Annotated in this window: 52 protein-coding genes (1 of these 52 cut by a window edge); 24 read left to right on the top strand and 28 right to left on the bottom strand. The window is 65.5% G+C overall.

The window, feature by feature from the left end:
- Positions 1–66 precede the first annotated feature (66 nt).
- The 3 genes from AC1DW9_RS15600 to AC1DW9_RS15610 all read left to right on the top strand — a co-directional run bounded on the left by AC1DW9_RS15600 (position 67) and on the right by AC1DW9_RS15610 (position 3,418).
- On the top strand, positions 67–618 hold the full coding sequence (locus AC1DW9_RS15600) for a phosphate/phosphite/phosphonate ABC transporter substrate-binding protein (protein WP_476776318.1): 552 nt from the start codon (positions 67–69) through the stop codon (positions 616–618).
- A 183-nt stretch (positions 619–801) separates the two neighbouring features.
- Positions 802–1,188, top strand: coding sequence for a DoxX family protein (locus AC1DW9_RS15605; protein WP_441506553.1), 387 nt, complete (start codon positions 802–804; stop codon positions 1,186–1,188).
- 130 nt (positions 1,189–1,318) lie between these two features.
- Positions 1,319–3,418, top strand: a complete 2,100-nt coding sequence (locus tag AC1DW9_RS15610; RefSeq protein ID WP_476855124.1) for an ABC transporter ATP-binding protein/permease — start codon at positions 1,319–1,321, stop codon at positions 3,416–3,418.
- Between the two features lie 105 nt (positions 3,419–3,523).
- On the opposite strand, the gene AC1DW9_RS15615 is transcribed toward AC1DW9_RS15610, so the two are convergent.
- The 8 genes from AC1DW9_RS15615 to AC1DW9_RS15650 all read right to left on the bottom strand — a co-directional run bounded on the left by AC1DW9_RS15615 (position 3,524) and on the right by AC1DW9_RS15650 (position 12,793).
- A complete protein-coding gene (locus tag AC1DW9_RS15615) occupies positions 3,524–4,006 on the bottom strand; it encodes an META domain-containing protein (RefSeq protein ID WP_441489044.1) in 483 nt (160 codons plus the stop codon).
- Between the two features lie 195 nt (positions 4,007–4,201).
- Positions 4,202–5,176 carry an ATP phosphoribosyltransferase gene (hisG, locus tag AC1DW9_RS15620; protein WP_441506551.1) on the bottom strand — a complete coding sequence of 325 codons (975 nt, stop codon included), beginning with the start codon at positions 5,174–5,176 and terminating at the stop codon, positions 4,202–4,204.
- Positions 5,173–6,285: an ATP phosphoribosyltransferase regulatory subunit gene (locus tag AC1DW9_RS15625; RefSeq protein WP_441506550.1), complete on the bottom strand. Its 1,113-nt coding sequence runs from the start codon at positions 6,283–6,285 to the stop codon at positions 5,173–5,175. Before AC1DW9_RS15625 ends, hisG begins: the two co-directional genes overlap by 4 nt.
- 205 nt (positions 6,286–6,490) lie before the next feature.
- Positions 6,491–8,014 (bottom strand): histidine--tRNA ligase, encoded by a 1,524-nt coding sequence (gene hisS / locus AC1DW9_RS15630; protein WP_476776314.1) that lies wholly within the window; start codon positions 8,012–8,014, stop codon positions 6,491–6,493.
- Between the two features lie 119 nt (positions 8,015–8,133).
- Positions 8,134–9,522, bottom strand: coding sequence for a glycolate oxidase subunit GlcF (glcF, locus tag AC1DW9_RS15635; protein ID WP_476768517.1), 1,389 nt, complete (start codon positions 9,520–9,522; stop codon positions 8,134–8,136).
- A 3-nt stretch (positions 9,523–9,525) separates the two neighbouring features.
- Positions 9,526–10,080, bottom strand: coding sequence for a DUF2585 domain-containing protein (locus tag AC1DW9_RS15640; protein WP_441489231.1), 555 nt, complete (start codon positions 10,078–10,080; stop codon positions 9,526–9,528).
- 92 nt (positions 10,081–10,172) lie between these two features.
- Positions 10,173–11,360 carry a glycolate oxidase subunit GlcE gene (gene glcE, locus AC1DW9_RS15645; protein WP_441506547.1) on the bottom strand — a complete coding sequence of 396 codons (1,188 nt, stop codon included), beginning with the start codon at positions 11,358–11,360 and terminating at the stop codon, positions 10,173–10,175.
- Entirely contained in the window at positions 11,357–12,793 is a 1,437-nt protein-coding gene (locus AC1DW9_RS15650; protein WP_441489038.1) for an FAD-linked oxidase C-terminal domain-containing protein, read from the bottom strand. The genes glcE and AC1DW9_RS15650 overlap by 4 nt, the downstream gene beginning before the upstream one ends.
- Before the next feature lie 136 nt (positions 12,794–12,929).
- On the opposite strand from AC1DW9_RS15650, the gene AC1DW9_RS15655 reads away from it, so the two are divergent.
- Positions 12,930–13,835, top strand: a complete 906-nt coding sequence (locus AC1DW9_RS15655; RefSeq protein ID WP_441506546.1) for a LysR family transcriptional regulator — start codon at positions 12,930–12,932, stop codon at positions 13,833–13,835.
- Positions 13,836–13,935: 100 nt separating this feature from the next.
- Positions 13,936–14,871 carry an SMP-30/gluconolactonase/LRE family protein gene (locus tag AC1DW9_RS15660; protein WP_441506545.1) on the top strand — a complete coding sequence of 312 codons (936 nt, stop codon included), beginning with the start codon at positions 13,936–13,938 and terminating at the stop codon, positions 14,869–14,871.
- A 7-nt stretch (positions 14,872–14,878) separates the two neighbouring features.
- Here the strand turns inward: AC1DW9_RS15660 and AC1DW9_RS15665 are convergent, their stop codons facing one another.
- The 3 genes from AC1DW9_RS15665 to mscL all read right to left on the bottom strand — a co-directional run bounded on the left by AC1DW9_RS15665 (position 14,879) and on the right by mscL (position 17,794).
- On the bottom strand, positions 14,879–15,943 hold the full coding sequence (locus AC1DW9_RS15665; protein WP_441489035.1) for an AbrB family transcriptional regulator: 1,065 nt from the start codon (positions 15,941–15,943) through the stop codon (positions 14,879–14,881).
- Between the two features lie 119 nt (positions 15,944–16,062).
- The gene (locus AC1DW9_RS15670; RefSeq protein WP_441506544.1) at positions 16,063–17,253 is read right to left on the bottom strand and encodes a pyridoxal phosphate-dependent aminotransferase; all 1,191 of its coding nucleotides are present in this window, start codon (positions 17,251–17,253) and stop codon (positions 16,063–16,065) included.
- A gap of 121 nt (positions 17,254–17,374) precedes the next feature.
- The gene (gene mscL, locus AC1DW9_RS15675; RefSeq protein WP_476776313.1) at positions 17,375–17,794 is read right to left on the bottom strand and encodes a large conductance mechanosensitive channel protein MscL; all 420 of its coding nucleotides are present in this window, start codon (positions 17,792–17,794) and stop codon (positions 17,375–17,377) included.
- Positions 17,795–18,122: 328 nt separating this feature from the next.
- On the opposite strand from mscL, the gene AC1DW9_RS15680 reads away from it, so the two are divergent.
- Complete coding sequence (locus AC1DW9_RS15680; protein ID WP_441506557.1) at positions 18,123–21,686, top strand: hybrid sensor histidine kinase/response regulator; 3,564 nt, start codon at positions 18,123–18,125, stop codon at positions 21,684–21,686.
- Between the two features lie 18 nt (positions 21,687–21,704).
- Here AC1DW9_RS15680 and AC1DW9_RS15685 read toward each other — a convergent pair whose 3' ends face one another.
- Positions 21,705–22,265 (bottom strand): thioesterase family protein, encoded by a 561-nt coding sequence (locus AC1DW9_RS15685; protein WP_441506543.1) that lies wholly within the window; start codon positions 22,263–22,265, stop codon positions 21,705–21,707.
- A gap of 121 nt (positions 22,266–22,386) precedes the next feature.
- Between AC1DW9_RS15685 and AC1DW9_RS15690 the strand changes: the two genes are divergently transcribed.
- The 4 genes from AC1DW9_RS15690 (at position 22,387) to AC1DW9_RS15705 (ending at position 24,830) form a co-directional block, all read left to right on the top strand.
- Complete coding sequence (locus tag AC1DW9_RS15690) at positions 22,387–22,899, top strand: tyrosine phosphatase family protein (protein ID WP_441489229.1); 513 nt, start codon at positions 22,387–22,389, stop codon at positions 22,897–22,899.
- A 34-nt stretch (positions 22,900–22,933) separates the two neighbouring features.
- On the top strand, positions 22,934–23,923 hold the full coding sequence (locus AC1DW9_RS15695; protein ID WP_441506542.1) for an NUDIX hydrolase: 990 nt from the start codon (positions 22,934–22,936) through the stop codon (positions 23,921–23,923).
- Between the two features lie 123 nt (positions 23,924–24,046).
- Entirely contained in the window at positions 24,047–24,511 is a 465-nt protein-coding gene (locus AC1DW9_RS15700; RefSeq protein ID WP_441489030.1) for an Lrp/AsnC family transcriptional regulator, read from the top strand.
- A gap of 61 nt (positions 24,512–24,572) precedes the next feature.
- Entirely contained in the window at positions 24,573–24,830 is a 258-nt protein-coding gene (locus AC1DW9_RS15705) for an exodeoxyribonuclease VII small subunit (RefSeq protein ID WP_441506541.1), read from the top strand.
- Between the two features lie 121 nt (positions 24,831–24,951).
- On the opposite strand, the gene AC1DW9_RS15710 is transcribed toward AC1DW9_RS15705, so the two are convergent.
- On the bottom strand, positions 24,952–25,848 hold the full coding sequence (locus AC1DW9_RS15710; protein WP_441506540.1) for a LysR family transcriptional regulator: 897 nt from the start codon (positions 25,846–25,848) through the stop codon (positions 24,952–24,954).
- An 85-nt stretch (positions 25,849–25,933) separates the two neighbouring features.
- Between AC1DW9_RS15710 and AC1DW9_RS15715 the strand changes: the two genes are divergently transcribed.
- Positions 25,934–26,569 carry an NAD(P)H-dependent oxidoreductase gene (locus tag AC1DW9_RS15715; protein ID WP_441506539.1) on the top strand — a complete coding sequence of 212 codons (636 nt, stop codon included), beginning with the start codon at positions 25,934–25,936 and terminating at the stop codon, positions 26,567–26,569.
- A gap of 77 nt (positions 26,570–26,646) precedes the next feature.
- On the opposite strand, the gene AC1DW9_RS15720 is transcribed toward AC1DW9_RS15715, so the two are convergent.
- Both AC1DW9_RS15720 and AC1DW9_RS15725 read right to left on the bottom strand, forming a co-directional pair.
- Positions 26,647–27,231 (bottom strand): biotin transporter BioY, encoded by a 585-nt coding sequence (locus AC1DW9_RS15720; RefSeq protein WP_441506538.1) that lies wholly within the window; start codon positions 27,229–27,231, stop codon positions 26,647–26,649.
- A 109-nt stretch (positions 27,232–27,340) separates the two neighbouring features.
- Positions 27,341–28,009, bottom strand: a complete 669-nt coding sequence (locus AC1DW9_RS15725; RefSeq protein WP_441506537.1) for a GntR family transcriptional regulator — start codon at positions 28,007–28,009, stop codon at positions 27,341–27,343.
- Between the two features lie 123 nt (positions 28,010–28,132).
- Here AC1DW9_RS15725 and AC1DW9_RS15730 point away from each other — a divergent pair, with 123 nt between their 5' ends.
- Positions 28,133–29,053, top strand: a complete 921-nt coding sequence (locus tag AC1DW9_RS15730; protein ID WP_441506536.1) for a pirin family protein — start codon at positions 28,133–28,135, stop codon at positions 29,051–29,053.
- Between the two features lie 126 nt (positions 29,054–29,179).
- On the opposite strand, the gene AC1DW9_RS15735 is transcribed toward AC1DW9_RS15730, so the two are convergent.
- Positions 29,180–30,421: an MFS transporter gene (locus AC1DW9_RS15735; protein ID WP_441506535.1), complete on the bottom strand. Its 1,242-nt coding sequence runs from the start codon at positions 30,419–30,421 to the stop codon at positions 29,180–29,182.
- A 163-nt stretch (positions 30,422–30,584) separates the two neighbouring features.
- Between AC1DW9_RS15735 and dxs the strand changes: the two genes are divergently transcribed.
- Together dxs and AC1DW9_RS15745 are read left to right on the top strand one after the other, a co-directional pair.
- Positions 30,585–32,495 carry a 1-deoxy-D-xylulose-5-phosphate synthase gene (gene dxs / locus AC1DW9_RS15740; RefSeq protein WP_476776312.1) on the top strand — a complete coding sequence of 637 codons (1,911 nt, stop codon included), beginning with the start codon at positions 30,585–30,587 and terminating at the stop codon, positions 32,493–32,495.
- Between the two features lie 18 nt (positions 32,496–32,513).
- A complete protein-coding gene (locus AC1DW9_RS15745) occupies positions 32,514–33,242 on the top strand; it encodes a TlyA family RNA methyltransferase (protein ID WP_441506533.1) in 729 nt (242 codons plus the stop codon).
- A gap of 45 nt (positions 33,243–33,287) precedes the next feature.
- On the opposite strand, the gene AC1DW9_RS15750 is transcribed toward AC1DW9_RS15745, so the two are convergent.
- Positions 33,288–33,788, bottom strand: coding sequence for a hypothetical protein (locus tag AC1DW9_RS15750; RefSeq protein ID WP_441506532.1), 501 nt, complete (start codon positions 33,786–33,788; stop codon positions 33,288–33,290).
- Between the two features lie 90 nt (positions 33,789–33,878).
- Between AC1DW9_RS15750 and AC1DW9_RS15755 the strand changes: the two genes are divergently transcribed.
- Positions 33,879–34,616, top strand: coding sequence for an SOS response-associated peptidase (locus AC1DW9_RS15755; RefSeq protein WP_441489021.1), 738 nt, complete (start codon positions 33,879–33,881; stop codon positions 34,614–34,616).
- Positions 34,617–34,657: 41 nt separating this feature from the next.
- Here the strand turns inward: AC1DW9_RS15755 and AC1DW9_RS15760 are convergent, their stop codons facing one another.
- Positions 34,658–36,064: an FAD-binding oxidoreductase gene (locus tag AC1DW9_RS15760; protein WP_441506531.1), complete on the bottom strand. Its 1,407-nt coding sequence runs from the start codon at positions 36,062–36,064 to the stop codon at positions 34,658–34,660.
- Positions 36,065–36,077: 13 nt separating this feature from the next.
- A complete protein-coding gene (locus AC1DW9_RS15765; protein ID WP_441489019.1) occupies positions 36,078–37,331 on the bottom strand; it encodes a class I SAM-dependent RNA methyltransferase in 1,254 nt (417 codons plus the stop codon).
- A 192-nt stretch (positions 37,332–37,523) separates the two neighbouring features.
- Between AC1DW9_RS15765 and AC1DW9_RS15770 the strand changes: the two genes are divergently transcribed.
- Positions 37,524–38,570: a cysteine synthase A gene (locus tag AC1DW9_RS15770; RefSeq protein WP_441506530.1), complete on the top strand. Its 1,047-nt coding sequence runs from the start codon at positions 37,524–37,526 to the stop codon at positions 38,568–38,570.
- Positions 38,571–38,574: 4 nt separating this feature from the next.
- Positions 38,575–39,141 (top strand): hypothetical protein, encoded by a 567-nt coding sequence (locus tag AC1DW9_RS15775; RefSeq protein ID WP_441506529.1) that lies wholly within the window; start codon positions 38,575–38,577, stop codon positions 39,139–39,141.
- A 12-nt stretch (positions 39,142–39,153) separates the two neighbouring features.
- Here AC1DW9_RS15775 and AC1DW9_RS15780 read toward each other — a convergent pair whose 3' ends face one another.
- From AC1DW9_RS15780 to AC1DW9_RS15795, 4 genes are all read right to left on the bottom strand, one after another.
- A complete protein-coding gene (locus tag AC1DW9_RS15780; RefSeq protein ID WP_441506528.1) occupies positions 39,154–39,639 on the bottom strand; it encodes a hypothetical protein in 486 nt (161 codons plus the stop codon).
- A gap of 93 nt (positions 39,640–39,732) precedes the next feature.
- Entirely contained in the window at positions 39,733–40,722 is a 990-nt protein-coding gene (locus AC1DW9_RS15785) for a magnesium transporter CorA family protein (RefSeq protein WP_441506527.1), read from the bottom strand.
- A gap of 100 nt (positions 40,723–40,822) precedes the next feature.
- Entirely contained in the window at positions 40,823–41,683 is an 861-nt protein-coding gene (locus tag AC1DW9_RS15790; protein ID WP_441489015.1) for an SDR family oxidoreductase, read from the bottom strand.
- A 14-nt stretch (positions 41,684–41,697) separates the two neighbouring features.
- A complete protein-coding gene (locus tag AC1DW9_RS15795) occupies positions 41,698–42,558 on the bottom strand; it encodes an SDR family NAD(P)-dependent oxidoreductase (RefSeq protein ID WP_476776311.1) in 861 nt (286 codons plus the stop codon).
- 77 nt (positions 42,559–42,635) lie between these two features.
- Here AC1DW9_RS15795 and AC1DW9_RS15800 point away from each other — a divergent pair, with 77 nt between their 5' ends.
- The gene (locus AC1DW9_RS15800; protein ID WP_476776310.1) at positions 42,636–43,424 is read left to right on the top strand and encodes a class I SAM-dependent methyltransferase; all 789 of its coding nucleotides are present in this window, start codon (positions 42,636–42,638) and stop codon (positions 43,422–43,424) included.
- Positions 43,425–43,441: 17 nt separating this feature from the next.
- On the opposite strand, the gene AC1DW9_RS15805 is transcribed toward AC1DW9_RS15800, so the two are convergent.
- Positions 43,442–45,217, bottom strand: a complete 1,776-nt coding sequence (locus AC1DW9_RS15805; RefSeq protein WP_441506524.1) for an acyl-CoA dehydrogenase family protein — start codon at positions 45,215–45,217, stop codon at positions 43,442–43,444.
- 162 nt (positions 45,218–45,379) lie between these two features.
- Here AC1DW9_RS15805 and AC1DW9_RS15810 point away from each other — a divergent pair, with 162 nt between their 5' ends.
- The 3 genes from AC1DW9_RS15810 (at position 45,380) to AC1DW9_RS15820 (ending at position 48,592) form a co-directional block, all read left to right on the top strand.
- Positions 45,380–46,378 (top strand): L-threonylcarbamoyladenylate synthase, encoded by a 999-nt coding sequence (locus AC1DW9_RS15810; protein ID WP_441489011.1) that lies wholly within the window; start codon positions 45,380–45,382, stop codon positions 46,376–46,378.
- A 70-nt stretch (positions 46,379–46,448) separates the two neighbouring features.
- Entirely contained in the window at positions 46,449–47,354 is a 906-nt protein-coding gene (locus tag AC1DW9_RS15815; RefSeq protein ID WP_441489010.1) for a LysR family transcriptional regulator, read from the top strand.
- A gap of 119 nt (positions 47,355–47,473) precedes the next feature.
- Complete coding sequence (locus AC1DW9_RS15820) at positions 47,474–48,592, top strand: type I restriction enzyme HsdR N-terminal domain-containing protein (RefSeq protein WP_476776308.1); 1,119 nt, start codon at positions 47,474–47,476, stop codon at positions 48,590–48,592.
- A gap of 11 nt (positions 48,593–48,603) precedes the next feature.
- On the opposite strand, the gene acuI is transcribed toward AC1DW9_RS15820, so the two are convergent.
- The gene (acuI, locus tag AC1DW9_RS15825) at positions 48,604–49,590 is read right to left on the bottom strand and encodes an acrylyl-CoA reductase (NADPH) (protein WP_441506522.1); all 987 of its coding nucleotides are present in this window, start codon (positions 49,588–49,590) and stop codon (positions 48,604–48,606) included.
- A 95-nt stretch (positions 49,591–49,685) separates the two neighbouring features.
- On the bottom strand, positions 49,686–50,921 hold the full coding sequence (locus tag AC1DW9_RS15830; RefSeq protein WP_441506521.1) for an MFS transporter: 1,236 nt from the start codon (positions 50,919–50,921) through the stop codon (positions 49,686–49,688).
- Positions 50,922–51,394: 473 nt separating this feature from the next.
- Between AC1DW9_RS15830 and AC1DW9_RS15835 the strand changes: the two genes are divergently transcribed.
- The 3 genes from AC1DW9_RS15835 (at position 51,395) to AC1DW9_RS15845 (ending at position 53,963) form a co-directional block, all read left to right on the top strand.
- Entirely contained in the window at positions 51,395–52,480 is a 1,086-nt protein-coding gene (locus tag AC1DW9_RS15835) for a cell wall hydrolase (protein WP_476769642.1), read from the top strand.
- A gap of 330 nt (positions 52,481–52,810) precedes the next feature.
- A complete protein-coding gene (locus AC1DW9_RS15840; protein ID WP_441506519.1) occupies positions 52,811–53,056 on the top strand; it encodes a GDCCVxC domain-containing (seleno)protein in 246 nt (81 codons plus the stop codon).
- 310 nt (positions 53,057–53,366) lie between these two features.
- Positions 53,367–53,963, top strand: coding sequence for a hypothetical protein (locus tag AC1DW9_RS15845; RefSeq protein WP_441506518.1), 597 nt, complete (start codon positions 53,367–53,369; stop codon positions 53,961–53,963).
- An 82-nt stretch (positions 53,964–54,045) separates the two neighbouring features.
- Here AC1DW9_RS15845 and nadC read toward each other — a convergent pair whose 3' ends face one another.
- Both nadC and AC1DW9_RS15855 read right to left on the bottom strand, forming a co-directional pair.
- A complete protein-coding gene (nadC, locus tag AC1DW9_RS15850) occupies positions 54,046–54,900 on the bottom strand; it encodes a carboxylating nicotinate-nucleotide diphosphorylase (protein WP_441506517.1) in 855 nt (284 codons plus the stop codon).
- A 13-nt stretch (positions 54,901–54,913) separates the two neighbouring features.
- Positions 54,914–55,870, bottom strand: partial view of an L-aspartate oxidase gene (locus AC1DW9_RS15855; protein WP_441506516.1) — the 3' portion only. It continues 603 nt past the right edge of the window; the window shows 957 of its 1,560 coding nt (coding positions 604–1,560); its start codon lies beyond the right edge, outside the window; its stop codon occupies positions 54,914–54,916.

The following is a 55,870-nucleotide window of genomic DNA, read 5'->3' on the forward strand; positions in this document are numbered from 1 at the left end:
CCCTGCCGACGGTCTTCACTCTCAACGAAGCGCTTCATCTAAGCTCCCGGAGCATCACCTCCAGGAATCCTAGCCGACTCGGCTCTTTTCACACAGCCTCAGTCGGTTGCGGATCTGAAGGGCAAGAACTTCGCCTTCGCCGATCCGAACTCGACGTCGGGCTTCGCCTTCCCGTCCTATTTCCTGCGCAAACAGGGCTTTGATCCGCAGAACCATTTCGGCGGCACCGTCTTCTCCGGCGGCCACGACAACTCCGTCCTGGCGCTGGTGCGCGGCCAGTTCGACGGGGTGGCGACCTATCAGGTCAACGAGACCTCCGGCGTCGTCCAGCGCCTCACCGCGCGCAACATGATTCCGGCAGGCGCGACACGCGTGATCTGGACCTCGCCCCTGATCCCCTCCAGCCCGTTCTCGACACGGGCCAACCTGCCCCAGGGACTGAAGGATGCCTTCGTCGCTGCGATGATGGCGATGAAGGCGGAGGCACCCGAGGTCTGGAAGGTCTACACCGACGGTCAGGTTTCCGCTTACGCCCCGGCGAAACACGAGGACTATCTCGATATCATCGCGGTGACGGAGGAGCTTGAAGCCCGGCGCAAGCAGAAGCCCGCAGGCTGAGCGGCGATCTGCCGCCGCAAGGCGGCACGAAAGGCGTTTTCAACAATGAAGTCGCCGATGGAAGCCGGGAATTGGTTCCGCGGGCCGGACCGGCTCTTGCATCGACTTTGGTTGTAAGCCCTATTCCCGCAAGCTGCGGCATTCCGCCGCGCTCTGTGGCACTCTCTTGCGAAGGTCTGCTCCATGCTGAACTCGCCCGCCCTTGCCGACGGCGCCAAGCTCGTCGGCCGCATCCTGCTTGCCCTGATGTTCGTGCTCGCTGGCTACTCCAAGATCAGCGGCTATGCCGGTACACAGCAGTACATGGCCTCGGCTGGCGTGCCCGCCATTCTGCTGCCTCTCGTGATCGCGGTCGAGCTTCTGGGCGGCCTGATGGTCGTTCTCGGCTGGAAGACGCGTCTTGCAGCACTTGCCCTTGCCGGTTTCACGCTGGCTGCGACGCTGCTGTTCCACCTGAACTGGGCCCAGCCGATGCAGCAGCTCCTCTTCATGAAGAACCTCTCCGTCGTCGGCGGCTTCCTTGTGCTGTTCGCCGCGGGGCCCGGCCGGCTGTCGCTCGATCGCGGCTGACGTCGCATCACAAATCGCTGAAATCGACACGCCCGGCCTTGAGCCGGGCTTTTTTGTCTGATCCGGTCGGCTAGAAGATATTATCCGCATGCGCCGACGCTGGCGCGAGTTCCCCGGTAAGGAAGACCTGATGCGTCTTTTGAGTTTCTTTGTCGCTGCTCTCGCCGCCATCGCGCTCGTGGCGGGGCAGCAGAGCGGCAGCGGCGGCATGCTCGGTATGGGCGCCGTGGGTGTGCTGCTCGCACTCGCCACCTATCGCTCGACCGAGACCAGCTTCTTCCTGAAGATCTTTTCCGGGATTTTCGGTGTTGAGTACGTCGTCTTCGGGGCCGGCTCGGTGCTCGCGCAGCTTGGCTACTGGCCTGCCGATTGGGCCGCGATCGCTCCCCCTGCCAGCCTCGCCACGACAGTCGCCGTCTTCGGCATCCTGATCTATGCGATCTCCTTCATTCCGATGATCCAGCGCATCTCGCGCCTGGCATCGCCCTATTTTTCCTCGACCGAGACGACGACGGCGTACCTTTGGCCGTTCGGCACCTATCAGATCCAGCTCGGGCGCCTCGGCGTCATCCTGCTGATCTTTCTGGTGATCCTGAATCAAGCGCAGGTCGGCATCTCGCTGCGTCTGAGCTTCTTCAATCGCGATTTCTACAACGCGATCCAGGAGAAGGATGCGCCGTCATTCTGGTATCAGCTGATCTATGTCTTCAGTGTCTGGGCCGCCATCTCGGTGGTCTCGAACCTGATCGAGATGTTCGCCAACTACACGCTGCTGATCCGCTGGCGGCGCTGGATGGCGGAAAAATACAGCAAGAGCTGGCTCGGCAACGCCACTCATTACCGGATCTCGCTGGCGGGCACTGCCGACAACCCTGACCAGCGTATCGCGGAAGATACCCGCGCCTTCGTCAATCAGACCTACAACTTCGCCCTGCCGCTGCTGTCGCAGATTTCGACACTCGTCTCGTTCTCGATCATCCTCTGGTCGATTCCCGTTCCGATCACCATTCCGGGCACCGAGATCATCATCCCGGGCTTCCTGCTGTGGATGGCGCTGATCTACGCGATCGCGGCGACCTGGATCACGCATCTCATCGGCAAGCCCCTGATCKGGCTCGAATTCGAGCAGGAACGCCGGGAGGCGAACTTCCGCTTCTCGCTGGCGCGTCTGCGTGAATATTCCGAGCAGATCGCGCTGATGCGCGGCGAAGCCTCCGAACAGCGGCATCTGAGCCAGCGCTTCGGCGACATCGTCTCGAACTTCTATCGACTGGTCTGGAGCCGGGTGAAGCTGACCAGCTTCACCCTGTCCTATAATCAGGCGAATGTGGTCGTGCCCTATGTGCTGCTCGCACCGCATTACTTCACGGGCATCATCACGCTCGGCATCATGACGCAGGTTGCCTCGGCCTTCGATCGTGTCCAGACGGCGATGTCGTTCTTCATCAACAGCTATCAGGCCATCGCCTCCTATCTGGCCTCGATCAACCGCCTGACCACTTTCGAGGCGGCGATCGGGCAGGCGCAAGCCGCCACGGCCGGCGAGAAGGGCATCCACCAGACCGAACTCCCCGGGAACGAGGTCCATATCGACGGCGCGACACTGACGCTGCCGAACGGCACGCCGATCGTGCGGATCGACGGGCTCGATCTCGGCACTGCGCGCTCGACACTGGTGATCGGACCGTCAGGATCGGGAAAATCGACGCTGTTCCGCGCCATAGCCGGCATCTGGCCCTTCGGGGAAGGCAAGGTCGGGGTTCCCGCCAGTGCGCGGATCATGCTGCTGCCGCAGCGCCCCTACCTGCCGCAGGGGACCTTGCGCGCGGCCATGTCCTACCCGGCGCTCGACGACACCTATACCGATGCCGACATCGCGACGGCGATGACCCAGGTCAAGCTCGCCCACCTGATCGACCGGCTCGACGATGTCGACCTCTGGGCCCAGCGCTTGTCAGGCGGTGAGCAGCAGCGCCTCGCCGTCGCGCGCGCCTTGCTGGCCAAGCCCGACTGGCTCTTCCTTGACGAGGCCACCGCCTCGCTCGACGAGAAGCTGGAAGGAGAGATCTACGACCTCATCGACCGGACACTGCCGCAGACGAAGATTGTCTCGATTGGGCATCGCTCGACATTGCGGGAGATGCACGACGAAATCGTCGTCATGCAGCCGAACGCGGATGGAACGCACAGTCCCCGCGCGATGGTTCGTGAGCCAGTCGTTCAGTCGTGAATCAACGAGCGCCCGTAGCCGGGCGCTCGTCTGCCTTTCCCGCATCACGCTTCGTGTCGGGAAAGGCGGATCGTCAGGAGAACTGAAGCTGGCGGCTGACCGTCGTCAGATGCCGCGGTCGAAGCGCAACTCGCCCGAGGCGGTCTTGATCACCAGCCTGCCCTCGACGAGGTCCCAGTTGCGAGCTCCGCGCAAGGCGACCAGATAGGCCCGCTCGAATTCGGCAGCGCCCTTGTCGCAGGAGCGCTTGGTGATGGCCATGGGGCCGACCGCGATCCCCTGCTGGCGCAGCGGGTATGCCGCAGCGGAAAACGTGTTGCAGCCGCTGTAACCGGTGCCACGCAGGTTCGAGTCGATCTGCAGTGTGGCCTTGCGATCGGCGATCGACTTGCCGTTCATCGAAATCGCCGTCCAGGAGGCGCCCAGGGGGAAGGTTTTTTCCTGTTTCGGCGCTGCAGGCGCCTGCTCCGGCTGGTTCTGCATATCACGCGGCGACATCGCCTTTCGCTGGGCGGAAGCCGGCGACGCGATCAGCAGGGGTGCGAGGCTCAGGGCGAAGACAGCGGCGTAGCCAAGGCGTCGATTCATCATTTCTCTACCTATGCGGGGCCGGGACGATAGCCCACGCCCCGCTCTCATGGAAACGCCTAGAACCGTATCGCGTTGGGATCAACTGCGATCATTGCGACAACGTTGCTTTGCCGAGTGGCAGCGCCAGCAACGTCACGCGGCATCGCGTCGGAAATGGGCCCGGCTTCAGCCCAAGGCGGCGCCAGATGTCGCTCAGATGCGCGCCAGCAGGCGCTCCAGCAAGGGATTGGCCTTGCGGAAGACATAGGCTGGGGCGTTGACGGTGATCTCGTCAGCGCCGGAGCCGGCCAGATCGTCGACCAGTGCGAAGACCGCCTTCTCCGGGCAATGGATGGCCAGGATACCGCTCTCGGCATGCGCACCGAAGGGCAGCCGAGCGCCATGTCGCGCCACCATCTCCTCAATGGCCGCAGGCTTCGCATCGGTGAGCCGCGCGCGGATCTCCCGGACGGAACGCCCCTCCTCCTCGGCCGCGATGCGCGAGAGAATGGCGTTGGCGGCGGCGCGTGCGCGCGGGCTCCACGGCGCCCGCACCGAGGCGACGAGATTGGCCTCGGAGGCCAGCATGACACCATCGTCCAGAATCTTCAGGGCGTTGGCGGCCAGCGTCGCGCCAGTGGTCGTGATGTCGACGATGATTTCGGCGGAGCCGGCGGCCGGGGCCCCCTCCGTCGCGCCCAGGCTTTCGACGATGCGGTAGTCGCCAAGCCCGTGCTCGGCGAAGAAGCGGCGTGTCAGGTTCACATATTTGGTGGCGACGCGCAGTTTGCGGCCATGGCGTGCGCGCATATGGCTCGCGACATCGTCGAGATCGGCCATGCAGCGGACATCGATCCAGGCCTGCGGCACGGCGACCACGACATTGGCGTGGCCGAAGCCGAGCGGCGTCAGCATCTCGACGGCGGCATCGGCATCGGCCACCTGCTCGCGCACGAGGTCCTCGCCCGTGATCCCGAGATGGGCCGCGCCGGAGGCCAGTTGCGAGACGATCTCCGAAGCCGAGAGGAACGCGACTTCCGCGCCATCCAATCCCGCGATCGTGCCGCGATAGTCGCGCGAGCCACGCGACTGCACGAATTTCAGTCCGGCACGGCCGAAAAAGGCAGTGGCGTTTTCCTGGAGCCGCCCCTTGGAGGGGACCGCGAGAACCAGCGGAGCGTCGCTCATGATGTTTGTCCCGTCAGCCGGTCGAGCCAAAGCGAGGCGCCGACTGCCGGGGCCGGCTGAGGCGCACCGAGGCGACCGAGCACGTTGTCGTAGCGGCCACCTCCGGCAACGGGCCGGCCGTCGCTGCGGCCCAGGTCATGCAGCTCGAAGATGAAGCCGGTGTAATAATCGAGATTGCGGGCGAAGCCGGTCGAGAAGGAGATCTGGCCGACATCGACACCGCGCGCCGCAAGGAAGCCGGTGCGCTCGTCGAAGGCGTCGAGTTGCTGCCCCAGGTCGAGCGAAGCCTGGTCGGAAAGGGCCCGCAATGCGGCCGACGCCGCATCGGGATCACCCGTGACGGCAAGTGCCTGGCCGAGCACGGCCTTCACATCCTCATTGACCGGGTTCTCGCGCTCAGCGGCACGGGCCAGGAAGCGTTCGGCGATATCGCCGGCGGAGCGGCCTCCGACCGTCGAGATCCCCGCGATCGACAATACATCCTCGACAAAGGCCTTGGCCGCCTTGGGATCCTGCCCCTCCAGCGCCTTGAGCAGTCCCGCATGAGCCGTTTCGCCAGTGGCTGCAGGCGGATCGAGCGCCTCGACCGCCTCGGCCGCCTTGCCCTGCACGACCGCGCGCATCAGCCGGCGGCGCGCGCCCTGGGGCACGGCCAGACCATCGAGCAATGCGCCGAGCAGTGCGACGTCGCCCATCAGAACACGCGGCTGCGTCAAGCCAAGCGCCGCCGCCGCCTCGATCGTCAGTGCCATGATCTCGGCATCGGCTGCGGCAAAATCCGCGCGGCCAAAGGACTCGAGCCCGGCCTGTGCGAATTCACCCGGCTCACGCGAGCGCATGCGGAAGACCGGGCCGGCATAGGCATAGGCCATCGGCGCACTCACGCCCGCCGCGATGTGATCCAGCGCCACCGGAATCGTATATTCCGGGCGAAGGCACCAATCGCGGCCATCGGCATCCTGCGTCATGAAGATGCGCCGGCGGATATCTTCGCCTGAGAGATCGAGAAAGACATCGGCCGGCTGCAGAATCGCCGGCTCGGCGCGCTGATAGCCCTCAGCGGCGAGGAGCGCGATCACGGTGTCGATGCTGGCGCGTGTGGCGGACAAGGGCAGCTTCCTGTTGCGCGGCTGTCCTAGCAGCCGCGTCATGGATTTTCGATGGTTTTTAGGGAATTGGGTTAGCGGGATTTGGCGACCGACTCGTTGCCGACGGTTTCCGTCATGGTCGGGCTTGTCCCGACCATCCACGTCTTTGCCTACGATGAACGCTCAAGACGTGGATGCTCGCCACAAGGGCGAGCATGACTTTCAATCAGCCGTGTCGCTTCAGCACCCGCTTCACCCCCTCGACCAGCTCGGTCACCGGCACGGCGAACTGGGCCTCGGCCTGCCTCGCTTTGTGCTCGGCCGAATCCTTGACGTCGCGGCTGGCGGCGGCGAGTTCCGCGCCGAGGATCAGGTCCTTGATCACGATCGTGCCGGCCTCGCGCTCGGAGGAGCCCTGGATCACCGCACAGACCGCGCCGCGCTTATCGGCATATTTCATCTGGGCGTTGAAGCCGGAGCCGCCGAGATAGAGATCGGCACGCAGCAAGGGCTTGCCGTCCCCGTCCCGGGCTTGGCGGAGCTGAGACACGAATGCCTGATAGGCCGGCATATGCTCGGGCGTCTTGTTGTCCATGGCGGTCACAACGACGAGCGGCAGTTCGTTCTTCGTGTCGACCAATGGCGACTTCACCGCCTTCAGTGCCGAATAGAGCCGCGAGACGCCGATCGAGAAACCCGTCGCCGGCACCGGTTCCGGCCGGAAGCGGCCGACCAGCCCGTCATAACGTCCGCCGCCGGCGACCGAGCCAAAGCGCACGACCTGGCCGTCGTCATTGGTGACCGGGAAGGTCAGCTCCACCTCGTAGACCGGGCCGGTGTAATATTCGAGGCCGCGCACCACGGAAGGATCGATGACGACGCGGTCGGCATAGCCAGCCGCGGCGATCAGATCCGCCATCATGCGCAGCTCCTCGGCCCCTTCATGGCCAACGGGCGTGGACGCGAAGCCATCTGCGAGACGCTGTGCGGTCGCGGCATTGTCCGCGGCCCTGGCATCAAGAATCGACAGGACGCGCGTGGCCTGTTCGGCGCCCAGCCCCGCACCCTTCGTAAAATCGCCGCTCTCGTCCTTGCGCCCGTCACCCAGCAGCAGCCGCACGCCGTCGGGGCCGAACTTGTCGAGCTTGTCGATCGCGCGCAGCACGGTCAGCCGGCGCCCGGCATTCTCCTCGCCGCCAAGCCCGATCGCCTCCATCACGCCATCGAGCACCTTTCGGTTGTTGACCTTGACGACATAGTCGCCGCGCTTGATGCCGAGACGCTCCATCGTGTCGGCGGCGAGCATGCAGATCTCTGCATCGGCCGCGACCGAGCCCGAACCGACGATATCGGCATCGAACTGCATGAACTGACGGAAGCGCCCGGGCCCCGGCTTTTCGTTACGGAACACGTAACCAGCGCGATAGCTGCGATAAGGTTTTGGCAGCGCATCGAAATTCTCGGCGACATAGCGCGCGAGCGGCGCCGTCAGGTCGTAGCGCAGCGAGAGCCACTGCTCATCATCGTCCTGGAAGGAGAAGACGCCCTCGTTCGGCCGGTCCTGGTCCGGCAGGAATTTTCCGAGCGCATCGGTATATTCGACGAAGGGTGTCTCGACCGGGTCGAAGCCATAAAGCGAAAAGCTCTCGCGAATGACGGACAGCATGCGCTCGGTCGCCGCCACATCGGCAGGACCACGGTCGATGAAACCACGCGGCTGGCGGGCTTTCAGCTTGTCGGGTTTCGACATGGTTCAGGCTTCACTTCTTGAACGAGATGCGGAACAGCCCGCAGGATAGGGTCCCGCGTTCGGTAACTTGACCGGGCAACGGGGGCAAGCACGCTTGCCCCTCCCCGAGCGGGAAGCGCCTATTCGGCCGCGAACAGCATGTCCTTCTGCTGACGTGGATCACCGAGGGGGGCATCCTTGATCCCCGCCCTTGCCAGCTTCTCCGGCAGCGGCCCGCCGGTGGCCCAGTCGAGCAGCTCGGCGGTATGGACAACCGGCGTCGTCGCACCGCGGTCGGCAAAGCCCTTCGCCAGCTGTGTCATGCAGCCGATATTGCCGGTGGCGACGATCTGCGGCTTCGTCTTCTCGATATGGCCGATCTTGCGTTCGCGCAGCTGCCCCGCGATCTCGGGTTGGAGGATATTGTAGACACCGGCCGAGCCGCAGCAGATATGGCCCTCCGGCACCTCCTTCACCTTGAAGCCGGCTCCGCTCAGAAGGCGCTTCGGCCCGTCCTTGAGCTGCTGCCCGTGCTGCATCGAGCAGGCCGAGTGATAGGTCACCGGCAGCGCGACCTCACGGACATGGCGCAGCTCGAGCGTCTCGAGGAACTCGGTGACATCCTTCGCGAGGCTCGAAATCGTCGCCGCCTTCTCCGCATAGGCCGGCTCGTTGCGGAACATGAAGCCGTAATCCTTGATCGTGGTGCCGCAGCCTGAGGCGGTGATCAAGATGGCATCCAGCCCCTCGCCGTCGACCTCGGCCATCCAGGCGTCGATGTTGCGCCGGGCAAAGACGTGACTGTCCTGTTCGCGCCCCATGTGATGGACGAGCGCGCCGCAGCAGCCCTCGCCCTTCGACAGCACGACCTCGACGCCATGGCGCGTCAAAAGGCGGATCGTCGCTTCGTTGATGGCGGGGTCGAGCACCGGCTGGGCGCAGCCTGAAAGCAGCGCCACGCGCTTGCGGCGCACGGCCGTGACGGGGAAAACCTGCGGCCCCTCCATGGTCGAGCGCGCCGGCAGGCGTGCAGGCGCCAGCGCCAGCATCGCCTTCAGCCGCCCGCCGACCTGCGGCAGCAGGCCGAGAAGGCTCCCGAACGGCTTGCCGAGCATCGCCGCCAGCATCGCGGCGCGGAACCGACCGGGATAGGGCAGGATCGCAGCGAGCACCCGGCGCAACGCCTCGTCATGCCAGGAACGCTGATAGGTCTCCTCGATATGGGCCCGGGCATGATCGACAAGGTGCATGTAATGCACGCCGGAAGGGCACGTCGTCATGCAGGAGAGGCAGGAGAGGCAGCGGTCGACATGCTTCACCACCTGCTCGGTCGCCGGCTTGCCGTTCTCCAGCATGTCCTTGATCAGGTAGATTCGCCCGCGCGGGGAATCGAGTTCGTCGCCCAGCAGCAGATAGGTCGGGCAGGTTGCCGTGCAGAACCCGCAATGCACGCAGGTGCGCAGGATCTTCTCCGACGCCGGCAGGCGCGGATCGGAGGCCAGATGTTCCGGCGTGAAGTTGGTCTGCATCGCTCAGGCCCCTCCCTGCCAGATTTTGATCCAGTCGGCGGGGTAGATCAGCATGATGATATTCAGGGTCAGGTTGTCACGGATGAGGTAGCCGACCACCAGCTCCATGCCGAGCGCAAGCGAAATGGTGAGCCAGACGGGCAGGACACGGGCGAGAAGGAAGCCGACGATCATCGCCGCGATATCGGAGACCGAATTGATGATGCTGTCGCCGGTATAGCCGAGCGAGATCGTCATTTCCCGGTAGCGATCGATGATCGCCGGGCTGTTCTCGGCAATTTCCCAGGCGTTCTCGATCAGGATCGCCAGAAGAAGCGCCTGCCCGAACGAGATCGGCAGGCCGGTCAGCCGGCGCACCGACCAGAACAGGCCATAGAAGAGGAAGCCATGGATGATGTGGGAGAAGGTGTACCAGTCGGCAATATGCTGGGAGTTCTCCGACGAATTGACGTCGCCGTGCCACGGCTTGACAAAGCCGCATTTGCAGATCGGCTCGCGGCCCATGACAAACAGGATCAAGGCGGCTGCGGCAATCATCAGAGCCGCGACGAGGGCAATCGTGCCCGGCTTGAACCGCCCCGGCGCCCAGGCTTGGCGGCGCCCCCCTTCAGTGCGGATCTCACGCGCGGCGGCTATCTGGTCGAACACCATCAAATCCCCGCATACATTCGGCCAGGCTCGAAGATTCCGGCCGGGTCGAAGCTGTTCTTGATTCCGGCCGTGACCCGCATCAGCGGCTCGGCCAGTGGTTCGAAGACCGGTACAACAGCGCGAACCGCGTGGGGTGCGCGCACCAGGGTCGCGTGACCGCCAAGCGACCTGATCGCAGCACGGATCGCGGCGGCTCCAGCGTCCTCGTCAGGCGGCACGGCGAGCCAGACCAGGCCGCCGCCCCAGTCATAGAACCAGCGCGCTTGCGGCAAGGCTTGCATGATCGCCGCCGTAGCACGCGGGGCCCTCGTCGGAGCAAGCGAGAGCCGCCAGACGGCTTCATGGCTGCCGGCGAAGAACCTCGCATCCCGTACGGAATGCCACAGCTCCTGCGAGGCGGCCCCCTCGATCAGTTCGGGCCTGCCGTACTGGCTCAGCAATTCGCCCAGCGCATCGGCGCGATAGGCGATCGAGCTCGCGAAATTCTCCAGCCTGAGCAGCGTGCGGGCCTGGTCGGCTCCGATGCCGGCCGGCAGATGCGCCGCCGCCATCGGTTCGAAGGGCGAGCCGAGCGCGGTCGAAAGCAGAGCGACCGCCGCCTCGTCGGCAAGGCCGGGCCAGGCCAGCGTGGCCACGCATTCCGGCGCCGGCAATACGCGGAAGGTGACTTCGGTCAGGAAGCCAAGCGTGCCGTGGGCACCGCTCACCAGCTTGACCAGATCGAGCCCGGTGACGTTCTTCATGACCCGGCCGCCGGACTTGATCGCCTCGCCCCGGCCGTTGATCAGCCGGATGCCGATCAGCGAGTCGCGGGCTGCACCAGCGTTGATCCGGCGCGGACCGGAGATATTTCCGGCTGCGACGGCACCGATTGTCGGCTCGCCCTCCGTGCCCAGTAATGCGCGGTGATCCATCGGCTCGAAGGGCAGCATCTGGCCGCGGTCGGCCAGCGTCCTCTGGATCTCCGCCAGAGGCGTGCCGGCCCTGGCGCCAATCACCATCTCGGACGGCTCGTAGAGCGTGATGCCGGTCAGACCGGCGCTGGAGATGGTGCTCACGACCTGGGTTGGGCGCCCCAAGCCGGTCCGCGTACCGCCGCCGCGAATGGTGACCGGCGTGCCGTTAGCAGCGACGGAGGCAACGACGGCGCACGCCTGGGCTTCCGTGGTGGGGGTGTGAATGGTCACGCGGCGACCCTGCCATCGAGCGGAAAGACCTTGGCCGGATTCAGCAGCCACTCGCTGTCGAAGACCGCCCGCACCCGCATCTGCTGGTTGAGATCGGCTTCGTTGAACTGCACGCGCATCAGATCGCGCTTCTCGATGCCGACGCCGTGTTCGCCGGTGAGGCAACCGCCCACCTCAACGCAGAGCTTGAGGATGTCGTTTCCGGCATCCTCGGCTTTGCGCGCCTCGACGGGGTCGTTGCAGTTATAGAGGATCAGCGGGTGGAGATTGCCGTCGCCCGCATGGAAGACATTGGCGACGCGCAGTCCATAGCCTTTGACGATCTCCGCCATGCGCTGCAGCACAAACGGCAGTTGCCCGGTCGGGATCGTACCGTCCATGCAGATGTAATCGGCGATCCGGCCCGTCGCACCGAAGGCCGATTTGCGGCCCTTCCAGATCGCGGCGGTCTCCATCGCCGACTTGCTTTCCTTGACCGTCTTGACGCCATGCTCGCGCGCGATCGCAACGATGCGCGCAAGCTGGGCGTCCATTTCCGCGTCCGAGCCCTCGACCTCGATGATCAGCAGCGCCTCGACATCCATCGGGTAGCCGGCCTTGGCGAAGGCTTCGCAGATCTCGATCGCCGGCTTGTCCATGAACTCCATCGCGACGGGGATGATGCCGGCGCCGATGATGGCGGCCACCGCGGCCCCTGCCTGCTCGCTGCTCGGGAAGCCGAACAGCACCGGGCGCGCGCCCTCGGCCGAGCGCAGGATCCGCACCGTCGCTTCGGTGACGATGCCGAGCTGGCCTTCGGAACCGACGATCAGGCCGAGCAGGTCGAGACCCGGGGCATCGAGATGGGCGCCCCCGATCTCGACGATCGAGCCATCGAGCATCACCAGGGTCACGCCCAGCACATTGTTGGTGGTGACGCCGTATTTCAGGCAATGCGCGCCGCCGGAATTCATGCCGATATTGCCGCCGATCGAGCAGGCAAGCTGGGAGGACGGGTCGGGCGCATAGAAAAAGCCCTCGGACATCACAGCCCCTGTGACGGCGAGATTGGTGACGCCGGCCTGCACCCTGGCGGCGCGGTTGGCATAGTCGATCTCGAGGATGCGATTCATCTTCGACACACCGATGACGACGGCATCCTCCTGCGGGATCGCGCCACCGGCGAGCGAGGTGCCAGCCCCCCGCGGGACGACGGGAACGCCCTGCTCGCCGCAATAGCGCAGCACCGCCGCGACCTCCTGCGTCGTCGAGGGCAGCACGACCGCCAGCGGCATGCGGCGATAGGCGGTGAGCGCATCGGTCTCATAGGGCCTGCGCTCGTCATCGGAGGTGATCAGGGCCTCGGGCGCCACCAGTCCGGCAAGCCCGGCGATGATCGCATCGCGGCGCGCCAGGATGTCCGCGCGCGGCGCGGGAAAGGCAATGGCGCTCATGGTCTCCTCCTCCGGATGTCAGCTCTCGCGATATCACCCACACCCGGTTTCATACAAACAGGTTAGACCAATTCGAACCCGCTTGCAGCGCGACCAAAAGCCATGATTATTTCCAAAATGGAAAAGGTGGGCGAGCATGGACCGGTTCGGCGATCTGGATGTCTTCGCGCATGTGGTGACGGCCAAGAGCATGTCCGCGGCGGGGCGCGAATTGAAACTCTCGCCGGCGGTGATCTCGAAGCGCATCCGCCGGCTCGAGGAGCGCCTTGGCGTGCGGCTGCTGCAGCGCACCACGCGGCAGTTGTCGCTGACCGAAGCGGGACAGGGCTTCTATGAGCGCGTGGTCTCGATCCTGTCCTCGATCGAGGATGCCGAGGCCTGGGTCGCAAGCGGCGCGGGCCAAGCGCGCGGCACCTTGCGCGTCTCCGCCCCCACCTCCTTCGGCCGGTTGCATATCGCGCCGCATCTGAAGCCCTTTCTCGATGCCAACCCGATGGTGACCGTCGACCTGATCCTGAGCGATTCCTTCGTCGACATCATCGCGGAAGGGTTCGACCTCGCCGTGCGCATCGCCGACCTTCAGGATTCGAGCCTCGTCGCCAAGCGGCTCGCGCCCAATCACCGCGTGCTCTGTGCCGCGCCGGACTATGTCGCCACTCGCGGAATACCGGCCAGCATCGAGGAGCTCTCTCACCACACGCTGATTGCCCATAATGCCGACCAGTGGCGGCTGGACGGACCGTCCGGTCCGGTCGGCGTGCGGGTCAATGGACCGCTTCGGACCAATTCCAGCGAAGTCGTGCGCGAGGCGCTGCTCGCCGGCGTCGGCATCGCCTTGCGCTCGACCTGGGATGTCGGGCCGGAACTTAAGACCGGGCAGCTCGTCAGGGTCCTGCCGGATTACTCGGTCGGCAAGCGTGTCGCCGTCTACGCGGTCTATCCCAGCCGCCGGCACATGGAGCAGAAGGTGCGCGTCTTCGTCGATTATCTCGCGGAGCTCTATGGCGCGACACCGTACTGGGATGCGGGGCTTGATCTATGAGACGGCTCCCGCCCGCCCGTCGTAGGGCATCTGCGCGGCGCCGGATTGCCCGGACACGTGGCTTGCTCGATCTTCGACACATCACTGGAGAAACCCGCTCATGTTCGGCTTGATCGAAGGCACCGGCGTCGAGGTTCTGGACCCGCGCTTCCACCGGGTCGTGCCGGGCTCGGCGCGGGTCGAGAGGCTGTGGACCGGAGCCCGCTGGTCCGAGGGCCCAGCCTGGTTTCCAGCCCATCGCAGCCTGGTCTGGTCCGACATCCCGAACAATCGCATGCTGCGCTATGACGAGGTGAACGGCCAGGTCGGCATCTTCCGCCAGCCCGCACGGAACTCGAACGGCAATACCGTGGACCCGCAGGGCCGGCTCGTCACCTGCGAGCATGGCGGGCGGCAGGTGACCCGGACGGAACATGACGGCTCGATTACCGTGCTTGCCGACAACTGGCAGGGCAAGCGGCTGAACTCCCCCAATGACGTCGTGGTGAAATCCGACGGCTCGATCTGGTTCACCGACCCGGATTACGGCATCGGCAGCGACTATGAGGGCGACAAGGCGGATGGCGAGATCGGCCATTGCAACGTCTACCGCATCGATCCGGTCAGCGGCGCGCTCTCGATCGTCGCCGACGACTTCGTCAAGCCGAACGGCCTCGCCTTCTCGCTGGACGAGAGCGAGCTCTATATCGCCGATACGGGGGCGAGCCATGACCCGGATGGGCCGCGCCACATCCGCAAATGCGCCGTGACGGGGGACGGCGCGTCGCTGGGCCGCTCGGAGATCTTCGCAACCTGCTCGGCCGGCCTGTTCGACGGCTTCCGGCTCGATGCCACCGGCCGCATCTGGACCAGCGCGGCGGACGGCGTGCATGTCTATCACCCCGACGGCACCTTGATCGGCAAGGTGCTGATTCCCGAGATCGTCGCCAATGTCTGCTGGGGCGGCGCGAAGCTGAACCGCCTTTTCGTCTGCGGCACGACATCACTCTACTCAGTGATGACCCACGCCAACGGGGCGACCTGGCCGAAGCGCTGAACCGCGCTCAACTCTGCGGCGGCTCCGACTTCATCCGGACCACCAGCAACGGCATGGCGAGGCCGAGCAGCATGAAGCGCGCAAGATGGTGCGCGCCGACATAGAGCGGATCGAGCCCCATGGCGAAGGCAAGCATCGCCATCGCCTCCAGCCCTCCCGGCGCAAAAGCGGCCATTGCGCTGGCATAGGGCACGCCCGCAAGCCAGGCGGCCGGCCAGGCGAAGGCGAAGGCGACCACCATCGAGACGAAGAAGCCGCCAATGGCGAGCGGGAACAGCCCGGCGATTTCGCCGCGCTTGAGGTTGGAGACGCGCCCGCCCATCGCCGCGCCCAGCATGACCATCACCACGGTCGCGATCTCGGGCGGGAGCGTGCCATGGACCACGCCGGTGCCATGCAGCACGGCACTGGCCATGGTTGCGCCCAGGATGAAGGGCGCGGTGACGCCGATGCGCTCGAAGACGAGCCCGGTGACCAGGGCCACACCAAGAACCAGCGCCATATCCGGTGCGCTGGCGACGATCACCGCCGGCATCTGACCGACGCTGCCATCGCTCAAGGCCCGCATCAGACTGGGCAGGATCGCGACCAGGACAAGGATGCGGAAGAGCTGGATCACCGCGATGCGGCCAAGATTGGCACCCTTGGCATGGGCAACGGCGATGACCGCCGACAGCGCGCCAGGCGCGGCGGCCAGCAGGGAATCAATCCAGGACCAGCGCGCGACGTAACGCAGATAGGCGCCGGTGGTGAGCATGATGGCCGCGAGCGCGACGAACAGGACCGCCAGCGAACCGGGATAGCGCGCCGTTGCCGCAAGCGCCTCGGGCGTCGCGGAGGAGCCGATCAGCACCCCCGACATCAGCATGGTCGCATCGAACCAGGGCTTGCGCAGATCGGGCAGGCGCTTGGCGACGCCGACGATCGAGACGATCAGCATCGAACCCGAGAGCCAGGCGGCCGGCACGTCGAACAGCGCGAAAATGGCGCCGCCGAGGGCGGCGCAGGCAATCACGGCCGCTTCACGCGACAATGTCTTGAGCCTGTAGGGGATGTAAGCCGGGCCGGTCATGTCACTCGGAGCAAGCGCCGAGGAGACACGACGCAGGGCCGATCAATGAACGCGGCGCGCAATCCGGTCAAACAAGGAGATGCTATCGCCGCGCAAGGCTGGGCTGCGCCCAGCGGGGCCTATGACGTCAGCGCCCTTTGCAGCCGCGCCACCGCCTCGACGAGGTCAGAGGATTTGCGCGCGAAGCAAAGCCGCAGGCCCGTCTCGCCTCCGGGGCCGAAAGCGGTGCCCGGCGCCAGGCCGACATTGGCCTCATCGACCAGTTCGATCGCCAGCGCGCGCGAATCCTCGCGGCCGTCGACACTGAAGAACTGGTAGAAGGCGCCATCCGGCGCGGTCAGCGAAACCCGGTTCGTCGCCTTCAGGCCTTCGAAGATGATCTTCCGGCCTTCGGTCGCACGCGCGATCTGCTCGGCGACGAAGGGCTCGCCCTCGGTGAGAGCGGCGATCGCGGCGCGCTGGACGAAGACCGGCGACCCCGAGGTCGAATACTGGATCAGGTTCTCGACCACCTGGCCGAAGGCGACCGGCACCTCGATCCAGCCGATGCGCCAACCCGTCATGGCCCAGTTCTTCGAGAAGGTCTGGACGAAGAGGACGCGATCCTCCGCCTCCATCACGTCGTGGAAGGAGGCTGCGCGCGGCGCCCCGCCATAGACGAAGCGGCCATAGATCTCGTCGGCGATGATCCAGATACCGTGCTTGCGAGCCAGGGCAAGCAGCGCGCCCATCTCGTCCTTGGTCGCGGTCCAGCCGGTCGGGTTCGCCGGGGAGTTGATGACGAGCGCGCGCGTCTTCGGCGTGATCGCCGCGGCGAGCTTGTCGAGATCGAGCGTGAAGCGGCCGTGCTCCAGATCCATCGGCACGCAGACGGCCTTGGCTCCCGCCACGCCGATGGCCGCAGCGAAATTGGGCCAGGCCGGCGTCGGAATCAAGAGTTCATCGCCAGGTCCGGCAATCATCCTGACGGCGATCTGAACGGACTGCATGCCCGAGCCCGTGACGAAGAAGCGGTCGGCGGAAAGCGGCTGACCGTAGAGCGCCGTGTGGTAACGCGCGAGCGCCTCGCGCAGCTCCGGAATACCGCGCTGCCAGGTGTAGAAGGTCTCGCCATCAGCCAACGACTTGTTGGCGGCACGGACGATGAAATCGGGCGTCGAGAGATCGCCCTCGCCGACCCAGAGCGGGATCAGGCCAGGCTTCAGCCGGCCGTGATTGACCACCTCGACGATGCCGCTTTCGGGTGCATTACGGGCCTCTGGCCTCAACTCGGCAATCAGGCTGGCGCCCGGCAGCGTGCTCGTCGTCATCGGCTTCGACCTCGCAAGTTCAATGCCTCACCTTTAGCCGAAGCGGCGAGCGGGAGGCATGAAATCGCGAGATCGGGTTGATCGCTCGCGGTGATGAATTGCCCGCGAGCGGTGAGCGAAATCAGGCGTTCTTCTGCTTCAGCAGATCGCGGATTTCGCCGAGCAGCACGACGTCCTGCGGCGGGGCCGGCGGCTCGGCCGGAGCTGCCTTCTGGTCCCGCTTCACCCGGTTGATGCCCTTCACGACCAGGAACAAGGCAACGGCGATGATCAGGAAATTGATGGCTGCAGTGACGAAGCTGCCATAGGCGAACACGGCGCCCTGCTTCCTGGCCTCGGAGAGGATCGGGCTGGTGACCGCGCTATTGAGGCCGAAGAAGTAATTGGAGAAATCGAGACCGCCCAGCGCGCCCAAGATCGGCATGATGATGTCGCTGACGAGAGAGTCGACGATCCTGCCAAAGGCCGCGCCGATGACCACGCCGATGGCGAGGTCCATGACGTTGCCCTTCATTGCAAATTCTTTGAATTCCTTCAGCATTGCCCTGCCCCTTCACCTCGGGATGATCGGCTTCACGCCTACCGGACGGCGTGCACGGATGTCGCAGGCTAATTGAGAGTTGCAGCGGTTAGAAGCCCGTCAGGGCGCCGACCTTTCGTCAGTGCACAGTCTTGGCCGGGGTTGAACGGACGATAGCACGCTGCCGCAGCGCAACGGCTGGGCAATAGCAGCCCGCGCCCAGCGGGAAATCTCCGGTCCAAGGCCTCGCGAGATCAAGAGCTTAGGCAGCGCCTCGGCCGAAAGCCGCATCGCGCTGGGCGCGCACATGCACTACGCTGCGCTGCTGCTGCTCTGGCATGGAGGCAAGATGATCCCGGCCTGGTCCGTAGTTCTGGTCGCGCTCGGCTATCTCTGCGTGCTGTTCGCCATCGCGCACGCTGCCGATACCTTCGGCCGCAAGCTGATGGGCGGGCCGGCGCGCACGACGATCTATGCGCTGGCGCTCGGCGTCTACTGCACCTCCTGGACCTTCTACGGCTCCGTCGGCTTCGCCAATCGCGCCGGCTTCGATTTCCTTGGCATCTATGTCGGGCCGATCCTGGTCATCGGCTTCGGCTATCGCTTCGTCACGCGTATCGTCGAGATCGCCAAGTCGCAGAACATCACCTCGATCGCGGATTTCGTCGGCGCGCGCTACGGCAAGAGCGAGCGGGTGGCCGCGCTCGTCTGTCTCGTCGCCGTGATCGGCGCACTGCCCTACATCGCCTTGCAGCTCAAGGCCGTCGCGAATTCGCTTTCGGTGTTCCTGACCGCAACCGGCGGCCAGGCGCTGACGCCGGATGTCCCGGTCCTCAGCGACCTCGCCTTCCTCGTCGCCATGGTGCTCGCCGGCTTCGCCTGTGCCTTCGGCACACGCCATATCGATGCAACCGAGCACCAGGACGGGCTGGTGCTGGCGATTGCGGCCGAGTCGCTGGTCAAGCTCGTGGCGTTTCTCGCGCTCGGGATCTTCGTCGCCTATGGCCTGTTCGATGGCTTCGGAGACCTCCTCGCCCGGGCGGCGAAGATGCCGTACGGGGCGCCTCCGATCTGGGAGCGGACCTCGAGCTGGCCAACCTTCCTGACGCTGACGCTGCTCTCGTCCTTCGCCGCGCTGCTGCTGGCGCGGCAATTTCACATGACGATCGTCGAGAACCGGGACCCGGGCGACGTCCGCCGCGCCGCCTGGATGTTCCCCCTCTATCTCGTCCTAATCAATCTCTTCGTGCTGCCGCTGGCGGCGGCGGGCGAATTGCTGATGCCGGGAAGCGGCATCGATCGCGACATGACCGTGCTGCTGCTGCCGCTGGAGCGGGGTGCAGGCTGGCTCGCGCTGTTCGTCTTCATCGGCGGGCTCTCCGCCGCGACCGCGATGGTGATCGTCGCCTCGGTGGCGCTCGCCATCATGATCTCGAACCATCTCGTCATGCCGCTGCTGGTGCGCGGCCGTGGCCTGCTGAGCGACCCGGACCGGGCCATCCCGAGATCGCTGCGTTCCGGCCCGACCGGCGGCGACCTCGGTTCGCAGGTCGTGATCATCCGGCGCTTCGCCATCCTCGCCGTGATCCTGATGGGCTACGCCTATTACCGTGCGGCAGGTGAAGCGGCGCTGGTCTCGATCGGGCTCCTGTCCTTTGCGGCAACCGCACAGATCGCGCCGGCATTCTTCGGCGGATTGCTCTGGCGGCGCGGCACCGCGCTCGGCGCCGTCGCAGGCTTGACGGCGGGCACGCTGACCTGGGCCTACACGCTGCTGGTCCCCAGCCTCGCATACCCCACCAGTGTCTGGAGCGAGATCGTGGCCAAGGGGCCGCTGGGCATCACCTCATTGCGGCCGGAAGCCCTGCTCGGCCTCGATCTGCCGGCCCTGCCGCACGGCGTGCTGTGGAGCCTCGGCCTCAACCTTCTCTGTTATGTCGGCTTCTCCCTGCTGCGACCGGCCAATGCCATGGAGCGCCTGCAGGCCAACTCCTTCGTCACCTCCGATCGCGCAACGATGGCCCAGTCCTTTTCGCTCTGGCGGTCCAGCGTCACGGAGGCCGAGCTGCAATCGACCATCGGTCGCTATCTCGGCCAGGAGCGGACGCAGCGCGCATTCGAGGGCTTCTCCATCGGGCGTGGCGAGGTTGCCAGCAGCAGCAATCGCGAGGCCGACATCCACATGCTGCGCTTCGGCGAGCATCTGCTCTCGTCGGCCATCGGCGCGGCATCCTCACGGCTTGTGCTCTCCCTGCTGCTGCGCCGCCGAAACCTGTCGACGGAAGCCGCCTTCAAGCTGCTCGATGATGCTTCGGCGGCCCTGCAGTATAATCGCGATATTCTGCAGCACGGGCTCGACCATGCCGGCCAGGGCATTACCGTGCTCGACCGGGACCTGCGGCTGCTCGCCTGGAACCAGGCCTTCATCGAACTCTATGACCTGCCGCAGTCGCTGGTGCGGTTCGGCACCGGGCTCGACGAGATCGTCCGTTTCAATGCTGCCCGCGGCGCCTATGGCGATGGCGAGCAGGATGAGTTGATGGCCGCGCGGCTCGAGAGCTTTGTCAATGACCGCGAGCCAGTCCGGCTCAAGCTCTTTCCCTCGACCAAGGTCATCGAGATCCGCTCCAATCCGCTTCCCGATGGCGGCCTGGTGACGACCTATACCGACATCACCGAGACCGTCGCCGCGCATGAAGAGCTCGAGCGGACCAATGAAAGTCTCGAGCGACGCGTCGCCGAACGCACCGAGGAAATTCTCCACGTCAACGCCGAGCTTCAGCGCGCCAAGGCCGAAGCCGAGGAGGCGAATGCGTCCAAGACGCGCTTCCTGGCCGCCGCTAGCCACGACCTGCTGCAACCCCTCAATGCCGCGAGGCTCTATGCGACGGCACTGGTCGAGCGTGACCGGATCGCCACCAGCCCCGAACTCGCCGAGAATATCGATGCGTCGCTGGACGCGGTCGAGGAAATCCTGACGGCACTGCTGGAGATCTCGCGTCTCGACGGGGGCGCACTCAAGCCGGAACTGACCAGTTTCAGGCTCGACGAACTGATGCGCCAGCTCCAGCGCGAATTCGAGCCGAGCGCTCAGGAACGGGGGCTGCAGCTGGTGTTTTCGCCCAGCTCCGTCGCGCTGCGCTCGGACCGGCGCCTGCTGCGCCGGCTGCTGCAGAACCTGATATCGAACGCGATCAAATACACGCCGAACGGCAAGGTCCTGGTCGGCTGCCGCCGTCGCGGCAATCAGGTTTCGATCGAAGTGCTCGATACCGGCCTCGGTATTCCTGCCAGCAAGCAGAAGACGGTGTTTCGCGAGTTCCAGCGGCTCGATCAAGGGGCCAAGGTCGCCCGTGGCCTCGGGCTCGGGCTTTCAATCGTCGAACGCATCTCCCGCACGCTCGACCACAAGCTCACCCTGACCTCCACGCCAGGGCGCGGGACGCGGTTCTCGGTGATGGTGCCGCGAACGGCGCCGCTTCCGGCCATGGCGACCAGCAGCACCCCGCCCCCGACGCCTGCGGGGCAATTGGCCGGCCTCAAGCTCCTGGCGATCGACAACGAACCCACGATCCTCGATGGCATGAAGCGCCTGCTCGAAGGATGGGGCTGTGCCGTCGCGACAGCGCCCGGACTGGACGAAGCGCTTGCGCAGGTTCAGGCCCACGGCATGCCGGACGTGATCATCGCCGACTACCATCTCGACCATGGCGACGGGCTGAGCGCGATCGCGGCCTTGCGCGATCGTTCCGCCAGGCGCGTTCCCGCGATCCTGCTGACGGCCGATCGCTCGCCTCAAGTGCGGGAGGCCGCTGCGGCCTTCGACGTGCATATCCTCAACAAGCCGCTGAAGCCCGGAGCACTCCGCGCCCTGCTTGCGCAATGGCGCGCGATGCGTCTCGCCGCTGAATAGCAGGGAGACCTGCCCCACTCAGCGCTCGGCGGCGCCGGCCTGGCGCATCGCCTCCTCCGAGGCGAGAAAGGCCGCGATCTCGGCGCTCTGCGGCGGGCTCTCGGCGCTGATTCCGATATCGGCGAGAATGCGGGTCACCGGCACGTAGCTCCTGGTCGCACGATCGTAGAGGGCAGCTCGCACCAGCGCCACGGCAGCGACGATCTCCGTGCCGTCGCGCCCCCGGCTGAGAATGCGATGCTGCATCACCAGCCAGTTCTCGGTCCAGCACAGGATCCGCGTCTCCAGCGCGAAGGGGCGGAACAGGCGCAATTCACGCCTGAAACGAATCATCCCGGCATTGACCACCGGCACCCAGCCCTCACGCAGCACTGTGCGCCAGAGCCCGGTACGCAGCATCAGGTCGGTCCGCCCGAGATCCATGAGACTCCAGTAGCGGCCATTGTTCATGTGCAGGCTGGTGTCGAGATCGTGAAACCAGACGCGGAACGGCAGGACCGACATGTCGAAAGGTGGCTTCAGCCTGGATCGGAAGAGCGTGGTGACAAGAAGCCAGAGCAGGCGCAGCCAGAGGTTCATGCAGGCTCCTGTGGAGTGTCGCCGTCAGACGGCGCGCCCCGTTCCCGATGTCGCGACGATTGGCCATATCATCGTCACCGACTCGCGCCACTCTTTCGCACGTCCTGCAGCGGAACTCGCCATGCCGACACTCCATGTTTCGTCCCTCGCCCGGCTTCACGAGACGGTCGCATCGGTCGGTGCCAGCCATGTCGTGACCTTGATCAACGTCAACACGGTCGTGGAACGCCCGGCCGGCATTCTGCCCGAGCGGCATCTCTTCATCGGCATGTCGGACATCACGGCGCCGCTGGACGGGCATGTCCTGCCCGACGAGGACCATGTCCAGCGCTTCCTGAGCTTCATCCGCGACTGGGACCGCGCCGCGCCGATCGTGTTTCACTGCTGGGCGGGCATCAGCCGCTCGACCGCGGCGGCCTACATCGCGACCTGCGCCCTGCGGCCCCAGCGTGACGAGGCGGAGATTGCGCTTGCGCTGCGCAGCGCATCTGCCTCGGCCACGCCCAACGCCCGGCTCGTCTCGATCGCAGACCAGATCCTCGGACGCTCCGGTCGCATGACCACCGCAATCGAGAGCATCGGCCGGGGTGCGGACGCGTTCGAAGGCACTCCGTTCCGCATCGATCTCGATTGAGGCGGCGCCGGCCTTGCTGCATCGTGGTGGTGACATGCCCAAAGTCACAGCCCCCGCCATCGAGATCGGCCTCGCGGCAGCGATCGTCGCCTTCACCGGCAACCAGCCGCATATCCTGACGGCGCAGGGTCACGACGGAGACGCCACGCCGGGCCTCCCCTACGGCCCGTTCGACCCACTGGCGCATCGCACCTTCGAGATCGGCCTGCGCTCCTGGGTTGCGGACCAGACCGCGCTGTCGCTCGGCTATGTCGAACAGCTCTACACGTTCGGGGATCGCGGGCGGCAGGCGGAGATCCGCGATACCGGCCCCCATGTCGTCTCGGTCGGTTATCTCGCGCTGACCCGTGCGCCATCCCTGCCTGAGCAGGTCGCATTCCAGCCCTGGTATGGCTTCTTTCCCTGGGAGGACTGGCGCGCCGGCCGCCCGGCGGTCCTCGACTCGACCATCCTGCCGCAGCTCGACGACTGGGCGCAGGACAAGGCGGCCGAACGCGCGGAGCAGGAGCGGCGCGCCCTGTCGCGCCAACAGCGCATCGCAAGTTGCTTCGGGCTCGGTGGCGTGCCCTGGGACGAGGAGAAGACGCTCGAGCGCTACGAACTGCTCTACGATGCCGGGCTCGCCTATGAGGCGCTACGCGACCGGCGCCCCGATGCACTGCCGCGTTCCCCCAGTCCCCTGCTGGGCCGGCCGATGCGCTTCGACCATCGCCGCATCCTTGCGACCGCGATCGGCCGACTGCGCGCCAAGCTCAAATACCGTCCGGTCGTGTTCGAACTGATGCCGGACGCCTTCACCCTGACCGCGCTGCAGAACACGGTCGAGGCGATCTCGGGCCGGCACCTGCACAAGCAGAACTTTCGGCGGCTGGTCGAAAGCGCAGCGCTGGTGGAGCCGACTGGCACGATGACCCGCACTGCCGGGCGCCCCGCCGCGCTCTTCCGCTATCGCCGAGAAGTCATTGCCGAGAGGCCGGCTCCGGGCCTGCGCGTCGGCGGGCGCAACCTCGGAGGAGAGCGGTAGTTTTGTGCGGATGCGAAGGGAGTTGTCGTGCATATCAGCGCGACAGCCGAGAAACTGAGCAGAAAATTGCTTGCTTCTTACGAAATTTGCGACAATGCATCGCCCTCAAGAGGGGCCAAAGCCATGACGATCGAACTCGATTCCCGCGACCGGACCATTCTGCGCATCCTGCAGACCGATGGGCGGATCACCAATTCGGACCTCGCCGAAAGGGTTCACCTCTCCCCGTCCGCCTGTCTGCGCCGCGTCCGGCAATTGGAAGAAAGCGGGCTGATCCGCGGCTATGCGATGATGCTCGACGACAAGATCGCCGGCTTCCCCGGCACGGCCTTCGTCTTCGTTACGCTGGACCAGCAGGGGCGTGCCTCGCTTGAAGGGTTCGAGCAGGCGGTGCAGAATCTGCCCGAAATCCTGGAATGCCATCTGCTGGCTGGCGCGCATGACTATCTGATGCGGGTCATCTATCGCGACAGCGCTGATTTCGAGCGCATCCACACCGACATCATTACCCAGCTGCCGGGCGTCACGCGTGTGCAATCGACGCTGACGCTGCGCACGATCAAGAAGACCTCCGCATTGCCGGTCTGATGCAGGGTTGCAGCGAACAGGGCCAGAGCCGATAAGAGTGGCCCAACGGGAATCGCCGATCTTGACCGACGCCAAAACCAATTCCGATATCGCCGCCCTGCCCTTCGAAGAGGCGCTGAAGCAGCTCGAGAGCATCGTTGCCCGGCTCGAGCGCGGCGACGTGCCACTCGAGGAATCGATCGACATCTACACCAGCGGCGAAGCGCTCAAGGCACGCTGCGACGCCCTGCTGAAGCAGGCCGAGGCCCGTATCGAAAAGATCACGCTCGGCGCCGACGGCAAACCGGCCGGCACGACGCCGCTGGACGTCGACAAGTAAGCCGGCGCGGCCCGCGGGCTAAAGCATCGGCCCGAAAAGTGGATTGCGGTTTTCGGGGCAAAGCCGATGCAAAGACAAAGGGTTAGATCATCGAACTGGATACGATATCCGGTCCGATGATTTAGGCGGAGAGCAGCGCCTCGATCAGCCCCGCCACATGCTGCACTGCCGGATCGCGGTCACTGCGCCTGTGCCAGGCGACATGGAGCGGAAAACCCGGCACCGGAATCGGCGGCTCCCGCACCGCATAGTGCTCGCCGCTATCCCGAGGGAGCGTCCGGCTCGGCAGCAGCGCGATCAGGTTGGAATCGAGCAGCAGCGGCGGAACGATCAGGAAGCTCGGCACGACCATGCCGACATGGCGCTTCCTGCCGAGGACCGAGAGCGCTTCGTCAAGCGCGCCGAAGGTTTCGCCGCGGCCCGAAACCAGAACATGCGGATAGGCGAGCCAGCGATCCAGATCGAAGGCTAGCGCCGCCGGGTGCTCCTTCCGCATCGCCACGACGTAACGCTCGCGCAGCAATTCCTTGCGGGTAAAATCCTTCTCGACGCTGGGGATGACCGAGACGGCAAGATCAGCATGGCCTCGCGCCAGGCCGTCAAGCGCCTCCGGCGCACCGCGCCAGGGCATGAGCGCCAGTGTGATGCCAGGGGCCGTGCGCGCGAGCTCACTATACAAACCTCCGGCCAGCAGGGCGGGCGGCAGCTCCGCCGTCACCACCCGGACAATCTGCTGCAAGGTGGCGAGATCGGGCTGCGGCGGATCGAGCAAGGCTGTCATCTGAGCCAGCAGATCCTTGATCGGCTGCTGGAGCGATTGCGCCCTTGCGGTCAGCCGCATCTGCCCGCCGCCGCGCTCCAGGAGCCTGTCATTGAAGAGATGCCGGCAGCGATCGAGCGCGCTGGATGCTGCCGGCTGGGACAGTCCAACCCGCTCAGCGGCGCGCGAAACATGGGCTTCGTCCAGAAGCGCATCGAGGACGACAAGGAGGTTGAGATCGGTCGATCTTAAATTCATGAAATGGATAATACGATATATCGATCATCCATTGGAGTAATTTTGTTGGCACCCGCATCCTCTGCACATCACAAAGGAGGACGCCGTGCCCAACACCCTGATCCTGTTGTTCCACCCCGATTTCGCCACATCGAATGTCAACCGCGCCCTCTGCGAGGCCGTTGCCGAACTGCCGGGCATCACCGTCGTCGACATGCAGGCACAGTATTCAGATGGCGTGATCGACGTCGATGCGGAGGTCGCACGCCTCCTCGCGGCAGACCGGATCGTCCTGCAATTCCCGGTGCAGTGGTATTCGACACCACCACTGCTCAAAGCCTGGCAGGATGCGGTGCTGACCCGGATGTTCTACCTGGCCTACCAGGACGAAGGGCGCCTGCTCGCCGGCAAGCCGGTCCTGATCGCCGCGACCGCCGGCAATGTTGCGGAGGCCTATACGCCCGCGGGCCAGAACCGCTTTTCGCTTCGCGAGCTTCTCCGCCCCCTGGAAGCGACGGCCCATCGCTGCGGCCTCGCCTGGCAGGAACCCTTTCTGATCTACGAGACCCGCAAGGCCGACACTGAGGCGCTGCAGCTCGCCGGAGAGCACTATGCCGGCCGGATCAGCCGCCTTCCGTGCCCCATCACGGAACCAGCGCGGGAATCGATCCAGCCCCTGCACGCCGCCAATGCCGGCCTCCTGCTGCTGGCCGGAACCAGCCTCGCGAGGACGACAGGTTAGCGACGACCTGCACGGCCTTGGATACGGCAGAGCTGCCGCGCGCCGGAAGCCGGAGCGCGGCACACCCGCCCGCAGGCTTAGCCTGCCTGTTCCGAGCGGCTGGAGGCCTTCAGGATCGCAGCTCCCAAGGCGGATTTCAGGACGGCCCCCACGATGAACGGGACGACGCCAAGGAGCAGCGCGCGCTCGACGCCGATCAGGGTCGCAAGCCATGCTGCGCCGATCACCAGGCAGAGCGCATTGCCGAGCAGCATCGCGGCGAAGGACCGCATGAGCCTGCTCCCGCCCCAGCCGCGCTCGGCAAGCCAGCCGACCATGGCGGCCACGATCGGGAAGGAGAAGAGATAGCCGCCCGTCGGGCCCATGAAATGCGGCAGGCCGGACGCGCCGCCGGCGAGAACCGGCAGCCCGAGCGCCGCCTCGAACAGCCAGGCGAGGACAGTGACGGCGCCAAGACGCCAGCCATAGAATGCGCCGATCAGCGTCACCGCCAGCGTCTGCAGCGTGATCGGCACCGGAACCATCGGCACGCTGATTTGCGAGGCCAGCGCCAGGAGCAGGGTTCCGAACAGCACGGCGCCCGCCTGCACGAGGACAGGGCGGCTGCTCAGGCGCAGCGGACCGCCCGCCAGCTGCGTCGTAGCATAGGTCATTGCGTTCATTGCGATCTCCATCAGTGATCAGATGCATATTATCTATAATTCATGAATCTGATCTATGATGGACTCCACATCGCGGCGAAGAATGCAAGCCCCTCCCGCCATGCACCTGTCATCCGACGATCGAAAAGGCCTCGCGCGTGCCACCGGAGGAGGTGCGAACCGGCTTGGTCCCAATCCACTGGACATGCCGCGCAAGCGTCGCCGCCGCGGCCTCGATTTGTCCTTCGCGCAACGCGGAGAGGATAGCACGGTGGTCGTGATCGGTGCGCGACTCCCATTCCGAACGCCAGGCAGCGAACAGGAACCGGGCGCTGGTCGCATGCAGATCATCGATCGCAGCCAGCAAGCGGGGCATGGCGCAGGGAGCGAGGATCAGCTTGTGAAAGCGCCGATTCGCATCCTCCCACGACCTCACATCCTGCGACTTGTCGCCGGCGCGCGTCGCTTCTTCGGCCTGCTCGAGGATCGCCCGGGTCAGATGTGGCGCGGCATGGCGCAGCGCCAACACCTCCAGCGCCGCCCGCATTTCCGCGACCTCGCGGACCTCCCGCAGATCGAAAGCGGCAACCCGCACGCCCCGGCGCGGCTCGCTGACGGCCAGACCCTGCGCTTCCAGCCTCTGAAAGGCCTCGCGCACCGGCACATGGCTGGCGCCGAACTCGGCCGCGACATGGTCCTGGCGCAAGCGGGCTCCGGGCTCGATCGCTCCGGAGATGATCCGGTCGGCCAGAGCGCGGCTGATCCGGATGGCGAGCGTGTCTTTCTGTTCGCTGGTCATTTTTTATAGATAATTTTGTTGTGATCTCCTGTCGAGCGCTTCGGATTCCCGGCGCATATCGATGCCGCTTGCCCCGTCGCGGCGTTGCGGCCAGACTCACCGTCAGATCCTGGGAGATCCCTCATGTCGCATCAGCCCGCCGATGACCCGATCCTGGGTGATGCCCGCTCCTGCCAGGCGATCGAGCAGGTCATCGTGCCGCGCGCTCATGACCTCGGCGGCTTTTCGGTCAGGCGCGCCCTGCCCTCGATCGGCCGGAAGATGGTCGGACCGTTCATTTTCTTCGACCAGATGGGCCCGGCCGAATTCCTGCTCGGCGAGGGTATCGATGTGCGCCCGCACCCGCATATCGGTCTGGCGACCGTGACCTATCTCTTCGACGGCGAGATCATGCATCGCGACTCGCTCGGCACGGCGCTGCCCATTCGCCCCGGTGCGGTCAACCTGATGACGGCGGGACGCGGCATCGTTCACTCCGAACGCACGGCGCCAGAAGAGCGTCTCAAGGCGCCGAAGCTCTATGGCATCCAGACCTGGCTCGCCTTGCCGAAGAGCCATGAGGAAGTCGCGCCGGAATTCATCCATCACGCCGCGCCCGAACTGCCGCGCATCGTCGAAGGCGGCAAGCGCATCAGCCTGATCATGGGCTCAGCCTACGGCCAGACCTCGCCGGTGAAATTCCCCTGGGATACGCTCTATGCCGAGGCGGTGCTGGCACCCGGCGCCATCCTGCCGCTCGACCCCGATTACGACGAGCGCGCGGTCTATATCGTCTCCGGCAAGATCGACATTGCCGGAGAGGAGTTCGGCGCCGGGCAATTGCTCGTCTTCAAGCCGGGCGACCGCATCTCGATCCTCGCGATCGACCAGAGCCGGCTGATGCTGGTCGGCGGCGAACCGATGGATGGCCCGCGCCATATCTGGTGGAATTTCGTCTCCTCCTCGAAGGAGCGCATCGACCAGGCGAAGGAGGAATGGAAAGCCGGCCGCTTCGACACCGTTCCCGGCGACGAAGCCGAGTTCATTCCCTTGCCGGAGAGCTGAGGGCAGTCCCGCGCAGCTCAGGGCTGCACGCTTGCTGGCCTGAGCCTGCGGGCCGTGCGTGTCCAGATCCGTGGGAAACGATGAACCTGCGGGTCGTCGGACACACAGCCATTCGAAGCCTGCCCATTATCCGGCCTGCAACCCAGACCGCAGCTCGGCCGAAGAGAGTTCGCCCGAAGGAATCGCCCTCAACGCCGGCATGCGGGAGGCCAGGATCGCGGCGACCGAGAGCGCGAAGAGGATGACGGGGAGCCAGATCGCCAGCCCAAGTCCGAGCCACTCGCCAGCAAGCCCTCCCGCAATCGCGCCTAACGGACGCATGCCGTACATCGCTGTCGTCAGCGTGGCACTGACGCGACCGAGCAAAGCCGGCGGCGTCACCGCCTGGCGCAGACTGGTCTGAATGATGCCCCAGAGAATCGGTCCGAAGCCGAAGAGGAAGAAGGCGAGCGCCAGCGCCGCAAGGCCGAGCGTCGCCGGAGCGATGGCCAGCAGCAGCGCGCCCAGGAGCGATGAAGCTGGGCCGAACACGAGAAGCAGCCCGGTTGGCAGGCGCGCGATCAGTGCGGCGCCGAAGAACGCGCCAAGGATCAGGCCGGCACCATAGACCGACGAGGAGAGACCGATCGTCTCCGGGGCGAGCAGCAGAATGCGCGCGGCATAGGGTGCGAACAGCGCCATGAAGGCGAAGAAGGCAAGGTTCCAGGCGATGGCGCAGAGCGCGATCGGCCTGAGATAGGGATGTTGCAGGACGAAGGCCCCGCCTTCCGCAATGGCCCGGTGCAACGGCTGGCGTGCGGCTGCCACCGGCCGCTCAGACGGCAGGCGCATGGCAAGCGCCAGGACCACGATTCCACATAGGGCACACAGCGCCAGCCCGAGCGCGCCGATGCCTCTTGCGACAGCCCAGCCGGCGAGCAGCGGCGCGGCCAGGCTCAGCACCGCACGGCCGAGTTCCATCCGACCATTGGCACGCGGCAGATCCCTAACCGCCACCATGCGCGGCAAGAGCACGAAAATGGACAATGCGATGACAACCGGGCCGGTCGCGGCAATGAAGGCCGAGAGTGCCAACGCCCAGTTCGTATGCCCTGAGATGAGCAGCGCCGCGCCGATCAGCGAGCCCGACAGCAACAACCCGCCTCCGGCGAGAATCAGTGAGCGGGGCGCAACCCGGTCCGCCCACACCCCCGCAGGCAGCGAGACGACGAGCCATGCCGCCGACTGAGCCGCGACAAGCAGGCCGACAAGCCGACTGCTGGCGCCAGCCTCCGTCGCTGCGAGCGTGATAGTGTCGAGCGCCAGCTTGTCGGCGAACTGCGCGACGATGCCGGCCAGGAGCAGGCCGAGGGGAAGGTGCGACGACATGGCGGGTTTCCGTCTTTGCGAGGTTGCCGCCAGCGTCCCACGCCTAGGACATCAGCCCCACCCGTTTCCTGTCTTCCGGCGCTGTGACGACCCGCCGGTTTGCCAGCGCCGCTCGCAGGCTTTATTCGAAGTCGATCACCTCGAAGGAACGTGTCGCTCAACCGTGCCCCGCCCTGCCACTCCACTTCTCGATCAAGTGTCCGATCCCGCCGCATTGCGTCGCCTGGACGATGTCCAGTTGCGTCAGCTCGCCGACGAACTTCGCGCCGAGACCATCGATGCGGTCTCGGTCACCGGCGGCCATCTCGGCGCTGGCCTCGGCGTGGTCGAGCTGACCGTCGCCCTGCACCACGTCTTCGACACCCCGGATGACCGCCTGATCTGGGATGTCGGCCATCAGGCCTATCCGCACAAGATCCTGACCGGCCGGCGCGACCGCATCCGGACCTTGCGCCAACCCGGAGGCCTCTCCGGCTTCACCAGGCGCAGCGAGAGCGAGTACGACCCCTTCGGCGCCGCTCATTCCTCGACCTCGATCTCGGCCGGGCTCGGCATGGCGGTCGCGCGCGATCTCGCCGGCAAGCCCAACAATGTCATCGCGGTGATCGGCGATGGAGCGATGTCGGCGGGCATGGCCTATGAGGCGATGAACAATGCCGGAGCGCTCGGCTCCAGGCTGATCGTCATTCTGAACGACAACGACATGTCGATCGCGCCGCCGGTGGGCGCGATGTCAGCCTATCTCGCGCGGCTGGTCTCTGGACGCACCTATCGCTCGCTCCGCGAGGTGGCAAAATATCTGGCGGAGAAACTGCCCCGCTTCTTCCACGAGAAGGCCAGGCGCACCGAGGAGTTCGCGCGCGGCTTCTGGACCGGTGGAACGCTGTTCGAGGAGCTCGGCTTCTATTATGTCGGGCCGATCGACGGTCACAATCTCGACCACCTGCTTCCGGTGCTGCGCAATGTCCGCGATGCGCAGAGCGGGCCGATCCTCGTCCATGTCGTGACGCAGAAGGGCAAGGGCTATGCCCCTGCCGAGGCGAGCGCCGACAAGCACCACGCCGTGGTGAAGTTCGATCCCGTCACCGGGCAACAGGCCAAGGCTCCTGCGAATGCTCCGAGCTATACCAAGGTCTTCGCCAATGCGCTGATCAAGGCGGCGCGCGAGGACGAGAAGATCGTTGCCGTCACCGCCGCCATGCCCTCGGGCACCGGTCTCGATGCATTCGGCAAGGAATTTCCCGGCCGGACCTTCGATGTCGGCATTGCCGAGCAGCATGCGGTGACCTTTGCCGCCGGCCTGGCAAGCGAGGGCTACAAGCCGTTCTGCGCGATCTACTCGACCTTCCTGCAGCGCGCCTATGATCAGGTCGTGCATGATGTCGCCATCCAGAAGCTACCGGTGCGCTTCGCGCTCGACCGGGCCGGCCTTGTTGGCGCTGATGGCGCGACCCATGCCGGGGCCTTCGATGTGGCCTATCTCGCCTGCCTGCCCGACATGGTGGTGATGGCCGCAGCCGACGAGGCGGACTTGACCCATATGGTTGCGACCGCCGCCGCCTATGATTCCGGGCCGATCGCCTTCCGCTATCCGCGCGGCGAAGGCGTCGGCGTGGAGATGCCGCAAACCGGCATTCCGCTCGAGATCGGCAAGGGCCGGATCGTCCGCGAAGGGTCACGCGTGGCCATTCTGTCGCTGGGCACACGGCTTGCGGAGAGCCTTGCGGCCGCCGAGTTGCTCGCTCAGCGCGGGCTCTCGACCACGGTCGCCGATGCGCGCTTCGCCAAGCCGCTGGACGAGGCGCTGATCCTGCGGCTCGCCCGCGAGCACGAGATCCTGATCACCGTCGAGGAAGGCTCGGTTGGCGGCTTCGGCAGCCATGTCCTTCACCTGCTGGCGAGAACCGGAATGCTCGACGGCGGGTTGAAGGTGCGAACACTGACATTGCCCGATCTCTATCAGGACCAGGACAAGCCGGATGTGATGTACGCGCTGGCCGGGCTCGACGCCGCAGGCATCGTGCGCAGCGTCGAGCAGGCGCTGGGCACGCCGGACGCCGTGCGCCGCGCCTGAGCGCGGGCGGCTGAAATCATGAAGAGCCGGGCGGACCAGCTTCTCGTCGAGCGCGGCTTCTTCGAGAGCCGCGCACGGGCACAGGCGGCGATTGCTGCGGGCCTCGTCTCGGCGGGCGGCGTCACCGTGCGAAAAGCCTCGGACATGATCGCGCGCGATGCCGAGATCCTGGCCGAGGCACCGCATCCCTATGTTTCGCGTGGCGGCCTCAAGCTGGCGGCCGCGCTCGATGCCTTCGGCTTCGATCCGGCCGGGCTGACCTGTGTCGATGTCGGCGCCTCCACCGGTGGCTTCACCGACGTCCTGCTCCGGCGGGGCGCGAGCCACGTGTTCGCCGTCGATGTCGGGCGGGACCAGCTTCATCCCAGCCTAAGGAACCTTGCGCGCGTCACCAGCCTCGAGGCGCGCGATATCCGCGCACTGGCTGCGGAAGAATTTGCGCCGGCTCCGGCGCTCGCCGTGATCGATGTCAGCTTCATCTCGCTGAGGCTCGTCCTGCCGACCGTTGCCGGCCTGCTGACGCCCGAGGCCCGGATCGCGGCGCTGATCAAGCCGCAATTTGAAGCCGGACGAGCGGCGCTCAAGAAGGGCGTGGTGCGCGATGAAGCCGTGCACGCCCAAGTCTGCGCGGAGATTTCGACGCTGTTCGCGGAACTGGGCTTCGCGGTCAGCGGTCCGATCCCCTCACCGATCGAGGGCGGCGACGGCAATCGCGAGTTTCTGATCGGGGGCTACCGGCCAGGTTAGATCAAACCGCAATCCACTTTTCGGGCCGATGCTTAGGACGCTAACTCAGTTCGCGAACAGGGCGTCGATATTGCTCTGCAGTGAGCGGACATCGAAGTCGTCGGTGTCGATCTGGCCGTTGACGTTGATGAAGAGCGTGGTGTGACCGATCAGACTGCGCAACGCTCCAGCTGCGACCTCGACGACTGCCGCGACATCCTCGCCTTCATCCAGATCCCCGAGCAGCGCGGTCGCCGCAGCGATCAACTGGCTCATGGTGCGGCAGAGTTCTTCGAAAGCCTCGATCTGACGAGCGTCGAGCTGGTCGTAGGCAGCAAGCGCCTCAGGTGCGCAGCGCAGCCGCGAGGTCTGGAAATGCTCGCGATAGCCAACGGCCCGCCAGCTTCGGAGTTCCTCGATGATGCCGCGATCCACCGGCACCATTTCGATCAGCATCAGCGCTTCGCCATAGCGATTGAGATAGTCGGTCGAGAGCGGGGGCTTCCCGGTCGGACCCAGCCGTTCATCCGCGTCAACGGCCAGCGCTCTCATCGCGGGGGCGGTCATCCTCAGGCCTCTGAATTGGCGGGACTATGCTCGACCAAACCCGAATAAAGTGTTGATCCGAGCGGTAAGGCTTGGCACATCCAGCGCGACATGTGTGGTCGCTACGCCATTACCCTTCCGCCTCAGGCGATGCGCGAACACTTCGCCTATCCCGAGCAGCCCAATTTTCCGCCGCGCTACAACATCGCGCCGACGCAGCCCGTGCCTGTCATCCGCAATCATGAAGGCGGACGACAGTTCCTGCTGATGCGCTGGGGCTTCATTCCCGGCTGGGTCAAGGACACCAGGGACTTTCCGCTGGTGATCAATATCCGCAGCGAGAGTGCACGCGAGAAGCCATCCTTTCGCGCTGCTTTCAGCCGCAGGCGCTGCCTGATGCCGGTCGACGGCTTCTATGAATGGCATCGGCTCGACAAGGAGAGCCGCCCCTATCTGTTCCGAAAGCCGGATCACGGCCTCTTTGCCTTCGCCGCCCTGTGGGAGACCTGGCATTCGCAGGACGGCTCCGAGATCGACACGGTTGCGATGGTCACGGGTCCGGCCAACGGCCTGATGTCAGCCTTCCACCACCGCTGCCCCGTCATCCTCGCACCTGCGGATCACGCAGCCTGGCTCGATGCCAGCGCGCGCGACGACGATGTCGCAACGCTGCTGAAGCCTCCGGCGGAGGATTTGCTGGAAGCGGTCCGGATCGGGACCGCGGTGAACCGGGTCAGCAATGACGGGCCTGAAGTCCAGGCCCCCTATGACGCGGCAACGGAAAACCGGGCACCGCCCGCAAAGCCGCGCCGGCCGGTGGAGCCACCGGCGCAGGGGAGCCTGTTCTGAGCAGCGTGCCCGTCTGCAGCCAAGCCTGACGGGCTGTCGTCCTACAGCACGGCGCCGGGGTTCAGGATGCCCTGCGGGTCGAGCGTCGCCTTCAATGTCTTCATCAGCGCGAGTTCGACCGGATCCTTCACGCTCGGGAGCAAGTAGCGCTTGAGCCGGCCAATGCCGTGCTCGGCCGAGATCGAGCCATGCATCTCGGTGACGATGGCATGGACGGCGCGATTGATCTCATTCCAGCGCGCCAGGAAGGCCTCCTTGTCGGCCCCGACCGGCTGGCTGACATTGAAATGGATATTGCCGTCGCCAAGATGACCGAAGGGCACCGCGCGGCAGCCGGGGATCATCGCCTCGACCGTCGCAATGGCGCGAGCCAGGAAATCCGGCGTTGCGTGCAACGGCACGGAAATGTCGTGCTTGATCGAGCCGCCCTCGAAACGCTGCACCTCCGACAGCATCTCGCGCAGCTTCCAGAAATCCTTGCGCTGTTCCAGCGAGCCGGCCAGCGCGGCATCGGTGATCAGGCCGTTTTCCAGTGCCTCGCCCAGGAAGGATTCGACAGCCTCATTGAGACCGACCGCGCTTTGAGCCGAAACCTCCATCAGCACGTACCAGGGCGACGGCTCCGAAAGCGGGTCACGGGTGCCGGCCGCATGGCGCAGCACGAATTCAAGCCCGATGCGCGGCATGAGTTCGAAGGTCGTCAATGTGCCGCCCGCACCGGCCTTGGCGGCGTTGAGCAAGGCCAGCGCCTCCGCCGGCCCCGGCAGCGCAAGGAAGGCCGTGGCGCGCGCCGCGGGAAGCGGGAAGAGCTTGAGCACCGCAGCGGTGATGACGCCGAGCGTTCCTTCGGCTCCGATGAAGAGGTTCTTCAGGTCGTAGCCGGTATTGTCCTTGCGGAGTTGCCTGAGCCCGTTCCAGATGCGGCCGTCAGCCAGCACAACCTCGAGCCCCATGCAGAGCTCACGAGCATTGCCATAAGCGATCACGGCGGTGCCACCGGCATTGGTCGAGAGATTGCCGCCAATGGTGCAAGTGCCCTCCGAGGCGAGCGAGAGCGGGAAGAGCCGTCCGGCCGCTTCAGCCGCCTCCTGCGCACGCTGGAGCGTAACCCCGGCCTCGACGATCATGGTGTCGCCTTCGGCATCGACGGCACGAACCTTGTCGAGCCGCTGCAGCGAGAGAATGATCTCACGCCCGTCGGCAACCGGGATCTGCCCCCCGACAAGCCCGGTATTCCCGCCCTGCGGCACCAGCGTCGTCCCGGTCTCGGCTGCAAGCCTGACGATCGCCGCGACCTCCTCGGTCGAGCCCGGCCGCACGACTGCCGTCGCCTGGCCGCGAAACAGATCCCGCCATTCCTTGAGATAGGGCAGCATCGCATCAGGCTCGGCGATGATGTTGCGCGCGCCGACGATGCCGGCCATCCGGTCCAGAACTTGAGCGCTCATAGGGTCTCCGGGGTCACTTCTTGCCTGAGCGCCGAAACCGGGCGACCAGCTCTATGTGAGCGGAATACCGGAACTGGTCGACCGGCGTGACACCGTCCAGCGCATATCCGCCCGCGACCAGAAGCGCCGCGTCGCGTGCGAAGCTCCCGGCATCGCAGGAGACATAGACGACGGTCGCGACCTTGGACGCGGCCAGCCGCTTCACCTGCGCCTCCGCGCCTGCGCGAGGCGGATCGAGCACCACCGCATCGAAGCCGTTCAGCTCGGACTCAAGCAGAGGCCGGCGAAAGAGATCGCGTTGCTCGCCCGTGACGGCCTTCAGCCCTTGCGTTGCGCTCGCGGCCCTGAGCAAAGCCTGCACGGCTGCCTTGTCGCTCTCCAGCGCATGAACCTGCGCCTTCTCCGCCAGCCGGAAGGTGAAAGGTCCGCATCCCGCGAAAAGATCCGCCACGCGCTTCACCTTCGGCAGCGCATCGACGACGAGCGCAGCGAGACGCTCCTCGCCTTCCGCCGTCGCCTGGAGAAAACCGCCGGGGCCGGGCGCAACATAGGCTCGCCCCATGGCCTGCAAAGGCGGGCGGCGCTCGACGATGACATCGCCATGCATGGCGAGCCGGGCGAGATCGAGCCGTTCGGCCACCTCAGTCAGGGTGAGGCGCAGCTTGCCTCCGGCAGGGCCGTGGCCGCGAATATCGACATCGAGCCCGGCCTCGGAGGTCGTAACCTGAAGGTCAAGCGGCTTGTTCGAGCCCCCCAGCCGGTTGGCGAGCAGCTGCGCGACGGCAGGAGCGCGCGCAAGGCCGGGAGCCAGAACCGGACAGGCCTCGACGGCAATGAGGTCATGACTGCGGGCCATCATGAAGCCGACCATCATGCCCGCGCCTTCGCGCCGGGCGTGGAAGGTCACACGGCGCCGACCCACTCCATGCGCATCGACCACCGCCGCTACCGGCGCATCGATCCCGACACGGGCGAGCGCGGTCACGATCTGCTGCCGCTTCCAGTCCTGATAGAGTGCCGGAGGCATATGCTGCGCCGCGCAGCCGCCGCAGCGGGTAAAGAGCGGGCAGATCGCCGCCACCCGCGATTCAGCGGGCGCCAGGATCTCGACGAGTTGCGCGCGGTCGCCATCGCGAACGACCCGCACCGTCTCCCCGGGCAGGGTATAGGGCACGAAGACCGCCCCTTGGGACGTCTCGGCAATGCCGTCGCCGCGCTGGCCGAGATGCGCGATCGTGAGGGTTTCGTTCATGGCGAGAATGGACATGCGGATTTACGTTTGTGACCTTCGGTTTAGGTTCGCCTATCAGGTTGAACCGAAAGAGGGAAATTCGGTCGCCCAATCCACGCAATTCGAAAAATTCTTCCCGTGAAACGAGAAGAAAATTCTCTATCTTGACGTGCAGCGCCGCTCCGGCCCGACCGGAGACGCGTCTCGGCCCGAGGAGCGATTTCCATCATGACGATCCGCAACGGTGTCATCGAAGCCATCGGCAATACGCCCCTGATCAAGCTCAAGCGTGCCTCGGAGATGACCGGTTGCACGATCCTGGGGAAGGCCGAGTTCATGAACCCGGGGCAATCCGTCAAGGACCGCGCCGCCCTCGCGATCATACGCGATGCCGAGGCGCGCGGCCTCCTGAAACCCGGCGGCGTGATCGTCGAAGGCACGGCCGGCAATACCGGCATCGGGCTTGCCCTCGTCGGCAATGCACTTGGGTATCGCTCGGTGATCGTGATCCCCGAGACGCAGTCGCAGGAAAAGAAGGACATGCTGCGGCTTGCCGGCGCGACGCTGGTCGAGGTGCCTGCGGTCGGCTACGCCAATCCCAATAATTACGTGAAGGTCTCGGGCCGTCTCGCCGAGGAACTGGCGAAGAGTGAGCCGAACGGCGCGATCTGGGCCAACCAGTTCGACAACATCGCCAATCGGCAGGGGCATATCGAGACGACCGGGCCGGAGATCTGGCGACAGACCGACGGTAAGGTCGACGGCTTCATCTGCGCGGTCGGCACCGGCGGCACGCTTGCCGGCGCCGCGATCGCGCTGAAGGGTTTCAACCCAAAGATCCGCATCGGCCTTGCCGATCCGATGGGGGCGGCCCTGCATTCCTGGTTCACGACCGGCGAATTGAAGGCGGAAGGCTCCTCGATCACAGAGGGCATCGGTCAGGGCCGGATCACCCGGAATATCGAGGGCGCTCCGATCGACGTCTCCTTCCAGATCCCTGACGAGGAGGCGATCCCGCTCGTCTTCGAACTGCTGGAGCATGAAGGGCTTTGCCTCGGCGGTTCTTCCGGCATCAATGTCGCCGGCGCGATCAGGCTGGCAAAGGAGATGGGTCCGGGCCACACCATCGTGACCATCCTCGCCGATTACGGCACACGCTATCAGTCAAAGCTGTTCAATCCGGAATTCCTGCGCTCGAAGGGCCTGCCCGTTCCTGGCTGGCTGACGCGCGGCAGCGAGGGCCTGAAGGACGTGATGGCCCGCGTGCTGGCGTGACACCGTGCTGCTGAACCGCAGGACATTGGATGGCATCGCAGCCGGGCGCGTCACGCTTGTGTTCCGCCGCTGGCGCCGGCCCAGCGTCAGGGCGGGCGGCACGCTCCTGACGAGCATCGGCCTGCTGGCGATCGAGGATGTCGATCCGGTCGCGGAGATCAGCGAGGACGACGCGCGTGCCGGAGGACATGTCATGCGTGAAAGCCTGCTTGCAGAGCTTTCGAGCCGCGAGGGCCAGCTCTACCGGATCCGCCTGCGGCTTGCCGGGCCAGATCCACGCATCGCCTTGCGGGCGGAGGCCGAGCTTGGCGAGCCGGAGATGCACGACATCGAAACGCGCCTCATGCGCCTCGACGCGCGCCGGGCCTGGACGCTGGCGACGCTCGCACTGATCGCGGCTCATCCGGCACGGCGCGCACCAGAGCTTGCGGCACTGCTTGGCAGAGAAACCCTTCCGTTCAAGCAGGATGTGCGCAAACTCAAGGCGCTCGGGCTGACGGAAAGCCTGACGAGCGGCTATCGCCTGTCGCCGCGCGGAGAGGCGCTGCTCCAGCGCCTCTCGCCCCGATGACGGAGCAGCGATCTACTGGATCGGCTTGACGCTGCTCATGATCGTGTCGATCGCCTTGCCATGCTTCGTGCGCTCCTCATCGGAGCCCCAGAGCGTCAGCATGATCATGCGGTTCTTGCCGGCCGACATCATGATGAACTCGACTGTCGTCGGCCCGTTGTCGTCGCTGGTTTCGAACTGGAGGATGGTCGCAGGAATGCCATTCAGAGGCGCCTCGGCCTTCTTCGGCGGCACCTTCTTGATGTTGTTCTCCTTCATCCACTTCTCGTTATTGTCCAGCATCGCTTCGACATCGCGGGCGCTGGCATATTCGACGGAGAAGAAGACGTCCTTGCCGGGAGACTGGGCGGAGTAGCCATAGGCGATCTCCTCGGTGGCCCAATTGTCCGGCACGGTGATGGTGACGGCAGGATCCTTGTCGGGAACCGCGAAATTGCGCGCATGGGCCGATGTCGCGAGCACGCCCAGAAGGGCGACCGCCGCCAGAATTCGCTTCATGTGATGTTGGTCCAAGGAAGCTTCCGGCACAGCGCCTGGAAAGCCCCTGACCTTTGGCCATTATCGCGGGCCGGGCAATCTTCAATCCAGGCGTCAGAGCCACTTTTTCCAGCGGAATAAGACATAGGGCACCACGGCCGCGACGATCATCATGCCGACCGCGATCGGGTATCCGAACTGCCAATCCAATTCCGGCATCGTCTTGAAGTTCATGCCGTAGACCGAGGCGATCAGCGTCGGCGGCATCAGGGCGACGGCGACGACCGAGAACAGCTTGATGATCTTGTTCTGCTCGATGCTGACCAGACCCAGCGTGGCATCGAGCATAAATTGCAGCTTGCTCGAGAGGAAGGTCGCGTGCTCCTCGATGGCCTGGACGTCGCGAATCGAGGTCCGCCATTCCGGTGCGAAGCCGCTCGCGGCCTTCTTCGGCCGCTTGTAATTGGCCGACAGGAAGAGCAGCACGCGCTCGATTGCCACCATGCTCTCGCGCACATTCGAGATGATGTGCTCGTACTGGCCGATTTTCTGGATCACGCCCTGATAGGCGCTGCCCTGCTCGACCTCGGCCGCCTTGCCGTCGAAGATCCGGCGCGAGGCACCGTCGATCTTGTCGCCGACACCGCGCAGCACCTCGGCGGCTCGGTCGACGATGGCCTCGATCAACCCTTCCATGATGGCTTCTGGCTGCATGCCGCAGCCGCCCGGCTTGGCGACCCGGTTGAGAAAGATGCCGAAGGCACCGGGCTCGTCATAGCGCACGGTCACCAGCGCCTTCTCGGTCAGGATGAAGGTGACGTCCGCCAGCTTGGGGACATTGCTGTCCGACTGGCAGATTACCCGCGCCGTCATGTAATGGGCGCCGTTCTCGGTATAGATGATCTCGGACGGCTCGAGGTCATGCATCTCCTCGCGCGTCGGGATCGAGATGCCGAGATGGGCCTCGACCCGCTTGTCGTCCGTGGAGGTCGGATTGAGGAGATCGATCCAGACGGCTCCCACCGGGATCGGCTCATCCTCCGAGAGCGGGCGATGGGCCAACCGGTCGCCATGGTCGGGGCAGATGCTGTGGATCAGGAGCATAGGGGAGCGACTCGTCGGCAGCCGACAGGCCGCTTTGCTGCAGGGCAGGAACTCCAAGCCACCAACGATGTCAAACCGATGACGCGCCTCGCGGCGCGCTTCACACCCCGCCCTTCACACCGGCTGGCGGCTTGCTGTCGGCGGGCACGAAGAAGTCCGGCATCAGCGGCACTGACGGATCGACGCGGTAGGCCGAAAAGTCGGTGACGCCTTCGCCGGCCATGAAGCTGTCGTCGATCAGGAAATTGCCGGAAAACTGCCGCGACGACTTCAGGAAGATCATATGCGCCGCATCGGCCAGGATCTCGGGCGTGCGGCTCGCCTGCACCATCTTGTCGCCGCCGAGCAGATTCTGGACGGCCGCTGTCGCGATGGTGGTGCGGGGCCAGAGTGCGTTGACCGCGATGCCCTTCGGGGCGAGTTCGCCGGCCAGGCCCAGCACGCACAGGCTCATGCCGTATTTCGCGATGGAATAGGCGAGATGCGGCGCGAACCAGTGCGTCTTCATGTCGAGCGGCGGCGAGAGCATCAGGATATGCGGGTTCTCCGCCTTCTCCAGATGCGGGATCGCATATTTCGAGACCATGAAGGTGCCGCGCGTGTTGATCTGGTGCATCAGATCGAAGCGCTTCATGTCGGTCATCTGCGTGTTGGTCAGATTGATCGCGCTCGCATTGTTCACGACGATGTCGATGCCGCCGAAGGTGGCTGCCGTCTTGGCAATGGCGTCCGCGACCGCAGCCTCATCGCGCACATCGACCATCAGCGGCAGGCATTTTCCGCCGGCGGCCTCGATTTCGGCGGCGGCGGTATGGATCGTGCCCGGCAGCTTCGGATGCGGCTCGGCCGTCTTCGCGGCAATGGTGACATTGGCGCCGTCGCGGGCCGCCTTGAGCGCGATCGCGAGCCCGATGCCGCGCGAGCCGCCGGTGATGAAGAGCGTCTTGTTCTTGAGCGACATGGTCTCTCTCCCTCTCAATCTGGAATGGTGAAACGGTCCGGCTGAGTGCCGTCCTTATCGGTGAAGCCATAGGCTCGCGCGAGATCGGCAACATGCAGCACGGTCCCGGCGTGCCGGTTGACATCGGGATCAGCGGCGAGCGCGGCGACGGCCCTGCCGGCATAGAGTGGCGTCTCCGTCGTCTCGGCCGCCATGCCGGCATCCTGCACGCGCTCGGTCAGGACATGGCCGGGCGAGAGGCCGAGCGCGGTGACACCGTAAGGCCTGAGTTCCTGCGCCATGGCGAAGGTCAGCCGGTTCATCGCAGCCTTGGCGAGATCGTAGACGACATCGCCGAGATAGCCCGCACCGGTATCGAAACCCACGGTGACGATCAGCCCCTTGCGCATCTGGACCATGGCCGGCGCAACGGCCTTCGCCAGCAGGAGCTGCGCATAGACGCCACTCTCGAAGCCCTGGCCCAACCGTGCAGCCGGGCGGCGCCAGAACGGCGTGCCAAAGGCCGATCCGTCGGGGTACCTGTCGCCGTCATAGCCCTCATTGCCGCCCCAGACCGCATCGACGACGCAATCGAGCCGGCCGAAGCGTCGCAGAGCCCAGGAGACAAGCTGATCGACCTCGCGCTCCTGCGTATGGTCGCAGCGATAGGGATGCCCTTTGCCGCCGGCCGCCTCGACCTCGCGCGCCGTGTCCTCAAAAGTCTCCGGCCGCTGCTCCGTGCGGGGGCCGGCCTCGCTGGAGCGGCCGGTAACGATGACGGTTGCCCCTGCTTCGCCCAGGGCCCGCGCGATGCCGCGCCCCAGGCCGCGCGAGGCTCCCGCAACGAGGCAGATGCGGCTAGCGAGCGGCGCTGCCGCAAGGTCGGCGCTGGTCACCACCGGAGCGACAATTCCGGTAGCGCAGGCATCGGCAATCCTCTAGACGGACCGTCCCCCGAATCAGGAGAGCCGGAATGGACAGCGCAGACGTCGCCGCCTGCTGGGAGGCCAATGCCGAAACCTGGACGCGCCATGCGCGCGCCGGCTACGACCTTTATCGGGATGCCCAGAACACGCCGGCCTTCATGGCGAACCTGCCCTCTGTCGCCGGGCTCGAGGGGCTCGACATCGGCTGCGGCGAAGGCGCCAATACGCGCCGCATTGCGCAGGCCGGCGCGCGGATGACCGGCATCGATATCGCGCCGACCTTCATTCGGCATGCACGGGAGGCGGAAGCGGTCGCTCCGCTCGGCATCGCCTACCAGGTCGCCGACGGCATGGATCTGCCCTTCGCCGACGGGAGTTTCGATTTCGCGACCGCCTTCATGTCCCTGATGGATATGCCGCGGCAGGATCGCGTCCTGGCCGAAGCCGAACGCGTCCTGCGACCCGGCGGCTTCCTGCAATTCTCGATCCTGCACCCTTGCTTCGCCACGCCGTTCCGGCGGGTTCTGCGCGACGAGAACAAGACCGTATTCGGGATCGAGGTGCGCGAGTATTTCCGCGCCACCGATGGCGAGATCGAGACCTGGCGCTTCGGCGCTGCGCCCGAGCATGAGAAGGCCAAGGTCGAGCCGTTCAAGGTGCCGCGCTTCCACCGCACACTGAGCGAGTGGGTCAACCTCCTCATCACGACGGGCTTCACCATCGAGCATATGCACGAGCCGACGGTCGATGCCGAAACGGCGGCGCGCGAGCCCTATCTCGCGGATACCCGCGTCGCGCCGCTGTTCCTGCACATGCGCGTGCGCAACGCCGGCTGAGGCGCACGGCGCCCCGTTCACGCGGCGAAGACCATGTCGGCCTCGGTCACGGCGCCAGCGCCTTCCGTCACGGCGAGTTCCAGCCCCGGGGCCTCGATGGCGCCATGCTCGGCAAAGAAGCGGGCAGTCGCCACGGCTGCGGCGCCGCCTTCCTCAGTGCGCATGGCGAGCGCCTTCTTCGCCAGCCCGGTTCCACCCTGCGCCAGCGCGAAGAGCTTGAGATAGGGCGTCGCACCGGCGAGCACCTCGGCAGGTTTCGCCCCCATGGTCGCGAGCATCCACTCGGTTGCACGCTCCAGCGCGTCGACCGCGCTCTTCAGCCGATCGGCGGTGCGGCCGAAGCCGGGCGTGTTGGCCGCCGCAACCTCGTCCGCCACGCCCCGCATCTCGGCGATCAACGCCCTGACGGCATCGCCGCCGGACAGCGGCAGCTTGCGCTGCACGAGATCGATGGCCTGGATGCCGTTGGTCCCCTCGTAGATCGTGGCGATGCGGGCATCGCGCAGATGCTGGGCCGCGCCGGTCTCCTCGACATAGCCCATGCCGCCATGGACCTGGATGCCTGTCGAGGCGACTTCGACGCCGATATCCGTCGCATAGGCCTTCGCCACCGGCGTCAGAATCGCGGTGCGTTCGGCGGCCTGCTTGCGCTTGCCGATATCGGTCTCGCGATGCGAACGATCGAGCGCTTCCGCGACCATGTAGGCAATCGCACGCGCCGCCTGCGTCTTGGCCCGCATCTCCATCAGCATACGGCGAATGTCGGGATGCACGATGATCGGGCTCATCGGCGCGCCTTTCGGCGCATCGAGTGCCGCGCCCTGCTTGCGTTCATGCGCGAAGGCGAGCGCCTGCTGATAGGCCCGCTCGGCGATGGCGACGCCTTGGAGCGCCACGTTCAGCCGGGCGTTATTCATCATCGTGAACATGCAGGCGAGGCCACGGTTCTCCTCGCCGATCAGCCAACCGATCGCTCCGCCATTGTCGCCATAGGCCATCGAGCAGGTCGGTGAGGCATGGATGCCGAGCTTGTGCTCGATCCCGGAGCAGCGCAGGTCGTTATGGCCGCCGAGCGTTCCATCTGCGTTGACGAGGTATTTCGGCACGAGGAAGAGCGAGATGCCGCGTGTGCCGGGAGGCGCATCGGGCAGTCGGGCAAGGACGAGATGCACGATATTCTCGGTCATGTCGTGCTCGCCATAGGTGATGAAGATCTTCTGGCCGGTGATGCGATAGGTGCCGTCCCCGGCGCGCTCGGCCTTCGAGCGCAGCGCGTTGAGGTCGGAGCCGGCCTGCGGTTCGGTGAGGTTCATCGTACCCATCCACTCGCCGGAGACGAGCTTGGCGAGATAGGTCTCCTTCAGTTCCGCCGAGCCATGGGTATGCAGTGCCTCGATCGCACCGACGGTGAGCAGCGGACCAAGCGCGAAGGCGAAGGCGGCGGAGTTCCACATCTCGGTGCAGGCCGACTGCACCAGCGCCGGCAGGCCCTGCCCGCCATAGGCTTCCGGAGCCGGCAGTGCGTTCCAGCCAGCCTCGGCCCAGGCCTTGTAGGCCTCCTTCCAGCCGGGCGGCGTGGACACCGCGCCATCCCTCAGCGTCGAACCGACCTTGTCGCCGACCATATTGAGCGGCGCGATCACATCGCCCGCAAATTTCGCCGCCTCGCCGAGGATCGCTTCGGTCATTCCGCCGTCGAGCTCGGGGGCCAGGCCATCGGCAACGAGCCGGTCCAGCCCTGCCACATGGCGCAAGGTGGCGACGATGTCCTCGACCGGGGCGCGATAGCTCATGGCCTTCTCCCTGAATGCCCTGCCCGCCTGGCAATGTGCCGGCGCAAGGTCTGCTGCCGTCGTTATGCGTTGACGGCGATGTTAGCGACGAACTATCCCCTTCGCCACGCGCCAGCCTCACGACTTTCCGCCATACGCACTGCCGCACAACACAGTTTATATATGAACCATTCCAGGTCAACGGGCTCCGGGATACGTCCGACCCGCATTCTGCAGGCCGATGCCGAAGGCATTGCCGAGGCCGCGCGCCTGCTGCGCGCCGGAGGCCTCGTCGCGCTGCCGACGGAGACCGTCTATGGATTGGCGGCCGACGCGACATCCGGCCACGCCGTCGCCGGCATCTATGCGGCAAAGGAGCGGCCGAGCTTCAATCCGCTGATCTCACATCTGCCGAGCGTCGAGGCAGCGCGGCGCGAGGGCCTGTTCGACGCCAATGCGYTGGCACTGGCAAAGGCCTTCTGGCCGGGCCCCTTGACGCTGGTGGTGCCGGCTTCGTCCGCCTGCCAGGTCAGCGAGTTGGCACGCGCCGGGCTTGCCTCCGTCGCGTTGCGCGTGCCGTCGCATCCGCTTGCCCATGCCATTCTCGAAGCAGCCGGACGCCCGATCGCCGCACCCTCCGCCAACCGGTCGGGCCGGGTCAGCGCCACCAGCGCAGAGCATGTGCTGGCCGATCTCGATGGCCGGATCGATGCCGTGGTCGATGCCGGGCCGGCCGAGGTCGGTGTCGAGTCGACGATCATCGCCTGCCTCGATGGGGCGCCCAGGCTGCTTCGACCGGGCGGCGTCTCCCGCGCGGCGATCGAGGGCGTGATCGGCCGCCCGCTGGTGCTCGCCGGCGAGGCTGGCGCCGCACCGATTTCGCCCGGACTGCTCGCCTCGCATTACGCGCCCGCTGCCGCGGTGCGGCTGGACGCCGAAGCGCCCCGCACCGGAGAAGCCTGGCTCGGCTTCGGACCGGAGCCAGCGGGCTTCGTCGCGCCGGCGATTTCGCTCAACCTGAGCCCGCGCGGCGATCTCGCGGAAGCTGCAGCCAATCTCTTCGGCTACATGCGCCAGCTCGATGCGCAGGGCCCCAAGGCGATTGCGATCGCATCGGTGCCCGCGCACGGCCTCGGGGAAGCCATCAACGACCGGCTGAGGCGCGCTGCGGCACCGCGCTGAGCCCCGCAAACAGCGCCTTGCAATTGCGCAAGATATCGCGATGCTGCCGCCGCAACCGGAGCCTGCGTCGATGAAGTCCAATCTCGCCTGGGATGATTTCAGGCTGGTCAAGGCGATCGCCGATCACGGCGGCCTGACGGGTGCGGCTGCTGCTCTTGGGGTCAATCATTCCACCGTGTTCCGCCGGCTCGGGCAGATCGAGGAGCAGCTCGGCCTGCCCCTCTTCGAACGCCACAAGACGGGCTATGTCGCTACCTGCGCCGGCGAAGAGATGGCCGTCCTGGCGAGCCGCATGGAGGAGGATGTCACCGCCTTCGACCGGCGCCTGGCCGGGCGCGATGTCGCCCCGTCCGGCGAGGTCCGCGTCACCACGACCGATACGCTCTTCCTCAACATGCTGCTGCCGATCTTCGCGGCGTTCCGCCAGGCGCATCCGGCAATCCGGCTGGATGTCGCCATCGGCTACCAGACGCTCAACCTCTCGAAGCGCGACGCCGATGTCGCGATCCGGGCCAGCGATTCGCCCGGGGAAACCCTGGTCGGGCGCCGGCTCGCGACACTGAACTGGGCGATCTATGGCCGCAGCGAGGACGGGCTCACCTCGGAGGAAGCCGCCGATCCTGCCGTCCTCTTCGAACGGGACTGGGTCACGCTCGGCGACCAGCTCGGTTATGTAAAGGCGGCACGCCATGTCCGCGACCATGTCGCGCCGGAGCGGATCGCGCTCAAATGCTCGGCCGTACTCGGCCTCACCGAAGCCGTCGAACAGGGGATCGGCATCGGCCCCCTGCCCTGCTTCATCGCCGATCAACGCCCCAGCCTGACGCGCCTGACGGCGCCCAATCCGGATTTCTCGACGGGGCTATGGATCCTGACCCATCCCGATATCCGCAACGCGCCGCGGGTGCGCGCCTTCATGGACTTTTGCGGAAACGAACTCGCGAAGCACCGCGGCCTGATCGAGGGGACGGGCTGAGCGTCAGCCTACTTCGCCCCCGCCTTCACGCAGAGGGAAGCTATCATATTAGATTGAGCATACCTTAGGACACACGCTAAGCTTGCCCTAACTGCTTTGGGAGGGGGAGCAAATTCAAAATGGCTACGATTGACGATTTTCGCGCGAACCTAGTGTCTTTCAGCGAGCGGGTGCAACGCGTTCGCGAGCACATCAAGAATGAAGAAGCAACTAAGGTCGCACTGATACTGCCATTCATATCTGTTCTTGGCTATGATGACAGAGACCCTACCGAAGTCGCGGCAGAGCACGCGGCCGATTTCTCAGAAAAATACAGAAATCGGGTAGATTACGCTATCCTGAAAGACATGAAGCCAGTCATAGCGATCGAATGCAAAACCGCAGGAAACGGCAGAAAGGACGATCGAGGTCAACTTAAAAGCTACTTTAACGCCGCAAAATCCGTCAAACTGGGCATGCTGACAGACGGAATAATCTACGAATTCTTCGTCGATTCAGCTGAACCCAATTTAATGGACGATGATCCATTTTTGATCGTCGACTTCGATAAAGTTGCCAAAGCCCAGATTTCAGACACGGTAATTGAAGGCCTATTTGCTTTAACCAAAGGAAAGTTCGACCCTGAAACTGTCGCCGAGAACGCGAGGCGAAGCCTGACCCACAGAGCTTTCTTCGACTACCTTTCTGATCAGTTCAACGAACCATCTGTCGAATTTACTCGTTTTCTTCTCAAAGAGAACGACATCAAGCACATTCGAGCCAATGCTATTGATGGGTATAGAGCAATCAGCAAGGCAGCTTTCAACGACGTCTTTACTTCTAATGTGCTGAAACGCCTCGACATTCCGGCGAACGCCCCGAAGCCAACCCCGAGAGCCGACCCGGCGATTGAGGAGGCGGCCACGCCAACTCCCACCATCTCGTCTTCTGGAATTGTGACGACGGTGGCCGAACTCGACGCTTTTGAAAGCATTAGGCGACGGCTTGCGTTTCTTTCTTCGGGGAACATCAACCTGTTTAACTCAATCTCGAATGTAAAATTCCGAGACTATCAAGGAAAGATGGTCGTATTCTATAAACAGGAGAGAAAGGGACGCTTGGTCGATATCACGGAAGCCCGCGATGGAACCGTGAGGTACTGGATCGTTGATGGCAACGAATCCACCCCGTTCACGGATCTATCGCAAGCTGATCAGAGGCTGCAGACGTTGTTCGAAAAGCGAATAGCCGAGTTTTAGGTCTTATCGCCTCAGCCCACCTCAACCACCACCCGGCCCCGCACCTTGCCCTCGACGATCGCCTTGCCGGTCTCGATCACGCTCTCCAACGGAATCGTCGAGGTCATGGCAGCAAGCTTGTCGCGATCGAGATCGGAAGCCAGCCGCGCCCAGGCCTCGAGCCTGCGTGGTTTCGGGCACATCACCGAATCGACTCCGAGCAGCGAGACGCCGCGCAGGATGAAGGGTGCAACCGAAGCCGGCAGATCCATGCCCTGGGCCAGGCCGCAGGCAGCAACGGCGCCGCCGTACCGGGTCATCGCCAGCAGATTGGCGAGCGTATGCGAGCCGACCGCGTCGACGCCGGCGATCCAGCGCTCCTTGGCCAGCGGCTTGCCGGGGTTGGAGAGTTCGTTGCGGTCGATGATCTCGGCTGCACCGAGGCCCTTGAGGTAGTCGGCCTCCTCGGCGCGGCCGGTCGAGGCGATGACATGCCAGCCCGCCTTCGCCAAAAGCGCGATCGCGACCGAGCCGACGCCGCCGGCAGCACCGGTGACCACAACCGGGCCATCAGCGGGTTTCAGCCCGTGCCTCTCCAGCGCCAGCACGCAGAGCATCGCGGTGTAGCCCGCGGTACCGATCGCCATGGCGTCGGCCGGGGTCATGCCGGCCGGCAGCGGCACCAGCCAGTCACCCTTGACCCGGCTTTTCTGGGCATAAGCGCCAAGATGGGTCTCACCCGTGCCCCAGCCATCCAGGATGACGAGATCGCCCGGCTTGAAATCGGGGTGGCTGGAGGTCTCGACCCGGCCGGAGAAATCGATCCCGGGAATCATCGGCCAGCGCCGGATCACCGGCGCCTTGCCAGTGATCGCGAGCCCATCCTTGTAGTTCACGGTCGAGTGCGTGACGCGGACGGTGACGTCACCTTCCATCAGATCGGCTTCGGCGAAATCCGTAAAGGCGAGGTTCGGGCCGGTTTCGCCCTTCGTCGCGACGAGCGCCTTGAAGCTGGACATGCATCACTCCTGTCGTGCCAACTGGTCACGACAGGAGTGGAACGAGCCCGGGCAATCCGCAAGGCGCAAGCATGTGCGTCTTTGCCCCGTCCCGATCAGGCGGGCTGCGGCACCGCGCGCGTCACGGGCTTCTCGACGATCGGCAGGTTGATCAGGGCGGAGGCGACACCCAGAGCGACCGAAAGCCACCAGACGATCTCGTAGGAGCCGGTCCGCTCATAGAGGATGCCACCGAGCAGCACGCCGAGGAAACCGCCGACCTGATGCGAGAAGAAGGCGAAGCCGTAGAGCATCGCCATGTATTTCGTGCCGAACATCAGCATGACCAGCGAGGAGGTCGGCGGCACGGTGGAGAGCCAGAACAGGCCGATCACGACGCCGAAGGCCAGCGCGGTGGCCGGGCTGGCCGGCAGCAGGATGAAGGCTGCGATGGCAACCGCACGCCCCAGATAGATCCAGGCCAGCAAATGGCGCTTCGGCATGCGGGAGGTCAGCCAGCCGGAGCCGAGAGAACCCGCCGCATTCGCGAGACCGATCACGGCAAGTGTCCAGCCGCCGACCCAGGCCGGCATCCCGGCATCCTTGAGATAGGCCGGCATATGCGCGGTGATGAAAGCGAGCTGGAAGCCGCAGGTGAAGAAGCCAAGCACGAGCAGGACGTAGCTGCGATGCTTGAAAGCCTCCGACAGGGCCTGCGTGACGCTCTGGTTGGGCAGGTTGACAGCCGAAGCGACCTGCCTGGCCTCTCCGGTCTTGCGCGTTCCCAGCATGATGGCGAGCGGCATCACCAGCAGCACCGAGCCGGCGAAGACGACAAGCGCCTGATGCCAGCCGATCTGCTCGATCATGATGTTGCCGATCGGCGGGAACAGGAACTGGCCGAAGGAGCCGGCCGCGGTGCCGGCACCGAATGCCATCGGGCGCCATTGCTCCGGCAGCAGCTTGCCGAAGGCAGCCAGCACGAGATTGAACGAACAGGCCGAAAGGCCGAAGCCGATCAGCACGCCGGCGCCGAGATGCATCGTCATCGGCGTCGTGGCATAGGCCATGACGACGAGGCCGGCGGCATAGAGCAACGCACCGAAGCACAGCACCCGCACCGTGCCGAACCGGTCGGCCACGGCGCCGGCAAAGGGAGCGCCGAGGCCCCAGAGCAGGTTCTGCAGGGCAATGGCGATACTGAACGTGTCGCGCCCCCAGCCGAATTCCAGCGTCATCGGGATCTGGAACAGACCGGCGCTGGCGCGGGGGCCGAAGGTGATCAGCGCGATCAGACAGCCGGCAGCGACGACGATTTCAGGCGCGTATCTGCGCCCAGTGGCCGCACTCATTGGGAGCTCCGACAATAGGACAGAAGGAGAGCAAGTCTAAACGTGTGGCTGCACGTTATCGTTTCGTCCCGCGCCGCAACAACGTCTTTTCGTGAAATTCCACATCACGGCCGCACATGGAACGCGGGTCGCCGAAGAACGCGCGCCCGAGCGCGGCATTAACCGGCTCTCAACCCTACCGGATGGATAACGGGATCGTCGAAAAGCGCGCCTTGGCTGCGCGGCCGACCCCCGGTGTTGTCAAGGCGGGCAGAGCGTTGAGTCAGTTGCGGTTACGGCGTCGCACGAGGCGAATCAGAGCGCTGGGTCTGAAATGGGCCCTGGCCACGGTCGCGCCCTGGGCGCTGTCCGTCGGGCTGCTGGTTTCCTTCACCGCATCCGCCGGGCAAAATCACGACGGCGACGCAATTCCCTATTCCATGCTGCGGCGCGCAGCGCCCTCGCCCGAATCCATGCTCGAGGAAGGCCCTTCGATGCTGGTTGCGGCCAGCGCCTTCCGCCTGCCGGGCCTCACGCTGTCATCCTCGATCCAACAGGCTCATCTCTCCTTCGACGACCCCGAACGGCGCATCGCCATCGATCCGCGCCAGCCGCGCGAGGATATGAAGCGCACGGCAAGCGCCTTCCCCGAGGTCGACCGCAGCGCCAAGGGCGACCTGCTGCCCGGCCTGCGCCCGGGCCTGACGCTTACCCCGCAGCCACGCGAGCTCGAACGTGTCGTCTTCGGCGACAACCAGCCGGGCCTGATTTCGGGCGGCTTTGCGCTCGACGCCGTGCGCGAGGGCGAAAGCAGCGACGGTCCGCAAGTGGGGTTCGAGCCCTATTCCAATGACGAGGGACTGACCGACCCAGCCCTCTCGGACTCCTCGCCGAGTTCGCCGAAGCGGATCATCACCTCGCCGCGGGAAGCCGAACTGCATCTCGAGAGCATCGACGGCTCGACGCCCTCGGTTCCGCAGCCCGCAGCACGGGCCTCATCGACTCCGGCCGTGAACTACAGCGTCGCCACGATCGCGCCGACGACGCCGCCGGCCGTGGCCGCCGCACGGCCCGCCGCCATCGGCAAGGCCGCCGCTCCCGCAACCAGCGTCGCGCGCAAGAGCGATCCGGGGCCGAAACAGATTTATACCGGGCTGATCCTGCCAGAGAACATGGCGCGCGAGCAGCGCTGCCTCGCCGAAGCCGTCTATTTCGAGGCTCGTTCGGAATCCGAGGAAGGCCGGGCTGCGGTCGCGCAGGTCGTGCTCAACCGGGTGAAGAGCGGGCTTTATCCGGACTCGGTCTGCGGCGTGGTCTACCAGAACCGGAACCGCTACCTCGCCTGCCAGTTCACCTTCGCCTGCGAGGGCAAGTCGCTGCGCATCACCGAGCCCGAGCCGTGGCGCGCCTCCGTGCGCATCGCACGCGAGGTCTTTGAGGGCACGACCTATCTCGCGGATGTCGGCGCCTCCACGCATTACCACGCGGACTATGTTCGGCCGTACTGGGCCAAGAAGCTGAAGAAAATGGATGTGATCGGCCGGCACGTCTTCTATCAGCTGAGGCCGGGCCAGACTTAGTCTATCCTGAATTTTCAACCGCGGGCCCTGACTCCAAACAGATTGAATACCGGGCTTGTTTGCGAGAATGCGGGGTCTTGGCTTGCGGGAGCGAGGCTGTATCGAGGCACCTCTGGCCGGCCCGGAGGTCACCCCACGGGAGGCCCCCCTGCCCTGGAAACCTCTGTCGGCTCAATGAGGGTGCTCAGCGAAAGCCACTGCGCCAGGACCTGATCCTTCCGGGCAGCACCAGACAGGACGCTCATGAAAGTCGTCCTGTCAGCTTGACCCGGCCCGTCGCTTGGAATTGCATCTATGAAGCCTGATGCCTCAGAACCGCGCGTGAATTGAATGCAGCTTCAGTCCCTGATTACCTGCCCGCATTGCCGACACGCGGCGGCCGAGACGATGCCGACCGACGCCTGCCAGTTCTTCTACGAATGCAAGGGATGCGGCGCATTGCTCCGGCCGAAGCAGGGTGATTGCTGCGTGTTCTGTTCCTATGGCTCGGTTCCCTGCCCACCCATTCAGGAGGCTGTGAACGGAGGATCCGGCAACCTGTCCTGCTGCGCCTCTGCTGGTCCGAGCGGAACGTGATCTGAGCCCGGGGGATACAGCCCGAAGCTGCGTCCATCTCGGCTGCACGCTGAACGAAATCGTTCTTGCCACCGTGCCCGGCCGGGACTTGCGGCCCGCTCTACCCTTGAGCCGGGAGGCTTCCGCTGCGTAGGGCTCGCCGGCCTGCTGCCTTTGCATTCCAATTCAGTATTCGAGGCCTTGCCGGACGCGCCGGATCATGGTTAATTTTACCTTGTTTTCGCGTTTACCTTGCGTTCATCACTGCCGGCTGGCTTTCTGCCTCCAACACGGCGGCGCCAGAACGCCGCCGGGGAGGTCGGAGTCAGACATGCGAGGCAAGGTGCTTTCCGCTTCCGCATTGGCCGCTTCGGTGGCTGCGGCCGCGCTGCTGCTCGGCGCCCAGGGCGCCCAGGCTGGCGGTGGCTGCTATGGCTCCGCCTGCTACACGCTGCAGCAGTCGCCCCCGGTCTATGGCACGATCAACGAGACCTATGTCGCGCGCCCGGCCCAGACGCAGTCGCGCATCATTCCGGCCGAATATGAATACGTCACCGAGCAGGTGATGGTGCATCCGCAGCGGGTCATCCCGCGCTATCGCCCGGCCCAGTACAGCACGGTTGCCGAACAGGTCCTGATCTCACCGGCGGGGCGTCGCTGGGAGGTGAGCCGCGATCTCTATGGCAACGTCACCGGTTGCTGGGTCGATGTTCCCGCGCGCTACGGCATCCAGCAGCGTACGGTCGAGATCAGCCCGGCGAGCACCGATTACGAGACCCTGCCCGCCGTCTATGGCCAGCGTCAGCGCAAGGTCATGGTGCGCCAGACGCAGGTCGTGCACGAGACGATCCCCGCTCTCTACGAAACCCGCCAACGCCAGGTGCTGATGAGCCCTGGCTCGCAATACTGGGCGCGCGGCCGCTATTGAGTTCACGCCTACCAAGAGTTTAGACGCAGACCCTTTTAACCACGGAAACGACCTTACGCCCCGGCTTCGGCCGGGGCTTTTTTCATGCGATCTCGATATCGAGCCCGAGGTCGAGCACGCTGGCGGAATGGGTCAGGGCGCCCACCGAGATCATGTCGACGCCGGTCGCCGCAATCGCCGCGACAGTGTCGAGCGTGATGCCGCCGGAGGCCTCGACCTTCATGCGGCCGCCGACCATCGCAACGCCCGTGGTCAGATCCGCAACGGACATGTTGTCGAGCATGACGATGTCGGCCCCCTCGGCGAGGACCTCCTCGAGCTGGGCCAGGGTATCGACCTCGATCTCGATCTTGACGAAGTTACCGGCCTGGCGCTTGGCCGCCTGCAAGGCGGGGCGAATGCCGCCGGCGACGGCGACATGATTGTCCTTGATCAGGATGGCGTCATCGAGCCCATAGCGATGGTTGCCGGCGCCACCGCAGCAAACGGCGTATTTCTCGAACGCGCGCAGGCCTGGCGTGGTCTTGCGGGTGTCGACGATCATCGCCTTCGTGCCCGCGGCCTTGGCTACATAGGCCGCTGCCAGTGTAGCGATGCCCGAGAGTCGGCCCATGTAATTCAAGGCGACACGCTCTGCCGAGAGGACAGAGCGGGCCTCCCCCTCGATGCGAGCCACAATGGCGCCGGGTTCGAGCCTGTCGCCGTCCGACATGGCGGCCTCGAAGCGAACCGACGGGTCGTATTGCCGGAAGGTTTCGCGGGCGAAGGGCAGCCCGGCAACGATGCCGCTCTTGCGCGCGGCGATCACCGCGCTTGCCCGCTTGCCGGCCGGAATCGTCGCAAGGGTGGTGATGTCACCGGCCCGGCCGAGATCCTCGATCAGAGCGGCACGCACCGCTTCGGTGATGAGCAGGGGATTGAGGACGGCTTGGCTCACGTCGGGCTCCGGATCAGGACAGGGCGCGGCGCGCGGCAGGCGGCGCCGATAATGTCAGCTTGCTGCGCGTCGCCAGCGCCGCGCTGGCTTGCGGAAAATCGCTGCGCCAATGGCCGCCACGGCTCTCGCGCCGGGCAAGCGCTGCGGCAACGATGATGAGAGCGGCGCTCGCCATGTTGACGAGCGTCGAACTGTCCGCAGCCTCGGCGATGGCCTGGAGCTGACGCGACGCGGCAAGCAGCCCTGGCCCGCCACGCACCACGCCGGCCCTATCCGACATGATCGCGCGCAAGCGCTCGATCGCGCGCTGGTCCGCGGCTGTCGGCAAGCAGGCTGCCGTGCCGCTCATGCGGACAGGCTTCCCCCTGGTTCTCATCACCAACGGGCGGCCCTTCAGGTGCTCGGCGACACGTGCGCCGAAGACCACCGCCTCCAGAAGGGAATTCGAGGCGAGACGGTTGGCACCATGCAAGCCGGTACTGGCCACTTCACCGGCGGCATAGAGGCCGGGAAGCGTCGTGCAACCATGAGCGTCCGTCGCCACACCACCCATGTGGTAGTGCTCGGCCGGCGCCACCGGCATGAGCTCGGTCGCTGGATCGATGCCCGCCTTGCGGCAGGCGGCGGTGACGGCGGGAAAGCGCTCGGAAAACTCCGTGCCGATCGCCGCCCTTGCATCGAGGAAGGCACCGCGCCCGGCCGCGATCTCGGCGAAGACGGCGCGCGCCACGATATCGCGTGGGGCGAGCTCGACGTCCTTGTGGGCAGCCAGCATGAACCGCTCGCCAGCGGCATTGACGAGAATGCCGCCATCGCCCCGGATCGCTTCGGTCGCCAGCGGGGCTGGGTCGAGCCCGAGCGCCAGCGCGGTTGGATGAAACTGCACGAACTCCGCATCGGCAATCGTCGCGCCGGCGCGTGCCGCCATGGCCAGTCCTTCGCCACGCGCCTCCGCCGGGTTCGTGGTCAG

The sequence above is a fragment of the Allobosea sp. P4_E12 genome, assembly GCF_056401655.1.

What these genes read in the sequence shown, in the direction of transcription:
- AC1DW9_RS15605 (WP_441506553.1), top strand. Translation starts at nt 802, where the DNA reads ATGCTGAACTCGCCCGCCCTTGCCGACGGCGCCAAGCTCGTCGGCCGC.
- AC1DW9_RS15615 (WP_441489044.1), bottom strand. Translation starts at nt 4,006, where the DNA reads ATGAATCGACGCCTTGGCTACGCCGCTGTCTTCGCCCTGAGCCTCGCA.
- hisG (WP_441506551.1), bottom strand. Translation starts at nt 5,176, where the DNA reads ATGAGCGACGCTCCGCTGGTTCTCGCGGTCCCCTCCAAGGGGCGGCTC.
- hisS (WP_476776314.1), bottom strand. Translation starts at nt 8,014, where the DNA reads ATGTCGAAACCCGACAAGCTGAAAGCCCGCCAGCCGCGTGGTTTCATC.
- glcF (WP_476768517.1), bottom strand. Translation starts at nt 9,522, where the DNA reads ATGCAGACCAACTTCACGCCGGAACATCTGGCCTCCGATCCGCGCCTG.
- AC1DW9_RS15650 (WP_441489038.1), bottom strand. Translation starts at nt 12,793, where the DNA reads ATGAGCGCCATTGCCTTTCCCGCGCCGCGCGCGGACATCCTGGCGCGC.
- AC1DW9_RS15655 (WP_441506546.1), top strand. Translation starts at nt 12,930, where the DNA reads ATGGACCGGTTCGGCGATCTGGATGTCTTCGCGCATGTGGTGACGGCC.
- AC1DW9_RS15660 (WP_441506545.1), top strand. Translation starts at nt 13,936, where the DNA reads ATGTTCGGCTTGATCGAAGGCACCGGCGTCGAGGTTCTGGACCCGCGC.
- AC1DW9_RS15665 (WP_441489035.1), bottom strand. Translation starts at nt 15,943, where the DNA reads ATGACCGGCCCGGCTTACATCCCCTACAGGCTCAAGACATTGTCGCGT.
- AC1DW9_RS15670 (WP_441506544.1), bottom strand. Translation starts at nt 17,253, where the DNA reads ATGACGACGAGCACGCTGCCGGGCGCCAGCCTGATTGCCGAGTTGAGG.
- mscL (WP_476776313.1), bottom strand. Translation starts at nt 17,794, where the DNA reads ATGCTGAAGGAATTCAAAGAATTTGCAATGAAGGGCAACGTCATGGAC.
- AC1DW9_RS15680 (WP_441506557.1), top strand. Translation starts at nt 18,123, where the DNA reads ATGATCCCGGCCTGGTCCGTAGTTCTGGTCGCGCTCGGCTATCTCTGC.
- AC1DW9_RS15685 (WP_441506543.1), bottom strand. Translation starts at nt 22,265, where the DNA reads ATGAACCTCTGGCTGCGCCTGCTCTGGCTTCTTGTCACCACGCTCTTC.
- AC1DW9_RS15690 (WP_441489229.1), top strand. Translation starts at nt 22,387, where the DNA reads ATGCCGACACTCCATGTTTCGTCCCTCGCCCGGCTTCACGAGACGGTC.
- AC1DW9_RS15695 (WP_441506542.1), top strand. Translation starts at nt 22,934, where the DNA reads ATGCCCAAAGTCACAGCCCCCGCCATCGAGATCGGCCTCGCGGCAGCG.
- AC1DW9_RS15700 (WP_441489030.1), top strand. Translation starts at nt 24,047, where the DNA reads ATGACGATCGAACTCGATTCCCGCGACCGGACCATTCTGCGCATCCTG.
- AC1DW9_RS15710 (WP_441506540.1), bottom strand. Translation starts at nt 25,848, where the DNA reads ATGAATTTAAGATCGACCGATCTCAACCTCCTTGTCGTCCTCGATGCG.
- AC1DW9_RS15720 (WP_441506538.1), bottom strand. Translation starts at nt 27,231, where the DNA reads ATGAACGCAATGACCTATGCTACGACGCAGCTGGCGGGCGGTCCGCTG.
- AC1DW9_RS15725 (WP_441506537.1), bottom strand. Translation starts at nt 28,009, where the DNA reads ATGACCAGCGAACAGAAAGACACGCTCGCCATCCGGATCAGCCGCGCT.
- AC1DW9_RS15730 (WP_441506536.1), top strand. Translation starts at nt 28,133, where the DNA reads ATGTCGCATCAGCCCGCCGATGACCCGATCCTGGGTGATGCCCGCTCC.
- AC1DW9_RS15735 (WP_441506535.1), bottom strand. Translation starts at nt 30,421, where the DNA reads ATGTCGTCGCACCTTCCCCTCGGCCTGCTCCTGGCCGGCATCGTCGCG.
- AC1DW9_RS15745 (WP_441506533.1), top strand. Translation starts at nt 32,514, where the DNA reads ATGAAGAGCCGGGCGGACCAGCTTCTCGTCGAGCGCGGCTTCTTCGAG.
- AC1DW9_RS15750 (WP_441506532.1), bottom strand. Translation starts at nt 33,788, where the DNA reads ATGACCGCCCCCGCGATGAGAGCGCTGGCCGTTGACGCGGATGAACGG.
- AC1DW9_RS15755 (WP_441489021.1), top strand. Translation starts at nt 33,879, where the DNA reads ATGTGTGGTCGCTACGCCATTACCCTTCCGCCTCAGGCGATGCGCGAA.
- AC1DW9_RS15760 (WP_441506531.1), bottom strand. Translation starts at nt 36,064, where the DNA reads ATGAGCGCTCAAGTTCTGGACCGGATGGCCGGCATCGTCGGCGCGCGC.
- AC1DW9_RS15765 (WP_441489019.1), bottom strand. Translation starts at nt 37,331, where the DNA reads ATGTCCATTCTCGCCATGAACGAAACCCTCACGATCGCGCATCTCGGC.
- AC1DW9_RS15770 (WP_441506530.1), top strand. Translation starts at nt 37,524, where the DNA reads ATGACGATCCGCAACGGTGTCATCGAAGCCATCGGCAATACGCCCCTG.
- AC1DW9_RS15780 (WP_441506528.1), bottom strand. Translation starts at nt 39,639, where the DNA reads ATGAAGCGAATTCTGGCGGCGGTCGCCCTTCTGGGCGTGCTCGCGACA.
- AC1DW9_RS15785 (WP_441506527.1), bottom strand. Translation starts at nt 40,722, where the DNA reads ATGCTCCTGATCCACAGCATCTGCCCCGACCATGGCGACCGGTTGGCC.
- AC1DW9_RS15790 (WP_441489015.1), bottom strand. Translation starts at nt 41,683, where the DNA reads ATGTCGCTCAAGAACAAGACGCTCTTCATCACCGGCGGCTCGCGCGGC.
- AC1DW9_RS15800 (WP_476776310.1), top strand. Translation starts at nt 42,636, where the DNA reads ATGGACAGCGCAGACGTCGCCGCCTGCTGGGAGGCCAATGCCGAAACC.
- AC1DW9_RS15805 (WP_441506524.1), bottom strand. Translation starts at nt 45,217, where the DNA reads ATGAGCTATCGCGCCCCGGTCGAGGACATCGTCGCCACCTTGCGCCAT.
- AC1DW9_RS15815 (WP_441489010.1), top strand. Translation starts at nt 46,449, where the DNA reads ATGAAGTCCAATCTCGCCTGGGATGATTTCAGGCTGGTCAAGGCGATC.
- AC1DW9_RS15820 (WP_476776308.1), top strand. Translation starts at nt 47,474, where the DNA reads ATGGCTACGATTGACGATTTTCGCGCGAACCTAGTGTCTTTCAGCGAG.
- acuI (WP_441506522.1), bottom strand. Translation starts at nt 49,590, where the DNA reads ATGTCCAGCTTCAAGGCGCTCGTCGCGACGAAGGGCGAAACCGGCCCG.
- AC1DW9_RS15830 (WP_441506521.1), bottom strand. Translation starts at nt 50,921, where the DNA reads ATGAGTGCGGCCACTGGGCGCAGATACGCGCCTGAAATCGTCGTCGCT.
- AC1DW9_RS15835 (WP_476769642.1), top strand. Translation starts at nt 51,395, where the DNA reads ATGCTGGTTGCGGCCAGCGCCTTCCGCCTGCCGGGCCTCACGCTGTCA.
- AC1DW9_RS15840 (WP_441506519.1), top strand. Translation starts at nt 52,811, where the DNA reads ATGCAGCTTCAGTCCCTGATTACCTGCCCGCATTGCCGACACGCGGCG.
- AC1DW9_RS15845 (WP_441506518.1), top strand. Translation starts at nt 53,367, where the DNA reads ATGCGAGGCAAGGTGCTTTCCGCTTCCGCATTGGCCGCTTCGGTGGCT.